The sequence below is a fragment of the Brassicibacter mesophilus genome (assembly GCF_050433385.1).
Lineage (GTDB): Bacteria > Bacillota > Clostridia > Tissierellales > Proteiniboraceae > Brassicibacter > Brassicibacter mesophilus.
In genome coordinates, this window is record NZ_JBNPXI010000004.1 from 144,283 (window position 1) to 201,953 (window position 57,671).

55 protein-coding genes, 1 tRNA gene and 1 riboswitch are annotated in these 57,671 nt (G+C 33.2%); of the genes, 46 read left to right on the forward strand and 10 right to left on the reverse strand.

Translation table 11 applies throughout. From position 1 onward, the window contains the following. The 15 genes from HNR33_RS07320 to htpG all read left to right on the forward strand — a co-directional run. On the forward strand, positions 1-352 hold a 352-nt coding region (locus HNR33_RS07320; RefSeq protein WP_429081774.1), incomplete at its 5' end, for a hypothetical protein. Between the two features lie 202 nt (positions 353-554). Continuing rightward, a complete protein-coding gene (locus tag HNR33_RS07325) occupies positions 555-1,766 on the forward strand; it encodes an ROK family transcriptional regulator (protein ID WP_429081777.1) in 1,212 nt (403 codons plus the stop codon). Positions 1,767-1,832: 66 nt separating this feature from the next. Further along, the gene (locus HNR33_RS07330; protein ID WP_429081779.1) at positions 1,833-3,095 is read left to right on the forward strand and encodes a hypothetical protein; all 1,263 of its coding nucleotides are present in this window, start codon (positions 1,833-1,835) and stop codon (positions 3,093-3,095) included. A 75-nt stretch (positions 3,096-3,170) separates the two neighbouring features. Then, positions 3,171-5,324, forward strand: a complete 2,154-nt coding sequence (locus tag HNR33_RS07335) for a hydantoinase/oxoprolinase family protein (RefSeq protein WP_429081781.1) — start codon at positions 3,171-3,173, stop codon at positions 5,322-5,324. Positions 5,325-5,341: 17 nt separating this feature from the next. Then, the gene (locus tag HNR33_RS07340) at positions 5,342-6,013 is read left to right on the forward strand and encodes a hypothetical protein (protein ID WP_429081782.1); all 672 of its coding nucleotides are present in this window, start codon (positions 5,342-5,344) and stop codon (positions 6,011-6,013) included. Positions 6,014-6,031: 18 nt separating this feature from the next. Continuing rightward, positions 6,032-6,730, forward strand: coding sequence for a beta/alpha barrel domain-containing protein (locus HNR33_RS07345; protein ID WP_429081785.1), 699 nt, complete (start codon positions 6,032-6,034; stop codon positions 6,728-6,730). A gap of 21 nt (positions 6,731-6,751) precedes the next feature. Beyond that, positions 6,752-8,110: an FAD-dependent oxidoreductase gene (locus HNR33_RS07350; protein WP_429081788.1), complete on the forward strand. Its 1,359-nt coding sequence runs from the start codon at positions 6,752-6,754 to the stop codon at positions 8,108-8,110. Beyond that, the gene (locus HNR33_RS07355; RefSeq protein WP_429081791.1) at positions 8,110-9,012 is read left to right on the forward strand and encodes an ROK family protein; all 903 of its coding nucleotides are present in this window, start codon (positions 8,110-8,112) and stop codon (positions 9,010-9,012) included. Before HNR33_RS07350 ends, HNR33_RS07355 begins: the two co-directional genes overlap by 1 nt. 225 nt (positions 9,013-9,237) lie before the next feature. After that, a complete protein-coding gene (locus HNR33_RS07360; RefSeq protein ID WP_429081793.1) occupies positions 9,238-9,768 on the forward strand; it encodes a sigma-70 family RNA polymerase sigma factor in 531 nt (176 codons plus the stop codon). Continuing rightward, the gene (locus HNR33_RS07365; protein ID WP_429081795.1) at positions 9,761-10,069 is read left to right on the forward strand and encodes a DUF5345 family protein; all 309 of its coding nucleotides are present in this window, start codon (positions 9,761-9,763) and stop codon (positions 10,067-10,069) included. The genes HNR33_RS07360 and HNR33_RS07365 overlap by 8 nt, the downstream gene beginning before the upstream one ends. Then, positions 10,066-10,314 carry a hypothetical protein gene (locus tag HNR33_RS07370; RefSeq protein ID WP_429081797.1) on the forward strand — a complete coding sequence of 83 codons (249 nt, stop codon included), beginning with the start codon at positions 10,066-10,068 and terminating at the stop codon, positions 10,312-10,314. The genes HNR33_RS07365 and HNR33_RS07370 overlap by 4 nt, the downstream gene beginning before the upstream one ends. Then, positions 10,308-11,021: an ABC transporter ATP-binding protein gene (locus HNR33_RS07375; protein WP_429081799.1), complete on the forward strand. Its 714-nt coding sequence runs from the start codon at positions 10,308-10,310 to the stop codon at positions 11,019-11,021. The genes HNR33_RS07370 and HNR33_RS07375 overlap by 7 nt, the downstream gene beginning before the upstream one ends. Continuing rightward, a complete protein-coding gene (locus HNR33_RS07380) occupies positions 11,014-12,615 on the forward strand; it encodes a putative ABC transporter permease subunit (protein ID WP_429081802.1) in 1,602 nt (533 codons plus the stop codon). Before HNR33_RS07375 ends, HNR33_RS07380 begins: the two co-directional genes overlap by 8 nt. Before the next feature lie 93 nt (positions 12,616-12,708). Continuing rightward, entirely contained in the window at positions 12,709-13,209 is a 501-nt protein-coding gene (locus HNR33_RS07385; protein WP_429081805.1) for a VanZ family protein, read from the forward strand. 144 nt (positions 13,210-13,353) lie between these two features. Further along, complete coding sequence (gene htpG, locus HNR33_RS07390; RefSeq protein WP_429081808.1) at positions 13,354-15,234, forward strand: molecular chaperone HtpG; 1,881 nt, start codon at positions 13,354-13,356, stop codon at positions 15,232-15,234. A gap of 59 nt (positions 15,235-15,293) precedes the next feature. Here the strand turns inward: htpG and HNR33_RS07395 are convergent, their stop codons facing one another. Beyond that, positions 15,294-15,953 carry a hypothetical protein gene (locus HNR33_RS07395; RefSeq protein WP_429081811.1) on the reverse strand — a complete coding sequence of 220 codons (660 nt, stop codon included), beginning with the start codon at positions 15,951-15,953 and terminating at the stop codon, positions 15,294-15,296. A 204-nt stretch (positions 15,954-16,157) separates the two neighbouring features. Between HNR33_RS07395 and HNR33_RS07400 the strand changes: the two genes are divergently transcribed. The 9 genes from HNR33_RS07400 to ade all read left to right on the forward strand — a co-directional run bounded on the left by HNR33_RS07400 (position 16,158) and on the right by ade (position 27,498). Beyond that, positions 16,158-17,084 carry a nucleoside hydrolase gene (locus HNR33_RS07400; protein WP_429081814.1) on the forward strand — a complete coding sequence of 309 codons (927 nt, stop codon included), beginning with the start codon at positions 16,158-16,160 and terminating at the stop codon, positions 17,082-17,084. Positions 17,085-17,192: 108 nt separating this feature from the next. After that, positions 17,193-18,608: a sigma-54 interaction domain-containing protein gene (locus HNR33_RS07405; protein ID WP_429081816.1), complete on the forward strand. Its 1,416-nt coding sequence runs from the start codon at positions 17,193-17,195 to the stop codon at positions 18,606-18,608. Between the two features lie 223 nt (positions 18,609-18,831). Beyond that, entirely contained in the window at positions 18,832-19,980 is a 1,149-nt protein-coding gene (locus tag HNR33_RS07410) for a BMP family ABC transporter substrate-binding protein (RefSeq protein WP_429081819.1), read from the forward strand. Positions 19,981-20,067: 87 nt separating this feature from the next. Then, positions 20,068-21,621: an ABC transporter ATP-binding protein gene (locus tag HNR33_RS07415; protein ID WP_429081821.1), complete on the forward strand. Its 1,554-nt coding sequence runs from the start codon at positions 20,068-20,070 to the stop codon at positions 21,619-21,621. Continuing rightward, positions 21,614-22,690: an ABC transporter permease gene (locus HNR33_RS07420; RefSeq protein ID WP_429081823.1), complete on the forward strand. Its 1,077-nt coding sequence runs from the start codon at positions 21,614-21,616 to the stop codon at positions 22,688-22,690. Before HNR33_RS07415 ends, HNR33_RS07420 begins: the two co-directional genes overlap by 8 nt. 1 nt (position 22,691) lies before the next feature. Continuing rightward, complete coding sequence (locus HNR33_RS07425) at positions 22,692-23,642, forward strand: ABC transporter permease (protein WP_429081826.1); 951 nt, start codon at positions 22,692-22,694, stop codon at positions 23,640-23,642. A gap of 36 nt (positions 23,643-23,678) precedes the next feature. Further along, on the forward strand, positions 23,679-24,383 hold the full coding sequence (gene deoD / locus HNR33_RS07430) for a purine-nucleoside phosphorylase (protein ID WP_429081827.1): 705 nt from the start codon (positions 23,679-23,681) through the stop codon (positions 24,381-24,383). 55 nt (positions 24,384-24,438) lie between these two features. Then, positions 24,439-25,674, forward strand: coding sequence for a M20 family metallo-hydrolase (locus tag HNR33_RS07435; RefSeq protein ID WP_429081829.1), 1,236 nt, complete (start codon positions 24,439-24,441; stop codon positions 25,672-25,674). A gap of 39 nt (positions 25,675-25,713) precedes the next feature. Further along, entirely contained in the window at positions 25,714-27,498 is a 1,785-nt protein-coding gene (gene ade, locus HNR33_RS07440; RefSeq protein WP_429081832.1) for an adenine deaminase, read from the forward strand. Between the two features lie 516 nt (positions 27,499-28,014). Here ade and HNR33_RS07445 read toward each other — a convergent pair. The 3 genes from HNR33_RS07445 to HNR33_RS07455 all read right to left on the reverse strand — a co-directional run bounded on the left by HNR33_RS07445 (position 28,015) and on the right by HNR33_RS07455 (position 30,522). Then, the gene (locus HNR33_RS07445) at positions 28,015-28,491 is read right to left on the reverse strand and encodes an SAM-dependent methyltransferase (protein ID WP_429081835.1); all 477 of its coding nucleotides are present in this window, start codon (positions 28,489-28,491) and stop codon (positions 28,015-28,017) included. 116 nt (positions 28,492-28,607) lie between these two features. After that, positions 28,608-29,423: a MerR family transcriptional regulator gene (locus tag HNR33_RS07450; RefSeq protein ID WP_429081837.1), complete on the reverse strand. Its 816-nt coding sequence runs from the start codon at positions 29,421-29,423 to the stop codon at positions 28,608-28,610. Positions 29,424-29,697: 274 nt separating this feature from the next. After that, the gene (locus HNR33_RS07455; RefSeq protein WP_429081839.1) at positions 29,698-30,522 is read right to left on the reverse strand and encodes an MBL fold metallo-hydrolase; all 825 of its coding nucleotides are present in this window, start codon (positions 30,520-30,522) and stop codon (positions 29,698-29,700) included. Between the two features lie 488 nt (positions 30,523-31,010). On the opposite strand from HNR33_RS07455, the gene HNR33_RS07460 reads away from it, so the two are divergent. The 3 genes from HNR33_RS07460 (at position 31,011) to HNR33_RS07470 (ending at position 33,986) form a co-directional block, all read left to right on the forward strand. Further along, positions 31,011-31,871: a sugar phosphate isomerase/epimerase family protein gene (locus tag HNR33_RS07460; RefSeq protein WP_429081842.1), complete on the forward strand. Its 861-nt coding sequence runs from the start codon at positions 31,011-31,013 to the stop codon at positions 31,869-31,871. A gap of 69 nt (positions 31,872-31,940) precedes the next feature. Continuing rightward, a complete protein-coding gene (locus HNR33_RS07465; RefSeq protein ID WP_429081845.1) occupies positions 31,941-33,686 on the forward strand; it encodes a phospho-sugar mutase in 1,746 nt (581 codons plus the stop codon). A 198-nt stretch (positions 33,687-33,884) separates the two neighbouring features. Then, entirely contained in the window at positions 33,885-33,986 is a 102-nt protein-coding gene (locus HNR33_RS07470) for a nucleotidyltransferase domain-containing protein (RefSeq protein WP_429081906.1), read from the forward strand. 102 nt (positions 33,987-34,088) lie between these two features. Here HNR33_RS07470 and HNR33_RS07475 read toward each other — a convergent pair whose 3' ends face one another. Beyond that, positions 34,089-34,472, reverse strand: a complete 384-nt coding sequence (locus HNR33_RS07475; protein ID WP_429081848.1) for a helix-turn-helix domain-containing protein — start codon at positions 34,470-34,472, stop codon at positions 34,089-34,091. Positions 34,473-34,563: 91 nt separating this feature from the next. On the opposite strand from HNR33_RS07475, the gene HNR33_RS07480 reads away from it, so the two are divergent. From HNR33_RS07480 to HNR33_RS07525, 10 genes are all read left to right on the forward strand, one after another. Then, on the forward strand, positions 34,564-34,815 hold the full coding sequence (locus tag HNR33_RS07480) for a hypothetical protein (RefSeq protein ID WP_429081849.1): 252 nt from the start codon (positions 34,564-34,566) through the stop codon (positions 34,813-34,815). A gap of 297 nt (positions 34,816-35,112) precedes the next feature. Then, positions 35,113-36,540 (forward strand): S-layer homology domain-containing protein, encoded by a 1,428-nt coding sequence (locus tag HNR33_RS07485; RefSeq protein ID WP_429081851.1) that lies wholly within the window; start codon positions 35,113-35,115, stop codon positions 36,538-36,540. A gap of 165 nt (positions 36,541-36,705) precedes the next feature. Further along, complete coding sequence (locus HNR33_RS07490; protein WP_429081852.1) at positions 36,706-37,725, forward strand: LacI family DNA-binding transcriptional regulator; 1,020 nt, start codon at positions 36,706-36,708, stop codon at positions 37,723-37,725. 34 nt (positions 37,726-37,759) lie between these two features. After that, the gene (gene rbsK / locus HNR33_RS07495; protein WP_429081855.1) at positions 37,760-38,692 is read left to right on the forward strand and encodes a ribokinase; all 933 of its coding nucleotides are present in this window, start codon (positions 37,760-37,762) and stop codon (positions 38,690-38,692) included. An 8-nt stretch (positions 38,693-38,700) separates the two neighbouring features. Next, positions 38,701-39,591 carry a nucleoside hydrolase gene (locus HNR33_RS07500; RefSeq protein ID WP_429081857.1) on the forward strand — a complete coding sequence of 297 codons (891 nt, stop codon included), beginning with the start codon at positions 38,701-38,703 and terminating at the stop codon, positions 39,589-39,591. Between the two features lie 32 nt (positions 39,592-39,623). After that, complete coding sequence (locus tag HNR33_RS07505) at positions 39,624-41,717, forward strand: ADP-ribosylglycohydrolase family protein (protein ID WP_429081859.1); 2,094 nt, start codon at positions 39,624-39,626, stop codon at positions 41,715-41,717. 126 nt (positions 41,718-41,843) lie between these two features. Then, a complete protein-coding gene (locus tag HNR33_RS07510; RefSeq protein ID WP_429081862.1) occupies positions 41,844-42,935 on the forward strand; it encodes a BMP family ABC transporter substrate-binding protein in 1,092 nt (363 codons plus the stop codon). Positions 42,936-43,014: 79 nt separating this feature from the next. Beyond that, positions 43,015-44,568, forward strand: coding sequence for an ABC transporter ATP-binding protein (locus HNR33_RS07515; RefSeq protein WP_429081865.1), 1,554 nt, complete (start codon positions 43,015-43,017; stop codon positions 44,566-44,568). Further along, positions 44,561-45,598, forward strand: a complete 1,038-nt coding sequence (locus tag HNR33_RS07520; RefSeq protein WP_429081867.1) for an ABC transporter permease — start codon at positions 44,561-44,563, stop codon at positions 45,596-45,598. The genes HNR33_RS07515 and HNR33_RS07520 overlap by 8 nt, the downstream gene beginning before the upstream one ends. Further along, positions 45,599-46,513: an ABC transporter permease gene (locus tag HNR33_RS07525; protein WP_429081869.1), complete on the forward strand. Its 915-nt coding sequence runs from the start codon at positions 45,599-45,601 to the stop codon at positions 46,511-46,513. 71 nt (positions 46,514-46,584) lie between these two features. Here HNR33_RS07525 and yyaC read toward each other — a convergent pair whose 3' ends face one another. Next, on the reverse strand, positions 46,585-47,118 hold the full coding sequence (gene yyaC, locus HNR33_RS07530) for a spore protease YyaC (RefSeq protein WP_429081871.1): 534 nt from the start codon (positions 47,116-47,118) through the stop codon (positions 46,585-46,587). Positions 47,119-47,260: 142 nt separating this feature from the next. Between yyaC and HNR33_RS07535 the strand changes: the two genes are divergently transcribed. Together HNR33_RS07535 and HNR33_RS07540 are read left to right on the forward strand one after the other, a co-directional pair. Next, positions 47,261-47,491, forward strand: a complete 231-nt coding sequence (locus tag HNR33_RS07535; protein WP_429081872.1) for a hypothetical protein — start codon at positions 47,261-47,263, stop codon at positions 47,489-47,491. Continuing rightward, positions 47,482-47,943, forward strand: coding sequence for a hypothetical protein (locus tag HNR33_RS07540; RefSeq protein ID WP_429081874.1), 462 nt, complete (start codon positions 47,482-47,484; stop codon positions 47,941-47,943). Before HNR33_RS07535 ends, HNR33_RS07540 begins: the two co-directional genes overlap by 10 nt. A 63-nt stretch (positions 47,944-48,006) precedes the next feature. Here the strand turns inward: HNR33_RS07540 and HNR33_RS07545 are convergent, their stop codons facing one another. Both HNR33_RS07545 and HNR33_RS07550 read right to left on the reverse strand, forming a co-directional pair. Beyond that, on the reverse strand, positions 48,007-50,829 hold the full coding sequence (locus HNR33_RS07545; protein ID WP_429081876.1) for a phosphodiester glycosidase family protein: 2,823 nt from the start codon (positions 50,827-50,829) through the stop codon (positions 48,007-48,009). A gap of 276 nt (positions 50,830-51,105) precedes the next feature. Beyond that, a tRNA-Pro gene (locus tag HNR33_RS07550) sits at positions 51,106-51,182 on the reverse strand. Between the two features lie 283 nt (positions 51,183-51,465). On the opposite strand from HNR33_RS07550, the gene HNR33_RS07555 reads away from it, so the two are divergent. The 7 genes from HNR33_RS07555 (at position 51,466) to HNR33_RS07585 (ending at position 55,645) form a co-directional block, all read left to right on the forward strand. Further along, positions 51,466-51,936 (forward strand): COG2426 family protein, encoded by a 471-nt coding sequence (locus HNR33_RS07555; RefSeq protein ID WP_429081878.1) that lies wholly within the window; start codon positions 51,466-51,468, stop codon positions 51,934-51,936. An 88-nt stretch (positions 51,937-52,024) separates the two neighbouring features. After that, positions 52,025-52,135, forward strand: a riboswitch (SAM riboswitch). Positions 52,136-52,368: 233 nt separating this feature from the next. Continuing rightward, on the forward strand, positions 52,369-53,559 hold the full coding sequence (gene metK / locus HNR33_RS07560) for a methionine adenosyltransferase (RefSeq protein WP_429081881.1): 1,191 nt from the start codon (positions 52,369-52,371) through the stop codon (positions 53,557-53,559). Between the two features lie 61 nt (positions 53,560-53,620). Further along, entirely contained in the window at positions 53,621-53,944 is a 324-nt protein-coding gene (locus tag HNR33_RS07565) for a hypothetical protein (RefSeq protein WP_429081883.1), read from the forward strand. A gap of 387 nt (positions 53,945-54,331) precedes the next feature. Next, entirely contained in the window at positions 54,332-54,907 is a 576-nt protein-coding gene (locus tag HNR33_RS07570) for a sigma-70 family RNA polymerase sigma factor (RefSeq protein ID WP_429081885.1), read from the forward strand. Positions 54,908-54,963: 56 nt separating this feature from the next. Further along, positions 54,964-55,188, forward strand: a complete 225-nt coding sequence (locus HNR33_RS07575; protein WP_429081886.1) for a DUF1659 domain-containing protein — start codon at positions 54,964-54,966, stop codon at positions 55,186-55,188. A 33-nt stretch (positions 55,189-55,221) separates the two neighbouring features. Further along, the gene (locus tag HNR33_RS07580) at positions 55,222-55,440 is read left to right on the forward strand and encodes a DUF2922 domain-containing protein (RefSeq protein WP_429081887.1); all 219 of its coding nucleotides are present in this window, start codon (positions 55,222-55,224) and stop codon (positions 55,438-55,440) included. A 61-nt stretch (positions 55,441-55,501) separates the two neighbouring features. Then, complete coding sequence (locus HNR33_RS07585) at positions 55,502-55,645, forward strand: YvrJ family protein (protein WP_429081889.1); 144 nt, start codon at positions 55,502-55,504, stop codon at positions 55,643-55,645. 255 nt (positions 55,646-55,900) lie between these two features. On the opposite strand, the gene HNR33_RS07590 is transcribed toward HNR33_RS07585, so the two are convergent. Together HNR33_RS07590 and HNR33_RS07595 are read right to left on the reverse strand one after the other, a co-directional pair. Continuing rightward, positions 55,901-56,395 (reverse strand): hypothetical protein, encoded by a 495-nt coding sequence (locus tag HNR33_RS07590; protein WP_429081892.1) that lies wholly within the window; start codon positions 56,393-56,395, stop codon positions 55,901-55,903. Positions 56,396-56,562: 167 nt separating this feature from the next. Further along, entirely contained in the window at positions 56,563-57,438 is an 876-nt protein-coding gene (locus HNR33_RS07595) for a hypothetical protein (RefSeq protein ID WP_429081895.1), read from the reverse strand. Positions 57,439-57,671 lie beyond the last annotated feature (233 nt).

A 57,671-nucleotide genomic window follows, 5' to 3' on the forward strand; every position in this document is an offset into this window, starting at 1 on the left:
GAAAACAGAGACAAAGGGCATGAGTGAAAGGCTAAATTCATTAGAAACAGAGACAAAGGGTATGAGTGAAAGGCTAAATTCATTAGAAACAGAGACAAAAGGTATGGTCAAAAGGCTTGATTCATTAAAAATAGATGTAGAGGGGATAAAAGAAGAGCATGGAGCATTGTTGAGAGGAATTGAAGAGAAGCTACAACTACAATCAAATTCAATAGAAAAGATAGAGTATATAGAAGGTGATATAAAAGCCATAAAGAAAGATATAAATAAAATCAAGAAAGATATTAATATAGTAGAACAAGTAACTGCTAAAAATTGGTCGGAAATTAGTGAACTTAAAGCAGTTAGATAGTAAAATTTCATATAATATATTCTAAAGAACTGATAGGCATATCAACAGCTTATCAGTTCTTTAGTTTTAATGGTTAAAATCTTATGAAAATGTTTTCAAAATATTATTGCAAAAGTAAAAAAACTTATATATAATAAAATCAACATACTTAATTAACTTAATTAAGTATGTATAATAATTACCTAAGTGAAAGGAAGATACTATGACAAAAATGGATAAAGGATTAAATAGTATTTCTTTAAAATACAAAAATCAAGCACTTATACTAGAAAAAATAAAACAATGTGGCTCTATATCAAGAGCAGAGCTTTCAAAGCAATTGGGGCTCAGCGCTCCTAGTATATCTAAGAACATAGAGCTTTTATTAGAAAAAGGAATAATACTAGAAACGGGAATCGGAGAGTCTAGTGGTGGAAGAAAGCCAATAGTATTAGAGTACAACTATGATTATTGCTATATTATTGCTCTGGCATTAAAAGAAGATAAGCTAACTTCTGCTATATCTAACTTAAAAGGAGATATTATTTTTGAGTATAAAATTGAGAAAGATTTTTCTGGACTAGACAAAGGAACAATTCTATCAGAAATAGATAATAGCATAAAAATTATCTTTGATAATACACAAATTTTACTATCGACAGTAAAGTGCATAGTAATATCTTTACCAGGTATTGTTGATGACAATATAGTTAAAGTTTCAAATATATTTCCTCAGTTACAGGGAGAGCTTATTAAAGACTATATGTTAACCAATTACAATATTGATATCCAAATAAAGAATGATATTAACTCAAAGGCAATAGGAGAGTATTGGAAGCTTCCAGAAGCGTCATATAACAACATAGTTTATATAAGTCCAGAAAAAACGGGTGTAGGATCAGGGATAATTATCGATGGAAAGCTATATGAAGGTAGCCGCTTTGGTGCCGGTGAAATAGGATACATGCTTCTTGATGAAAAATGTCTTCTGTCAGGAAATTGTAAAAAAAGCTATTTAGAAAATATAGTTTCTAACAGAAATATATTAAAATATGCATTTGAGTTGTCTTCAGAAAAAGGTGGATACATCAAACAAAAGACAAAAGATGATTTTTCAAATATGACCATAAGGCTTTTAAAAGAAGCTATAGAGCTAAAAGATGAAGTTGCTATAGAAGTGCTAGGGCTAGTATCTAGATACTTCACTATAAGTATACACAATACAGCAACTATACTGAACCCAGATGTAGTTTTACTAGGAGGGATGTTTATAGAGCTTGGGACAGAGCTATTTGAACAAATAAGAAGCTATCTTGAAGCTATTTCTATTATTCCAATTGATATCAGACTTTCAGAAATAGATGAGATGGCTCAGCTATACGGCTCAATTTATTTTGGAATCAAATATATAAATAAAAAAATACTTGATATTTAAAATGTTGAAAGGAGGACAGCAATAGTAATCCATTATTCATTATCAAAAAAAGGAGGAGCAAATTAAATGTTACAAGGTATATTAATTCTTTTAGTATTTGTTTTATGTGCAGTAGGCATGATGAGTAGAAAACTTCCTGCAATAATAGCACTCCCTGTAATGGCAATATTAATCGCAATAATAGCTAGAATACCTGCAAACGATATACTAACAAAGATAATAGGAGATGGCGCAGTAAGACTTTCAAGTGCAATGGCAGCAGCAATGTTTGGGGGTATGCTATCACAAGTAATCAATAGAACAGGCATAGCAAACTCAATAATAAAAAGAGCAGCAGAGCTAGCTGGTGACAGCCCAGTAATAGTAGCATTAGTAATAGCTGCAGCTGTAGCATTTGTGTTTACATCAATAGGTGGGTTAGGAGCATTTATCATGGTAGGAACAATAGTGCTTCCTATAATGATATCAGTAGGAATAGATGGAATAGCAGCAGGGTCAATAATGCTGATAGCTTTTAAAATAGGCATACTATTTAACATGTATAACTATGCATTCTATAGTGATGTACTAGGAATACCTGTTCAAGAGCTTAAGGTATTTGCATTAGTATATGGAGCAATAACAGCAGTAGCAACAACAGTATTTATCTTAGTAAATGTAAGAAAAGGTAGAACTAGAACAGCTTGGGCAATGCCAAATTCAAATATGGTAGATTCGGATAAGAAGAATGTTCCAGTTTACGCACTTATCACACCTCTTATACCAATATTATTAGTATTTGTATGGAAGGTTCATGTAATACCAGCAATATTGTCAGGTGCATTATATGGAATAATTACGACAAAACCAAAAGATATAGTTAATATATTATCGAGCAGCTTAATAGAGGGAATAAAGGATGTAGCTCCAGCAATTGCATTGATGATAGGAATCGGAATGGTTTTACTCGCAGTAATGAACGAAACAACTGCAGCTATTATGCAGCCAATAATAACAGCTGTGGTACCATCATCAAAAATAACATACATATTATTCTTTGCAATACTATCACCACTTGCACTATATCGTGGACCACTCAACCTATGGGGGTTAGGAAGCGGTATAGCAGGATTAATGCTTGCAGCAGGAACATTAAGTCCAATGACAATAACAGCAGCACTATTGGCGTTAAGTGCAGTACAAGACGTTGCAGATCCAACAAATACACACAATGTATGGGCAGCAAACTTTTTAGAAATAGACACATCAGCATTGTTAAAGAAAACATTCCCATATGTATTTGGTGTAGCTGTAGTATGTCTAATATATACAACCCTATTTATATGGTAAAAATGTAATCTACGTAAAAGCAGGCTAATCCCTGCTTTTATGTATAATACATAAACTGATAAAGGAGGAAAATAAATGGGCAGTAGAAAATATCGAATAGGTATAGATGTAGGAGGAACGTTTACAGATGCTGCAGTAGTTGATAATAGCACATACGAAGTCATAGCCACAAAGAAAATTCCTACGACTCATGATACAGAGGAAGGAGTAGCAAAAGGAATAGTTGACATAATACAAAAAATCATTCAAGAGTACAACATAGATCCAGAAGATGTCACTTTCATTGCCCATGGTACTACTCAAGCGACCAATGCTCTGTTAGAAGGAGACGTTTCAAAGATAGGAATAGTAGCAATGGGAACGGGACTAGATGCTATGAAGAGTAAAACAGAAACACAAGTAGGAAATATAGAACTAGCACAAGGTAAATTTCTAGAAACTGAACACTTTTTTATAGATTCAAAAGAGTTAGATGGTAATACATCTGAGATAGAAAAGAACATAGAAGAATTCAAGAATAAGAATATTCCTGCAATAGTAGCAGCAGAATCATATAGTGTAGATAATCCAGAAAATGAAGAAAAAGTTTTAGAAATTGTAAGAAACAAAGGATTGTATGGGACAGCAACACATGAAATATCAAAGCTATACGGATTAAAGACTAGAACAAGAACAGCAGTAATAAATGCCAGTATAATACCTAAAATGATGGAAACAGCAAACATGACAGAGGATAGTGTTAAGAGATCGGGAATTAAAACTCCACTAATGATAATGAGGTGTGATGGTGGAGTTATGACAATAGATGAAGTTAGGAAAAGACCTATACTCACTATGCTTTCAGGCCCAGCAGCAGGAGTAGCAGGAGCTCTTATGTACGAGAAAATATCAGATGGTATTTTCTTCGAAGTAGGAGGAACGAGTACGGATATTTCAGTTATTAAAAACGGTAGAGTAATGGTAAAGTATGCTGAGATTGGAGGTCACAAAACCTACTTAAATTCCTTAGATGTAAGAACAATAGGAATAGCCGGGGGAAGCATGATTAAGGTGGATAATGGCAAGATTGTTGACGTAGGTCCTAGAAGTGCTCACATAGCAGGACTCGGATACGAGGTATTTTCAAAAGACGGAGAGATAAAAAATCCAAAACTAAAATATATAAGTCCTAAAGCTGGAGATGAAAAAAAATATGCAATTATAGAAACAGAACAAGGAAATAGTTATTCTCTAACTCTAGCAGGAGCAGCAAATATTGCGGGTATGATACCGGAGGGTGACTATGCTAGAGGAAATATAGCAGAAGCAAAAAAAGCGTTTGAAGCATTAGCAAAGGAATTGAATATTACATTAGAAGAAACAGTACATCAAGTAATGGAGATAGCTATAAAAAAAGTTAAAAAAGTAGTAGATGAAATGGTAAAAGACTATGAACTAACAGAATCAATCATAAGCTTAGTAGGTGGTGGAGGAAGTGGTGCAGTAGTAGTTCCTTACCTAGCAAAGATGACAGGCTATAGGCATAAGATAGCTAAGAATGCACCGTATATCTCAACCATAGGAGTAGCTCTTGCCATGATAAGAGATGTAGTAGAGAGAACTATAGCTAACCCTACAAACGAAGATATAAAAGCTATAAGAAAAGAAGTATTTAACCAAGCAGTAAGCTCAGGAGCTCAGCCTGAAACTGTAGAGATAACTATAGAAATAGATAAAAAGAAAAATATTGTTAGAGCAATAGCAACTGGAGCCACAGAGCTTAGAACAAAAGATTTACTAAATAAAGAGCTATCAGCCAAAGCGCTTATAGAGACAGCAGCTAAGTCTATGAACTGTACTAATGATGATACAGACCTTTTATGTAAAACAGGAAATTTCAATGTTTTTAGAGGGTTAGTTTATAAAAAGAAGCTATTTGGTCTTATGAAGAAAAAAGAAACACCAATAAGACTATTAGATAATGAAGGAGTTATAAGACTTCAGAAAAACTGGGGAACAGTTAAAATTACAAATGGGTCTAGGATAATGTCAGATTTAGATAACTTTATAGAAGAGAATACAATATATGGAGATGCAGGTGCTGAGCTTCCTCAAGCATATGTCGTTTATGGTCATAGAATAATTGATTTATCAGGACTAGGTCAAAAAGATCAGATACTTTCAATAGCAGAAATGGAGTTTAGTGAGCTTTCAAAGGATGATGAGCTAGTAATACTTATAGTTCGTTAGATAAGAGGTGAGAAGAGTTGGATATAAAAGCATTAAATAGCTTGGCTACTGATCAGATAATGTCATACGCTGAGCTAAAAGAGGATAATGTGTTTTCAAAAATACCTAAAAAGGATATGAAGAAATACATTATAGATCCTATGAATGTAGGGAAAATTGCTGCAAAGGAAATTAAAAGTAAATATCCAGATAACAGCTTGATAGACATATGCAAAGAAAAAGATATCACAGTAAATATAGTCGATAAAGCTCCTAAGGTAAAGCTAGTTAAAATAAGAGCAGAATATATTCATCATGAAAAAACACTAAACATTTACAGAAACTCAATAGACGAGATGTGTGAGCAGTTTGAAGGTGTCAAAATGGGGCTTTCCATTACCCAAGATAAGATAATTGACATACATATTGCACATGAATTATTTCATTTTTTAGAAAATGAAGAGTTAGGTCTAACAAATCTTAAGATGAAGAAGGTAAAATTATTCAGACTATTTGGGAAAAAAAGAGAATCAACTATTTTAAAAACAAGGGAAATAGCTGCACATATGTTTTGTAAAGAGATTGTTGGACTACAGGTGCATCCTAAATGGCTAGATTATATATATCTATTAGCATCATCGCAGATAACTTATGAAAGGCTTGATGGGTTTTTAAAGGAGCTTCACAAAGAAATATCTGACTATTTATAACAAAAAGGAGAATTTAATATGAGGGATTATTTGAAAATGTTAAATAATGAGAAAATTACACTTATTGTTAGTTTGCCTAAAAACAATGTAGAGCTAGCTAAAGCAGCAATTAATGGTGGTGCAGATGCATTAAAAGTTCATATAAACGTAGCACATAGAGCTAGTGGCAATAGCTTTGGTTCATTAGACGAAGAAATGAAGACATTAGCAGAAATAATTTCACTATGCAATGAAAACAAACTTCCCATAGGTATAGTTGCAGGTGGAAGTGATGATATACCTATGACTGAGATTGAAAAGGCAATAGAAGCTGGATTTAGCTTTGTATCACTTTATGATAAACATATGAACCCATTAGTTCTGCATACAGATAATATATACAAAATGGTAGCCATTACAAATGAATATGATATAGATTGGGTGAAGGCATACGACTCACTGCCAATAGATGTACTAGAATGTTCTATCATGGACCCTGAGACATATGGAGACCCACTTACAGTGAGAGAAATATTGAAGTATCAATCAATTAGAAACGCTACGAAGAAACCTATAGTGATACCTACACAAAGAAAGATAACACCAGAGCAGGTTTCTGTATTAACAAAAATGGGATTAAATGCTATAATGATAGGTGCAGTGGTTACAGGAAAAGAAGCAGATATATTATATGAAAAAACCAAAGAGTTTAGAAATGCAATAGACAGTTTGAAATAGAGTAAATATATGGAGGTAGCTATGAAGGTACAACAGCTTTTAACTACAGAAATAGCAGTAATAGGCGGAGGTCCTTCAGGTCTAATAGCTGCGAAGGCGGCGAGTAGAGAAGGAAAAAAAGTAATGTTAATAGAAAGAAACGGATACTTGGGCGGATGTGCAACTATGAGTTTGGTAGTCCCACTGATGAGTTTTCATGCAGGAGACAAACAGATAATAAATGGGTATGCACAGCAGCTTATAGATAAAATATCAGAACTAGGTGGTACCATTGGACACACAATCGATCCCCTAGGAGTAGGAGCAAGCATAACACCAGTTGATACAGAAATATATAAATATGCTGCACAGGAGTTTCTACTAGAGGAAGATGTTCAGATTTTGTACCATACAGAGCTTATAGGTGCAGAAATAGAAAAAGACAATATATTGTCAATAGTGGTAAAGACACGGTCAGGATTGTATAAGATAAAAGCAAATAGATATATAGATGCTACTGGAGATGGGGATTTAGCATATCTCTCTGGAGTTCCAATGACAGTAGGAAGAGATAAGGATGGGAAATGTCAGCCCATGTCTATGATGTTTAAGGTAGGAAATGTAGATATAAATAAAGTAGTAAAATATGCAGATGCAAATCCTGAAGAATTTGTAGTTCATTCTAAGCTTGGCTCACTAGGAGAAGCAAAGAGAATAGCTGTATCAGGATTTTTTAAGCAAGTATCAGAAGCACAGAAAGAGAGAGTTCTGACATTAAATAGAGATAGAGTATTATTTTTTGAGCTTAACAGAAGAGGAGAAATAGCAGTAAATATGTCTAGGATTATAGATAAGATATCTGTTAGAGATTTTGATTTAAGTGATGCTACTATCGAGGGCAGAAGGCAAGTGTTTGAAATAATGAGTTTCTTCAAAAAGTTTATACCTGGATTTGAGGATGCTATACTTATGGAGTCAGGAAATCAGATAGGAGTTAGAGAGTCTAGAAGGATAGTAGGAGATCATACAATAAATGAATTTGATGTTGTAGAAGGAAAGTTATTTGATGATACTATAGCACTAGGCTCATGGCCGATAGATATACATGACCCAGAAGGAAAAAGTCTCGAGATAAAAGAGATGAAATGGGGAACATACTATGGAATACCTTATAGATGTCTTGTTCCTAAAAAGATAAACAACCTAATAGTCACTGGAAGAACTATTTCGGCTACACATGAAGCATTTGCATCTACAAGAGTTTCTCCTATTTGTATGGCACTAGGTCAAGCAGCAGGTATAGCCGCTGTGCTGTCGTTAGAGAAAAACACAGTATTCAGAGAGCTTCCTTATGACGAATTAAAGGATATATTGATAAAAACTGGGCAGGTGCTAAATTAATGAAAAAAGCTATTGGAATAGATATCGGAGGAACAAAGATAAATATTGGAGTAATAGATGAAGAAGGTATCATTATTGATAGGATAAGGTTAGATACTGAAAGAAACAAAGGAAGAGACCATATATTAAATAAATTGAAAAAGGCTATAGGAGAATTAACAGCAAAGTTTCACATAGATGCTGTAGGCATAGGAACCCCAGGGTTTATTAACGTAGATACTGGAACTGTAACATTTTCAGGTGAAACTATAGCTAATTGGGGTGGAACTAATATTAAAGAAGAAATTGAGAATGTGTTTTCTATTCCAGTTATAGTAGATAACGATGCAAACGTAGCAGCTATAGGAGAAGGATGGCTTGGTTCTGCAAAGGACTTTAACAGCTTTATAATGATTACTCTTGGGACAGGAGTAGGAGGAGCATTTTACACAGAAAAGTCAGGGATAATAAGAGGTCAAAACTGGCAGGCTGGAGAGCTTGGGCATATGATACTATATCCTAATGGTATAAAATGCAACTGCGGACAAAATGGATGTGCAGAACAATATTTATCAGGAACTGCTATAGAAAGACTATATAAAGAAAAATATAAAGAAAGCTTAATTGGTAAAGAAATATTTGAGAAAGCTCATAATGGTGATGAAAAATGCAAATCTATTGTAAATGATTTTATTAATAACTTTGCCATTTATCTAGTAAGCCTTAAAAACCTGTTTGATCCTGAAGTAGTAGTGATAGGAGGGGGCGTAATAGGGTCTAAAGAGTATTGGTTAGATAGTGTAGAAGAACAGTTTAGGAAAAGACTAAACAGCAAAACCTACTTTTCCATTATTCCAGCAAATCTGTCAAATGATGCAGGTATGTATGGCGCAGCAAAGCTCGCACTTCAATTGAATGAGTAAATTTATTGATTACATGGATCACAGTAAAGTTTATAATACAAAATATGAATTCAGAAAAAACCTTTTGGCAAAATAAAGTCAGGAGGTTTTTTTGTATATAAACTAGGGATTAAATTATAAAAGGAAGAAAGTAAAAAGTAAACAAGGTTTTTGTATAAATGAATTGAACAAAACAATATAGTAAAACGTATAACAGATGTAAACTCTTTTTAAGAGGTGATGCAGTTGAACGAAAAGACAATTGAAATAATAAAAGATGCTCAAAGTGGGAATAGATATGCCTTGGCACAGTTGCTTCATGAAAATTATTCAACTGTATACAAATATCTACTTAAAATAACGCTGAATGATTTTGAAGCCCAAGACATTACTCAGGACACCATGGTAAAAGCAATCGAAAAAATAAACACATACAACATCGAGAAATCTTCATTTGCTACGTGGTTGATTGCAATAGCTAAAAATATACTAATAGATCGTATAAGGAAACAAAAGCGTTTTGAAAAGTATAAGCTTGAAAACTCGCGTATTGAAATATTATCTACTTCTTTAGATGACTTCCTGCAGAAAAATGAAGTTGTTTTCTCAATTAACAAGCTTTCACCTAAGCTTAAGGCACCTATAATTCTAAAATATGGATTTGACTTATCTTATGAGGAAATTGCAAATTACTTAAAAATTCCTATAGGAACTGTCAAGTCAAGGATTTCAAATGGAATAAAAGCGATGAGAAAGGAGCTGCATTCTTATGAATGATAACAATATAGAAAAACAAATATCGGAAGCAATAAAAGTAATTGATAATACAGATATAAAAGGTCCAGATTTAATGTGGTTTGTTGACTTTGTATCAGATGAACAGCTTAAAATAGCAAAAAAGCAAAGCAAGCAAATATCAATATTTTGTGCCATAGCAGCAGCCGTTATCGCTATTTTATTTTCAGTGTATAAATTGTTCTATTCAGCCTTTATTATTATACAGATTTTATCTTTTGTAATACCTGTTGGAGGACTTATTATAATGAGAATGATATCAAAGGAGGCAAAGCTTCAATGACAAATATGCATTCGTTAAATAACTACCCTTCATGGTTTTGGACGATTACTTTGCCTTTATTAGCTTTAATATTGTTTGGTCAAGCTTTATGGATTTTTAGAGATGCACAAAAACGTGGAATTTTTCCATGGTTTTGGGGCTTTTGGGGGTTACTTCAATTTCCGACTCCACTAATATTTTATTACTTTTTTGTTGTAAGAAAGAATAAACAAAAAGGGAAAGAAAGGGGTAACAAAGAATGTTAAAAATAAAGAACTTTTCAAAAACCTATAAGGAAGGCAAAAAAGCAGTAGATAACCTTAGTTTGAGTATTGACAAAGGGGATATATATGGATTTATAGGTCATAATGGTGCTGGAAAGACAACAACAATTAAATGTATTACAGGGATACTGGACTTTAATTATGGCGATATATTTATTGACGGAATGTCTATAAAGGACAATCCTATTGAGTGCAAAAGGAAAATGGCGTATATTCCAGATAATCCAGATTTATATGAGAATATGACTGGTATACAATATTTAAACTTTATAGCAGATATATATGGTGTTTCCAAAACAATTCGAGAAAGAGAGATAGAAAGGTATTCGAATTCATTTGAGCTTACCAAACATCTTGGAGACTTGATATCGTCATACTCTCATGGTATGAAGCAAAAGCTTGTGATTATTTCTGCTTTAATACATGAGCCAAAGCTTCTGATTCTGGATGAACCATTTGTAGGATTAGATCCTAAAGCAGCACATATTTTAAAAGAATATATGAAAGATATGTGTCAAAATGGTAGTGCAATATTTTTTTCAACTCATGTTTTAGAGGTTGCAGAAAAACTATGCAATAAAATAGCTATAATTAAAGCTGGAAAGCTAATTGCTAGTGGAGAAACTCAAGCAGTTAAGGGTGATAGCTCACTAGAAGAACTATTTTTGGAGGTAACTGATAATGAATAGTGCTAAGTTGCTCATTAAGGCTAGTGTTCTAAATTCATTTAGCTTAAATAGACTTTTTAAAGAGCCTTCAAAAACTGAAAAAACAAAGATGATATTTATTGGAATAATAATTTTATTGGCATTTTCAACAGTATTTTCAGGAATGCTTGCTTATTTCTTTATGATATCAGATTATCTGTTAAAGCTTAATGCTTTAAATATCATACTTTCCATCACTCTAATTAACATAAGCGCAGTATCATTACTCATGAGTGTTTACAAAGCTTCAGGATATTTATATTCCTTTAAAGATTATGATTTGCTTATGTCGCTGCCGGTTAAAACATCTGAGGTACTAGTAAGTAAACTGTCATTATTGTATGGAACCAATTTAATTATATGTGTTATAATTGGAGTACCCTCATTGTTAGCTTATGGAATAAAGTCATCAAGCGGGATTGTATACTATGCATTTGCTTTCATAGCCATGGTTTTTGTAAGTCTTATTCCAATGTCTGTTGGAGCTTTATTGTCTCTTGCTTTGGGAAAGATATCTACAAAGTTCAGATCAACAAATATTGTTATGATAATTGGTTCTTTTCTTTTAATTCTAGCTTTAATGGTAGGTTCTTATTTTATGAACAACGTATCTGCTGAACGTGTACAAAATTCTGCCATATTAATTGGTGATATGGCACAGTTGTATTTTCCTACAAGATTTTTTGTTCATGCTCTGGAGAATCTCAATACAGTATCTTTGCTAATATTTATTTTAATATCTGTACTACCATTTATACTGCTTGTTTTATTATTTTCTAGGAGTTTTAAAACTATTAATTCCAAAATGAATGAAAGATATAAGGCAGCCAGTTATAAGATGACATCACTTAAGGTATCATCTGTATTACAAGCACTTTATAAAAAGGAAATAAATTTCTATTTTTCATCCTATATATATGTTCTAAATACTTCTATGGGTTCTGTAATGATGACTATTGTTACTATAGGAATAGCTATATTTGGAGGAGAAAATATGGCTCAAATGCTGGAGTTTCCGATGGTAAATGAGTTTATAGTGCCTGTAGCTACTGCAGTTATATCATTATGTGTATGTTTAACTTGTACAACTGCGCCATCGATATCACTAGAAGGGAAGAATCTTTGGATAGTAAAATCACTACCGATAAACCCCATAGATATAATAAAAAGTAAAATATTCGTAAATTTAACAATTATATTACCAATTCTCTTTATAAATACTGTGATTTTGGCAGTATCACTTAAAATGACATTAATATCTTATATAGCATTTTTATTTACAACTACTCTATATGCATTTTATATCTCACTAGCAGGAATAATAATAAATCTATATCTTCCAAAGCTTGAATGGAAATCTCATATGGTAGTTGTAAAACAAAGTGCAAGTGTCATTGTTGCAATGCTAGCAGGAGCTGTGATGGTGCTTATTCCTATTTTGATATATATTTTAATAAAGCCTGTAAGTTTTAATTTGTTTCAGATTTTATTAATAATATGTTTAACTATAATTAATTTATTATTATGGCTTACAATCAAGATGGTGGGAATAAAATCATGGAGACAAATACATTAATTTTTCAGTTAATTAAGCAGTAAAGAAACCTCATGTTAGTAATTCCTAAATAAAACTGCTTAAATAGAAAAAATGATAGAAGGAAGAATACTAATGCACATATTAAAAAGACAAAAGACAATAATAGTTTTATCATGGATAGCTGTTCTGCTTTGGCTAATTCTTATTTTTAGCCTATCAGCTCAACCAGCAACGCAGTCTAATGGGATGAGCAAAAAAGTAACAGAAATCGTAATCAAAAAAGTAGGTAAGCTAGTTCCCATTGATGCTGAGAGTGATACTACAGCAGACTTAGTTTCAAAGTTTAATCATTTTGTAAGAAAATTTGCTCACTTCTTTGCTTATCTAATACTTGGCTTATTGGTAACTAATGCACTAAGGAGAAGTGGAATGAAAAGTTCTAAGTCTTTTGTGCTTTCACTTTTATTCTGCATCGTATATGCGTCAAGTGATGAATTGCACCAGCTTTTTGTACCTGGTCGTGGTGGACAGATTAAGGATGTATTCATTGACAGTGCTGGAGCTTTTGTTGGGATTGCCGTATATGGTGCAGCAAGTAGGCTAAAAAGAGCTCTTAATGAAAAAGTCCTTTAAAATAATTAATCTTTAGAGAACTTTCGCATGTAAAATATTACAAAAATATTGACAAATGAAATGAATTTGATAAATTATAATTAGCACTCTATTAAGCAGAGTGCTAACAATTTGGAATAAACTTCCTGAAAGGAGAAGATGAAAATGGTGAAAAAGGAATTTAAGGCAGAATCAAAACGACTGCTAGACTTAATGATTAACTCTATTTATACTCATAAAGAAATATTTTTAAGAGAGCTTATTTCTAATTCAAGTGACGCTATTGATAAAATGTATTATAAAGCATTAACAGATGAAAGCATGACATTTAACAAAGATGATTACTACATAAAGATCACAGTTGATAAAGATAACAAGACATTGACGATATCTGACACAGGAACTGGAATGACAAAGGAGGAGCTAGAAGAAAATCTTGGGGTAATAGCAAAGAGTGGCTCATTTGCATTTAAAAAAGAAAATGAGCTGAAGGATGGTTTTGACATCATAGGTCAGTTTGGAGTAGGATTCTACTCTGCATTTATGGTTGCTGAATCAGTAACAGTTATAAGTAGAGCCCTAGGAAGTGATCAGGGATATAAATGGGAGTCAATAGGTGCAGATGGATATACAATTGAACCTTTTGAAAAAGAAAATGTAGGTACAGAAATTACTCTAAAAATAAAACCAGATACAGAAGATGAAAAATATGATGAATACTTAGAAAAGTACAGATTAAAATCAATTATCAAGAAATACTCAGACTTTATAAGATATCCTATTAAGATGGATATTAGTACAAGAAAGCTTAAAGAAGGTTCAGAGGATGAGTATGAAGAAGTAGTAGAAGAAAAAGTTGTTAACAGTATGGTACCAATGTGGCGTAAAAATAAAAGTGAGCTTACAAAAGAAGATTATGAAAAGTTTTATTCTGAGAAGCACTATGGATTTGATAAGCCACTTAAATATATTCACATCAGTGCTGACGGAGCAGTAAGATATAACTCTATATTATTTATACCAGAAAAAATGCCTTATGATTTCTACACTACAGAGTACGAAAAAGGTCTAGAGCTATATTCAAGTGGTGTACTAATAATGAATAAGTGTCCAGACTTGGTGCCAGACTACTTTAGCTTCGTAAAAGGTATGGTAGACTCTGAAGATTTGTCGCTGAATATTTCAAGAGAAATCCTTCAGCATGATAGACAGTTAAAAGTGATTGCTAAAAGAATAAAAGAGAAAATCAAGAGCGAATTACAACTAATGCTTAAAAATGATAGAGAGAAATATGAAGCATTTTACGAAAATTTTGGTAGACAGCTAAAATATGGAGTTTACAGTGATTTTGGACAAAACAAAGAGACACTTCAAGACTTACTGATGTTCTATTCGTCAAAGGAAAAGAAAATGGTAACTCTTGAAGAGTATGTAGATAGAATGAAAGAGGATCAAAAATATATATACTATGCTTCTGGAGATTCTATTGAAAAAATAGATAAAATGCCTCAAACTGAGCTCTTATCAGAGCAAGGATATGAGATATTATATTTTACTGATGATGTGGACGAATTTGCTATACGTATGCTCATGAACTATAAGGAAAAAGAGTTTAAATCTGTATCTAGTGGAGATTTGGGTATAGAGGAAAAGGATGAAAAAGAGAATAATGAAACTGAGGGTCAAGATAATAAAGAGGTATTTGAATTTATGAAAGAAGCTTTATCTGATAAAATAAAAGATGTGAGACCATCAAAGAGGCTAAAAAATCATCCTGTATGTCTTGCAACTGATGGCGAATTGACAATAGAAATGGAAAAAATATTAAATACAATGCCAAACAATCAAGAAATAAAGGCAGAAAAAATCCTAGAAATTAATACTGACCACGAAGTATTTAAAGCTCTAAAAGCTGCTTTTGAAAATGATAAAGAAAAGCTGAAAGTGTATACTAATGTACTGTATAACCAAGCATTGCTTATTGAAGGATTAGCAGTAGATGATCCTGTTGAATTTACTAATAATATATGTAAGCTGATGTCATAATATCAAATAAAGCCATTCGAAGAAATTCTTTGAATGGCTTTTCGATTTGGTTATTTAAATCATGCCTTTTCGTTCATTAGAGCCCCACTTACATTTTTATCAAGCACATCTTTGTAGCCTTCCTTAAAACCATTCTGAGGATTATATTTTATTCCTCTGAATGCATTGTAAAGTTTTATAATTAATCCTTTTACCGGTTCAAATAAAAATCTTAATGGATCATGAGAATTCTTTATATTATCTAAAAACTTATTTTCATCTATACACATATGATAGTCCTCATCAACTAATATTGCAATATTTGTAAGGGGATTTTTGAAATAATCTAGAACATCCGTTACTTTCTTTGAGTTATTCATTCCCATCGATTCATCTAAAGATTTTAGTGATTCAAAAGCCATATTATATTTTTCTATAAGATTCTTAATATGTTCTAATAAATGCTCATCGTCTTCTACGATGTCTTTAATTGCTTCTTCAAGCTTTCTATGGTCATGGTAAAACCTTTTATATTCTCTTTTTAATTCATTTAGATTACTATAGAATAAATCAGATGCTAGAGTATAATTAGAAGAAAAATAGCTAACTTGATTAGATACTCTTTCGACTGGCTCGACTGACTCAACTGGGTTATTTTTATTAACGGACGTAATTCTATTTACATAACTATTCTGTACTCTTTTACTTGCAACAGAAGGAACCTTAGAAATTTTAGACATATGTTCACCCCTTTTTAGAAAAAATATTTCCAGAATAATGAATTATTAAAATACATTTTATCATATAATATGATTTCAGTCACTTAACTTATTGATGGCTATGATATATTTTTTGTGGAGAAAATACTATACGATATTATGAATAAGTTATATTATTAAAGATAATTATAAAATTTTAAATTATTAGTAAAGGAGAAATAAACAATGAAGATACCGGTTGTCATTGATACAGATCCAGGAATGGATGATGCTATTGCATTGTTTTTAGCTTTTTCATCAGATAAGCTAGATGTTAGGGCATTGACTACAGTAGCAGGAAACATACCCTTAGATAAAACTAGCAGAAATACACTAGATTTAGTAGAGTATGCAGGTAAAAAAATTAAAGTATCAAAAGGAGCTTCTAAGCCACTATTAAAATCTTTAGAGACTGCAGAATGGGTTCATGGAGAGACAGGATTAGGTGACTTAGTACTGCCTAAAAGTAGTGCAGAATTATATGAAAAAAAAGCATGGGACACTATATATGAGGAAGCACAAGCATGTAATGGCAAGCTACAGCTAATTACTCTAGGACCACTAACTAACATAGCTATTACTTTAATTAACTATCCTGAAATAAAAGATAAGATAGAACGTATTACATTAATGGGCGGCTCCTGCTGTCTTGGCAATACTACTCCATCAGCAGAGTTCAATATTTATGTAGATGCTGAAGCTGCAGATATAGTTTTTAAGTCAGGGATACCTTTAACGATGGTAGGACTGGATGCCACTCACAAAGCAGTAGTCCATGAAAATGAGATTGAAGAAATAACATCAATAGATAGTAGAATATCAGGAGCAGTAAAAGAGCTGTTAGTTTCTAATTTAGAATTTCGAAGAAAGTCAGCAGGTTTAAATGAGGCTATAATTCACGATGCTTTAGCTGTAGGTGCAGTCATTGACCCAACTATAATAGAAAAAAAAGACTACTACGTTGCTATTGAAACTGAGGGTAAACTTACTTATGGAAAGACAGTAGTAGACTTGAACAGAGTGACGAAAAATAAGCCTAATGCTGAAGTAGCTCTAGGTGTAGATAGAGAAAGATTTGTTAAAATGCTCAAAAATATGATTTTTATCAGATAATACCAAATTTTTGATGCAGGAAATCATCAAATAAAGTAGAATATATAATATAATTAATTATCGAAATTAATCGAAATTTGTCTTTATATTATATAGGAGAGTTTGATTATGAAAGACATTACAGGCGAAGAGTTTAATACTATAAATCAAGCAGAGCATTATAAGCAAATATACAAGGAGCTTAAGCTTATATTAGATAGTGCATATGATGAAATAGTAATTGCTGATGGAGATGGGGTAATACTTCGGGTTAGCAAATCATGTGAAAAACTATTTGGAATACCTGAGAAAGATATGATAGGTAAAAATGCTAGAGAGCTGGAACAAAAAGGAGTATTGTCTAAATCAACAGCTGTATATGTTGTAAAGCATAAGAAAAAAGTAACTCTTGTTCAAACTACAAGAGCAGGAAGAAGACTGATGGTGACCGGAATACCCATGTTTGATGATAGTGGTAAGCTGATAAGAATTATTAGTATTTCTAAGGATATTACTGAAATAGAAAACTTGAAGAAACAATTGGCTGAGACCGAAGAAATGCTAGAGTGGTATAGGAAGGAAATATTTACAGAGCATACAAAAGATAATGATATTGTCATAGGAAATAGTAGTTCTATAAAGCAAATAATGAAGCTAATTCATCAGATTGCAAGTGTTGATGTCATAGTCCTAATAACGGGAGATACAGGAGTAGGTAAGGGAGTAATAGCAAGGACAATTCATAGTATAAGCAATAGACGAGATAAGCCATTTATACAAGTTAATTGCGGTGCTATACCAGAAAGCCTATTAGAATCTGAACTATTTGGATATGTAGAGGGTGCATTCACAGGAGCTAATAGAGGTGGAAAAGAAGGTCTATTTGAAGCTGCAGAAGACGGAACTCTTTTTTTAGACGAAATAGGAGAGATGCCCCTACACTTGCAGGTAAAGCTATTACATGCAATAGAGGAAAAAGCTTTTTATAAATTAGGGAGCTCAAAGCCAATTAAATTCAACGCAAGAATTATATCTGCAACTAACAGGGATTTAGAGGTACTTGTTAGTAAAGGCAAGTTTAGAGAGGATTTGTTTTATCGGCTAAATGTAGTTCCAGTTCATATACCATCATTAAGAGAGCGAAAAGAGGATATTCCAATACTATCACATTATTTTTTAGAAAAATTTAATGCTAAGTATGGTGTTTCGAAAAAAATATCTACTGAGGCCTATAATATATTTATAACGAATACATGGTCTGGTAATATAAGAGAATTGGAAAACACTATAGAAAGACTTGTATTAACAACAACTGAGGATATAATAAGAAGAGAAGATGTTGAAAGCTTAATTAAGAGAAGTGATGTAATCGATATAGCAGATGATAACATCATGCCATTAAAGCAGGCAAAAGAAATTGTAGAAAAAAAGATTCTTACTAATGCTTTAAAAAAGTACAAGACTACAAGAAAAATAGCCGAAGTGTTAAAGGTAGATCAGTCAACAGTAGTTAAAAAGCTTAATAAGTATGATATACAAGCTTAAAGGATAAACGATGAAATATATCATCGGAATTGATGAAAAAAATCATCGAAAAATAAACAATTGCTTTTAAGATTTCTAAAATTAATTATCAATACAGTCTATTAACTCATTCTAAATATACTTTTAAACTATGCTATTTATGGCATAGTTTTTGCTTTGTATAAAGTTAATAAAAAATAGCTGAAATGCTATGAAATAAAAAACATAAAGGGGAGAATTTTAGATGAAAAAATCTATAAGTATTATTCTAGCTTTACTTCTTGTCCTGTCATTAGCTTTAGTAGGTTGTGGGAGTAAAACTGAGCCAGTAGCTGAAAACAATGAACAAGCTGGCGAAAGTACAGAACAGCAAGAAGATATTCTAAAGGTAGCGTTGCTGATCAATGGAAGTTTAGGAGATAAGTCGTTTTTTGATTCTGCAGATAATGGTATGAAAATGCTGAAAGAAAAATATGGAGATAAGGTAGAAACTAAGACTATAGAAATGGGTAAAGACCTTACAAAGTGGGAGCCAACTTTACAAGATGTATCTGAGCAAGACTGGGATATTATTATAGTAGGTACATGGCAGATGTCTGAACCATTAAGTAATGTTGCACCACAATATCCAGATAAGAAATATATAATCTTCGATACAAATGTTGATTATAGCAGTGGAGATTTCCCAAATGTGTACTCAGTACTTTATAAACAAAATGAAGTTGCTTTTTTAGCAGGATCACTAGCAGCTAGTGTGACAACATCAGATATGCCTTTAGCTAATGAACAAAAACTTATTGGATTCTTAGGTGGAGTAGATGTACCTGTTGTTAATGATTTCCTTGTAGGATATGTTGAAGGAGCTCAATATATAGATAAGGATGTGAAAGTTGCAATTTCTTATGTAGGTGCATTCTCAGACTCTGCAAAGGCTAAAGAAATGTCACTTGCACAGTATAACCAAGGAGCAGATATTGCATTTAATGTTGCTGGTCAGGGTGGACTAGGTCAGATTGATGCTGCTAAAGAAACAAATAATTATGTTATTGGCGTAGATTCTGATCAAGCACATCTATTCAAAGATAGTGATATGGATAAAGCAAAGCTTATAACTACATCTGCTCTAAAAAGAGTAGACAATTCTATTGTAAGAGCTATAGAAATGTATAAGGAAGGAACACTAAAATTTGGTGAAGCTGAGATTACAGGTTTCAAGGAAGATTGTGTTGGATTAGCTGAAAATGAAATATACACTGAAGTAGTACCAGAAGAAATCAGAAAAGAATTATCAGAAATAAAAGAAAAACTTATAAACGGCGACATTAAAGTTAAGACAGCTATGGGAATGAGTACTGATGAACTTAATCAAATAAGAGATTCTGTAAGACCATAGTTTAAGTAGTAGTACTTAAGGTACACTTGCTGAATAAAACCACGAGTGTACCTTTTTACTACTGATAGCACGAAAGGAGGGAGCATTATGCATGAAGATATATTAAGAGCAGAAAATGTTACGAAAATATACCCAAATGGTATTGTAGCAAATCAAAGTGTAAACTTTTCAATCAAGCGAGGAGAGATACATGCTTTAGTAGGAGAAAATGGTGCTGGCAAATCTACATTGATGAAGATGCTGTTTGGTCTTGAGAGACCTCAAGAAGGAAGTATATTTCTAAAAGGTAAAAAGATAGAGCTTACTTCACCTAAAATTGCTATAGAACATGGAATCGGAATGGTTCATCAGCATTTTATGTTAGTGCCGTCTCTTACGGTGGCAGAAAATATTGTACTAGGAATACAGCCTACAAAGGGAGTATTAGTTGACAAGGAAAAATCAATCAAGATGACAGAAGAGCTTTCTAAAAAATATAACTTGAAAGTAGATCCCAATGCATTAGTAGCTGACATACCAGTAGGTATAAAACAGAAGGTTGAGATATTAAAGGCACTTATAAGAGGTGCAGAAATACTCATTCTAGATGAGCCTACTGCAGTACTTACACCTCAGGAAACAGAAGAGTTGTTTCAGGAATTGGTACTTTTAAAAGAAAGCGGCCATACTATTGTATTTATATCTCATAAATTAAATGAAATAAAAAGACTTTGCGATAGGCTTACTGTAATGCGAAATGGTAAAAGTGTAGGGGTGTTTGAAGTAAAAGATGTAACTGAAGAAGATATTTCAAAGCTAATGGTAGGTAGAGATGTTATTTTAACAGTTAATAAAGAAAAATGTAGTCCTAAAGAAGCTGTATTAGATGTCAGAAATCTAAGATATATAAATGACTTAGGAAAAACTGCAGTAAAAGACATATCTTTTAACCTAAGAAGCGGAGAGATATTGGGAATAGCAGGAGTAGAAGGTAATGGTCAAAGAGAACTTGTAGAGATTATAACTGGAATGAGAAAATCTATAAAAGGTAATGTAAGTATACTTGGACAGGATATATCTAATATGAGTATTAAAAATATAAGAGAGCTTGGGACTTCACATGTACCAGAGGATAGGATGACATATGGGGTTGCTGGAGATGTGAGTATTGAGCAGAATCTGATATCAGATAAATACGATTCTCCAGAGCTAACTGGGAAGATGCTTCTTAAGATGAATAAGATCAAGGATTTATCAAACAAGTTAGTAAAAGAATATAAAGTTAAATGTAATTCTTCGAATCAAATTGTGAAAATGCTTTCAGGCGGAAACATTCAGAAAGTAGTTGTAGCAAGAGAGTTTTCTAAGGACCCTAAATTACTTATTGCAGACCAACCTACTAGAGGTATAGATGTTGGTGCTACAGAATTTATAAGAAATAAAATCGTAGAGCTTAGAGATAAAGGAAGTTCAATATTGCTTGTATCTGCTGACTTAAATGAGGTATTAGAGCTTAGTGACAGCCTTATAGTTATGTACGGAGGAGAAATAGTGGCGTACTTTGATGATGCTTCAAAAGTTACTGAAGAAGAATTAGGATTATATATGCTCGGTATTAAGAGACAATCGTTGGAAGAAGTAAGGAGGGGAGTTCATGAATAAAAACACATATTTTGAGTTGATACGAACTATCCTCGGAGTACTTATTTCACTAGCCATAGCAATTTTAATAATTTTTTTAGTGAGTAATGAACCGATGATAGCATTAAAATCATTCTTAATAGGACCATTAAAATCAATAAGACACTTTGGTAATGTGCTTGAAGCTGCTATACCTCTAATATTTACAGGGCTAGCTATAAGCATTATGTTTCAAGCAAAACAATTCAACTTAGGTGCAGAGGGTTCTTTCTTTATAGGTTCAATTGTGGCGACAGTTATTGCTATTAAAGTTACACTTCCATTTGGAATTCATCCAGCAGTTGCTGTAATAATTGGCGGGATAGTAGGAAGTATTGTTTGCTTGTTACCCGCAGTACTTAAAACTAAATGGAATGCTCATGAGCTTGTATCATCCCTTATGCTAAACTATATAGTGTTTTATTTAGGTATGTTTATTATAAATTATTACCTTAGAGATGTTAATGCAGGCGCTATGGTGTCGCAGAGGTTTCAAGAAACTGCTGTGCTTGGAATCATAGTTCCAAAAACTAGGATACATTGGGGAATGATTATAGCTATAGGAATGATAGTATTTTGCTACTATTTCTTATATAGAACGAGATGGGGCTATGAAATAAGAATGGTAGGACAAAACAAAGAATTTGCGGAGTATTCAGGAATTAACACTGTGAAAGTAATTTTATATTCACAGGCTATAGGGGGTATTATAGCTGGGATGGGTGGAGCTATAGAAGTATTAGGAATGTATAAAAGGTTTTCTTGGTCAGCTTCTCCAGGGTATGGATGGGATGGAGTTATAGTTGCTATTTTAGCCAGAAGAAATCCAGCATTAATACCTATTTCAGCTTTTTTTCTAGCTTATCTTAGGATTGGTGCTGACATCATGTCTAGAATGTCAGATGTGCAAAGTGAAGTTGTAGCTATTATTCAAGGCATAATGATATTACTTATTGCTGCAGAGAGATTTTTAGCACATTGGAAGAATAAGAGAATATATAGTGAAGCGAAAAATAGTATAAGCAGTGTAGCGGCAAAGGGGGAAATGTAATATGAATACATTACTTGAAACAATCTTTACAGCTAGTTTTGGATATGCTGTATTAAGGGTAACGACCCCTATACTTTTTGCTGCTCTTGCAGCTCAGGTGTCTAAAAAAGCAGGAGTAAACAATATTGCTCTTGAAGGGACTATGTTAACATCAGCTCTTACTGGAGTAATAGTTAGTGCATATACTAATAGTGCATGGATTGGGCTTTTAGGAGCTATAATAGCCGGAATAGCAATGGCAATGATTCTTGCTTATTCTTCATTAAAGCTTAAAGCCAACATTATACTATCTGGTATAGCATTAAACTTAATGGCAAGTGGTGGGACAGTATTTGTTCTTTATCTTGTTGCGCATGATAAAGGGATATCATCGTCTTTAAAGAGCCATGTACTTCCAAAGATAACACTGCCTATTATAGACAGAATACCAGTAATAGGGACTATTCTTTCTGGTCACAATATTTTGACTTACTTTTCATTGATAGCAGTTGTACTTATCTATTTTCTTATCTATAGAATGCCTATAGGGTACAAGATAAGGGCAGTGGGAGAGAACAAAGATGCAGCTGATTCTGTAGGTATAAGTGTTATAAAGATTCAATATATTGCTTTATTAATGAGTGGTGCATTAGCAGGATTAGGTGGAGCATACATGTCTATGGGATATGTCTCATGGTTCTCTACAAACATGACATCAGGCAGAGGATTTATAGCATTAGCAGCAGAAGCAATGGGTGGAGGTACACCTTTTGGAATACTTCTGTCATCTTTATTCTTTGGACTTGCAGATGCATTATCAAATTCTCTCCAATCAATAAGAATACCATCAGAGTTTATACAAGCTATACCTTATGTAGCAACAATCATTGGATTAATAGTATATTCTTCAAACCAAACTTCAAAAGTAAATAAGCTAAAAAGTAAACACATGGAAAAAGAGACAGTGAACTAGAAACCTAGAATATAAATATTAAAAGGAGGAACTAGCATGAGTATTCATATAGGAGCAAAACAAGGAGACATAGCTGAGACAATTTTACTACCAGGAGACCCCTTAAGGGCTAAATATATTGCAGAGAATTTTTTAGAAGATGCAAAGTGTTATAACGAAGTAAGAGGAATGTACGGATATACTGGAACTTATAAAGGAAAAAGAGTATCTGTTCAAGGAACTGGTATGGGAATACCTTCAATATCAATATATGTTAATGAACTAATACTGAATTATGATGTGAAAAATTTGATTAGAATTGGGACCTGTGGGTCAATGCAAGAAGATATCAAGCTTAGAGATGTTGTGTTGGCAATGAGTGCTTCAACAAACTCTGGTGCGAATAAAGTTAGGTTTAGTGGACTTGATTATGCACCAACAGCTAACTTTGAGCTTCTTAATAAAGCATACAGTACTTCAAAAGAACTAGGCATGAATGTAAAAGTAGGGAATGTACTTACTAGTGATTTGTTCTATGGAGACAATCCAGAAGCATGGAAAATGTGGGCTAAGTACGGAACATTAGTTGTTGAAATGGAAACAGCCGAATTATATACAGTTGCAGCTAAGTATAATGCAAAGGCATTGTCAATTCTAACAGTAAGTGACAGTATTATAACAAAAGAACTTACAACAGCTCAAGAAAGACAAGAAACCTTTAACAATATGGTTGAGATAGCTTTAAAAACAGCATTAGAATAGAAGTTCGATGGATATCGGCAAAATTGATGCTGTTGCATATTGGGAGGTTGAGAATGTGGAAACAAATCTCGAAAGGATAATACATGATATTGAAAAAATAAATGAATATAATAGTGATTTAAACAATGGATACACAAGATTTTCTTATACAAAAGAAGATAAGTTAGCTAAAGAATACATCATATCTGAAATGAAAAAAGTAGGGTTGGATGTGATAATAGATGCTATAGGCAATATAAGGGGCAGATACAGAGGCAGTGATAAAAATGCTCCTGCAATTATGACTGGTTCTCACATTGATACTGTAGAGCATGGTGGTAGATTTGATGGAATAGTTGGAGTAGTAGCTGGACTGGAAGTGGTGAGAGTTCTTAGTGAAAATAACATAAATCTGACTAATCCTGTTGAAGTGGTTGTTTTTGTTGAAGAAGAAGGCTGTAACTTTGGAAGTCCTATGGCTGGAAGCAAGGGAATGACTGGAAAATTCAATGTTGAAGATTATAAAAGAATGCATAATGATAAGGGACTTTCCATGTATGAGGCAGCAAAAAACTTCGGTTTAAACCCAGATAGCATAGAAAAGTATGTTCTAAAAGCTAAGGATGTAAAAGCTATGATAGAAATGCATGTAGAACAAAGCTCTGTATTAGACTCAGAAGGTATTCCTATAGGAATAGTTAAAGCAATAGCAGGAGTAAAAAGATATGGAGTAGAGTTTACTGGAGTAGCAAATCATGCTGGAGCAACTCCTATGAATCTTAGAAGAGACCCTATGGCAGCAGCCTCTAAAGTTATTTCATCCATAGATAATATCATAAAAGAAAAAGCATATTGTAGTACTGTTGGTACGGTAGGTAAGATAGTTTGTTACCCTAATGTACTCAATGTAATTCCTGAAAAAGTATACTTTACTATTGATATTAGAGATGTAACTAAAGACGGTGTAGATATTACTGCACAAGAGATTGAGAGAAAAGTTAATGAAGTATCAAAGCTATACAACGTAACTGCTAAGATGGAACTTACAGGTGAAGGTGAGGGGATTACTTTATCAAATAAAGTAATTAAAGTAATAGAAAGTTCAGCTAAAAGAAGAAATATAAGATACAAAATGATGAACAGTGGAGCAGGACATGATGCTTGTATGTTAGGCGATATAACAGATGTAGGTATGATATTTGTACCGAGCATAAACGGAAGAAGTCATGTGCCAGAAGAAATGACTGACTATAAAGACATCAAATTAGGCTGTGATATACTACTTGATACTATAATAGATTTGGCTAAGTAATATATTTATTATCTCAAAATTACTAGGAAGGAGGATTATATGAAAATACAGATAAGAAATAGAGTAGAACTTGTTGAGGCGGCTGTGGGGAAAAGGCCAATGGACTTAGTTATAAAAAATGTTCAGTTAGTAAATGTATTTACTGGAGAAATATATGCTGCTGACATAGGTATACATGATGGATTTATTGCTCATATTGAAGCTGACCCTGATTGTATTGAAAAAAATAAGTATGAAATGGAAGGAAAAGAATATCTAGATGCCAAAGGAATGTTTGCTGTTCCAGGATTTATTGATACTCATCTTCATATAGAAAGCAGTATGCTTACTCCAGCTAACTATGCCAAGGTTGTTATACCCCATGGAACAACGACTATAATAACTGATCCTCATGAAATTGGGAACGTTTTAGGAATAGATGCTGTGGAATATATGCATGAGGCAAGTGAGAATCTTCCCCTAAGAAACTACATTCTAGCTCCATCTTGTATTCCGGCTGTACCTGGATTAGAAAATGCAGGAGCTACTTTTCAAGCTGATGACATTGAGAGACTGCTAAAGCTTGAGAGAGTAGTTGGTCTTGGAGAGGTTATGGATTTTAGTGGAGTTATAAATAACAGTGAAAGAATGGTTGAAATTCTTGAGCTTGCAGAGAAAAAAGGTGTCTTTATACAAGGACATTCACCTATGCTTAGTGGAAGAAATCTGTCTGCATATATATGTGCAGGTCCTAATAACGATCACGAATCCAGATTTGGTCAAGAGGCTAGAAATAAGCTGAGAATGGGTATGACAGTTGATGCTAGAGAAAGCTCTATGTCTCAGAATGTAGCTGAGATAGTATCGGCGACGAAAAACTTTTTTTACCCACCAAATATGACATTGTGTACCGATGACAGGGAGCCAGGGGATATTTTAAGAGATGGACATATGAACTTTGCAGTAAAAAAAGCTATTGAAGCCGGATTAGATACAATATATGCCATCAGATGCGCTACTATCCAAGCTGCGAGTTCTATTGGAATAGAGAATCTAGGCGCGATAGCACCTGGATATGCCGCAGATATTCTACTTATGCCAGATTTGAAAGATATGAAGTCTGAGTATGTACTTTGCAGGGGAAAGCTTGTTGCAAAAGGTGGAAAGCTGTTAGAAACAATACAACAGATAGAGCATGAAGTAGAAAAAATAGATACAGTTAATTTAAAGCAACCCTTAGAAGAAGACTTTAGGATAAAGTGTGAAGGTACAGACACGCATGCATCAGTAAATGTTATAAACTATTTATCAATAAACTCATCTATAACTGAATATAAAACTGAGAATGTGCCTATAAAAAATGGATATATTGATATAAGCAATGATGATGACTTAAATATTGTAGTTGTATTTAATAGATATGGAAAAGAAAATAAAAGCATAGGATTAGTACGAAACTTTGGACTAAAGAGAGGAGCAGTAGCAGCAACGGTGTCACATGATAGCCATAATCTAACAGTTGTAGCTTCCAATGAAAAAGATGCGCTAGCTGCAGTTAATGCAGTTATTCAAAGCAAAGGAGGAATATCATGTGCTTTGGACGGAAAGGCACTTGATATACTGCCTTTACCCATAGCAGGTCTTATGTCACCACAGTCAGCTGAAGAAATTGATAAAACTATTTCTAGGATGAAGGAAAAAATAAGAGGCTTAGGAATAGACAACAAAAATCCTCTTCTCAGGATAGCAACTATTGCTTTACCGGTTATACCAAATGCAAAAATAACTGATGTAGGATTAGTGTCAGTAAGTGAGCAAAAAATCATCCCCCTTTTTGCTCAATAAAAAGGCCATTATTTGTGCGTCCTTCGTAAAACAGTATTGAATTAGATCTGAAAGAATGGTGTAGCGTAAAAACTACACCTTTTTTTCGTCTACTGGTGCATTCAGTTCCGGCAGGATACCCAACAGATCATAACTGAACTTATGTGGGTTTGCGAACTGTAAAAAAGCGGTAGTTGATAGCTTTTACGGGGCCAGCCCTGCACCCCGGTCTCCTCCAAAGAGCAGAAGAGGCAAAAGGTGTTGCCCGCACACTTTGCCGCAAGGTTTCTATCGTTATGGCGTTCTCGAGTGGATATGATTTTCTTCTGGTAGGCTTCGTTGTGGACAACGTAACGGTCTGTCTTTTGCATGGCACGGGCTACTACAATTCTTGCTGTAAATTTCTCCAAGCATGAAAAGCCCACCAATCGCAATACTGCCATTGGAAGGCTCTTAAAAGCGCGCTATTATTGACCTACCACTTCCTCATTGGATAGCAGGCAGTTGGAATTTTATATTATTGGCCTATATTGAATACTAAAAATTAAATTCGTTTTCCCAATCAAAATCTTCCGATCTGTCTAAACTTTTAGGCCAATGACTGCACCATTCCGGTACGCCGGGACATTCAACTCTGTCAAGGTTTGGCGTATACGGCTTTATGTCAAGCACGGGCGTTCCATCATTAGCGTCAATATAGGCAATTTGAATGATGCCTTTTGAGTAGTCAGCATAAATAATCTGTGCCGTAGTTAATGCGATAGGGTTTGGACGAATAGGCGACCTTGTGGCAAATATACCCATTACGGGTGGAGCTTTTTTATATGGCTGGGGTGCTTCAAGTATATTTCTCATTTCTTCATTATCGAAGTCACTGAACCACCAGATAACATTGATATGGCTAAATCCGTCCAAAGCTTGCAAAGCAGGAATATATTTTGGCTCAAGTTCAATAAACATTCCGTCATCATTTACGTTGATTTTGCCGATAGGGTTTACTTGAAAATTCTGCATAGTGCATACCTCCATAATAAAATTAATTTATCTGTAAATTCAGTGTAGACCCTCACATCATGTGAGAGTCAATAACAAAAAAGCGTCTTACAAAAGAATCTGCAAAACGCTTTTTATTATATTTTTTCCAATGGTATTTGGATTTCGGTTAAGTACTTATCCGGATTTTCCTCATTCCATGGACCGCAGTGGACAATTTGCCTGCTCTGCCCGGTCATTTTATATTGACTATGCGCTTGTAACCAGTTTGCAAAAGAAAGGTATGCACTCGCAATGTTTTCAAAAGGCCCATATACCATAGTACATGCCATAATTGGCACAGGTTCCGTATTTCGATAGTTAAAACCACATATATTCTTTCCTATTCGGGATACAGTCGCACATATTTCAATATCAACGTCTGTTTCTCTATAATCTGTGTCGTGATAGATGGTAAATGTATTGTTTGAAATGGGGATATTATTTTCGTCTGCAAAAGCCAACATTTCTTTCCATAATTGCCCCTCGGCATAATAATCACGGACAATTCGTCTTAAAGAAAACACCTGATAACTAGGAATAGATTTGATGGAAACATTGTAGTGTATTGTTATCTTTTCCTGTCGGATATCCCTTTTGGCCAGTTCAATTTTAGATAGCTTATCTTGTTCGGCCTTAATTGTACTCTCAATTTCCAGACGTTTATTGTCAAGTTGATTGGTTATAAATTCATCGTCCCAATGATTAAGGGTAATCGTAATTTCAGAAACATTAAAACCTAAATCCCGCAAGAATATTATTTTATTCAAAACAGGAATTTGCTCTATGGAATATAGTCTGTAATTTGTAAACTTGTCTATTTCAGCAGGTTTTAGTAATCCTGTTTCATCGTAATATCTTAACATTCGGATTGATACTTGCGTTAATTTGGAAAACTCACCTATTTTGAACATGCACACCACCTCTATATTAAGTTATTATATCGCGAGCAGAATCAAACTGCAAATAAAATACATTCCTTGTCTGTTGGCTGTATATCTCGTTATGCATCATGCTCAGCATCCAAGTGTATAGGAGAGATCATTCAGCTTCTCAACAAAGTAAAACAAAGTATGGTTCGGCTTGAACGATACCTTGTTTAGACATCTTGCTTGGCAGTGCCCATAAGCACTTTGTGTATTCTGTTTTATGGAGGACTGCTCTTATGATGGCTTTTTCCATATATCATTAAATATATTCTAGCTTTAAACCTACTCCAACCTCTTTTAATGGAGCAGATGATGATAATTTTATCTTGGAAGATAAATCAGTACAATGGCAAGCGTGCAAAGCTTTTGGGTGCATACTCGCAATATACTCTACAGTTTTACTTATCTGTTCTTCACTAGGATTTAGTAGATGAAAGCCTCCAATTATATCTAATATTCTATTATCACCACATACCTCTATGGCTTGATCAATTATATTACATATGCCTGAATGAGAGCACCCTGTTATTATAACTAAACCTTTGTTTGATTTATAGACTAAAGCAGAGTCATCATATAGAAAGTCATCGCTTTCACCTTTATCTATTATTTTCTTACCTATAGGATGATTATTTTCAAAAGGATGTCTTCGTCTTATCTCACCTAAATATACGATATTTTTATTTAGCCAAATGGGTGTGCTGCTTAAATTAATGCTGAGGTTCTGCTCTAGTAAACTCTTTTCTACTACATAGTTTATGTTTTTCGAGTCAAGAACTCTTGGAGTAAATACTAATGGATGAGAGATATAAGTAGGCTTTTTATTCACTTTTGTTTTCTGAAAATACTCAATAAGATACTTAAGCCCTCTATTGTGATCGTCATGTCCATGAGATATAACTAAATAATCTAATTCATTTAGGCTAATATTCATTTTTAATGAATTATGTAGAAAAATATCAGAATATCCTGTGTCAAATAGTATTTTAGTATCATTATCTTCGATATAATACGATAAGCCAGGTTCTCCATAATATTGACTGCCTGTAAGCGTGCTATTATCTACTAACACTGTAAGCTTCATGACATTGCCCCCTCTTAATATTCTTATATACATTCTAGCATAAAAAAACAAAGAAAACGTTTTGTTTGTCATTTTTGTTAATCCAGAAAATTTGCATATATATTTTCTGGATTTTTTTATAATTCATAGAAAAGGTTTAAATTACCTTAAAGAAAACTTTCCGTTAAGTGGGTTTCAAGAAAGGCTTCCTTAATATATTAGTATTTAAATAAAAGCCTTTTTTATATTTAAATGAATTATGTCAGATTTTCCTCTCTTATTGTGATAAAATATATTTGCTAAAATGTTAAAAAATCTAGTTATATATGTTAAAAAAAGCTAGAATGTGTTGCGAACTGACAAAATTTTGTGACATGTTAATAGAGGAAAAGACAAAAATATATAGAAATTAGTATTGTAATACTGTATACAAGCTAGTCGCATTTTTTATATAATCATAATATAATGTAATAAACAAAATGTAACAATGTTTAGTTAGGAGGATAGAGATGAATCCGCAGCTCTGTATTTCTATTCACAACGTTGGAATTGATTATATTACTAAATACAATTTTAAAAGAGTACAGCTATGCCACAAATTCTCAGGTGCTAATGAGATTACTTCGCTTCTAAAGCTTTCTAGGAGGTTTCCAATAAAGATAAGTTATCATGCACCAGTGTTTCATCAGGTTGATCCTACTATAACATATTATTTAAATAGTAATAGTAGACTGAGAAAAGCAACTTTTGAAATACTCGAGGTCAACCTAAAGATGGCAAAGAGTCTGCCAACAGAACACGTTGTGATTCATTTTACTTGTAAAGATATAGATGGAAAGGCAGATCAAAACTTAATAAATGAACTTGCTAAGGATAGCATAGAAAAAATAAATGATTTAAGTATAAAATACAATGTCCCAATATATTTAGAGTATTCAGGATATAATGATAAGTTTTATGAACCAGGTGACTGGATAGAGCTTATTAAGGATTATTCAAATCTAGGCATATGTTTAGATATTGGCCATTTTTATATTGCATGTCAAATGTACGGTTTTGATTATTTTGAAAAGCTTAATGATATGCTTCCATATATAAAAGTGATGCATCTTTGGAATACCAGGGGGATAGAAGATTTGGAAAAATACGGTCATATTCCAGTTCATCCTGATCAAAGGGTTCAAAATGGATGGATTGATGTTGAAAGAACTTTGAGAGAGGTGCTTTTATATAATAGCAATATATGTATAGGTCTTGAGCCTGATTTTAACTACAAAGGTAAAGAGTATGTACAGCAAGGAATAGAATGGGTGAATAGAATAGTGAATAGTATGACTGTAACCAAAAAGAGTCAGAGAACGATCCTGTGATGCATAATCACAGAATCTTTCTCTGACTTGCTTTACGATTCATAAACTAAGAAACAGTGGGGTGTTGGAATGAATTTCATAGATAAATATAAATATTGGATTAAAAACGAGTATTTTGATAAAGAAACTAAAGCTGAGCTCATTAAAATTAAAGATAATGAAGCTGAGATTGAAGATAGATTTTATAAGGATCTTGAATTTGGTACAGGTGGTCTAAGGGGAAAGATAGGTGCAGGAACAAATAGGATAAATAAATATACTGTAGCTAAAGCAACACAAGGATTAGCAGACTTTATAATTGAGAATGAAGAATCAAAAGCTAAAAATGAAGAGCAGGAAAGCAGCAATAAAAAATTAAGCGTAGTTATAGCATATGATTCTAGACACAAATCTGATGAGTTTGCAAAGCAAGCAGCCTTAGTTTTAGCAGCTAATGGTATAAAAGCTTATCTATTTGAGAGTTTAAGACCTACTCCTGAGCTTTCATTTGCTGTAAGACATATAGGTGCTAATGCGGGTATCGTATTAACTGCGTCTCATAATCCGCCTGAGTACAATGGCTATAAGGCTTATTGGAGTGATGGAGGTCAGCTAGTGCCAGAAATTGCCCATAAGGTTATAGATAAGGTTAATGCTATAAATGAGTTTTCAAGTATCAAGACTATGGATGAAAATGAAGCTCTAGGAAAAGGGCTATTAAAAATAATTGGTAAAGAAATAGATGAGATATATATAGAAAAGGTGAAGAGCCTAAGTATAAGGGATGATGTAGATAAGAACATCAAAATAGTGTATACTCCTTTACACGGAACAGGGAATATTCCAGTGAGAAGAGTATTAAATGAACTAGGATACAGTAATGTTCATGTGGTAAAGGAGCAGGAATTACCTGACCCACAGTTTTCTACAGTAGGTTATCCAAACCCTGAGGATCCAAAGGCATTTGAGCTAGCTATAAAAATGGGTAATCAAATAGGAGCAGATATACTGTTAGGAACTGATCCAGATTGCGATAGAGTTGGAGTTGTTGTAAAAGATAACAATAACAAATATATAGTTCTAAATGGGAATCAAACTGGTGCATTGCTGCTAGACTATATTTTGTGTAGCAGAAAAGATAAAGGGGTACTTCCTGACAACGGAATAATAGTAAAGACAATAGTTACAAGTGAGATAGGTAGAGTTATAGCTAAGCACTATGGACTTGAAACTATTGATACATTAACAGGATTCAAATATATAGGGGAAAAAATAAAGCAATTTGAGGAAAATGGTGACTATAGCTTCCAGTTTGGATATGAGGAGAGCTTCGGATATCTTACAGGAACATTTGCAAGAGACAAAGATGCTGTGGTAGCATCGATGGTGATATGTGAAATGACTGGGTACTACAAGAAGAAGGGATTGAATCTATATCAGGCATTGATGAATTTATATGATAGATTTGGCTTCTATGTAGAAGAACTTTATTCAGTAAATCTAGAAGGTATAGAAGGTAAAAAGAAAATAGATATGATAATGGACAGCTTTAGAAGAGATTACCCTGCAGAGATAGACAATACCAGAGTATGTATGGTAAATGACTACAAAACAGGAAAGAGCTATGACTGTAAATTAGGCACAAGTACACATATATCTCTACCATCAGAAAATGTGATGAAATACATTTTAGATGATGATTCATGGTATGCATTAAGGCCTTCAGGTACAGAACCAAAGCTTAAGATATACATTTCAGCTAATGGAAATGACTGTTATGACGCAAATGCTAAACTTAAAGCAATAGAAAAAGAAGTAATGAAGAGAATACGTTAAACGAGTAAGAGAATAAAGCAGGTGAAAGTAAGTTATACTTTTGCTTGCTTTATCTATATTTAGATCATAAGTAGATATTATTAATATCATAAATTTTGAATTAACAACTTTAATGACATGATAATCTTAGTAATAAATTTAGTAGAGTAATAAATATAAGGATGTGGAGAATGTGGATATTTAATAAAATGTAAGGAGATTTTATTTAATAATCCACAAATAGTTTTTGCTTATGTTTTTGGGTCATACGCCAGAAATAAATTGACAGACAAAAGTGATATTGATTTTGCAATATTATGATGCACCACCATTGTTAAAATTTGAAATATATAATGACAATTTTATGTAGACTAGAAATAGAGTCAGGGGAAGTTCATTTTTGAGTTGAACTGCTCCCTGACTCTATTTATTTTTAAACAATCGTATAGTTGCTGTTATTTTGTTTATAACCTCAGCAGATAAGTCATCTACTTCATAAAATAGATCTTCTAGGGCTTCACTTTTAGATGTATTATAACTACAACTGGTTTCTTTTATATTAGTATTTTTACTTTCAGCTTGAGAAAATGAATAGTAGTTTCGTATATTAGTTACGCCAAGTAGATAATCAATTGACACACCAAAGAATTGAGCGATTCTGAGAATAAGCTTTTCATCATTTGGGAATCTAGCTCCATTTTCGTAGTTGCTTATAGATTGTCTACTTATATTCAGTAACTTAGCCAATTCACTTTGATTAAGGTTTATGTCTTCTCTAAGATGCCTTAACCTTTCAGCAAAACCCATTTTATCACCTCTGAATTAATCCTAACACACAAAGAACATCATATATAATTTTGATGCAAAAAGAAGAAATTTATGCTATAATGTAAACGTTATGAATACAAAACAAGGAAAATCAGGGAATATTATGTTGGAGCATTTCATGTACTCTATTCAAGAAAAGTTAAAAGAAGAAAATGAGCAAGCAATAAAAATATCATATAATGATTTGAAGGAGGCTTTAGACGAAGTTGGAAAAGACTTAATTTACAATTACTTCATATTTGAAAAGGGGGTTAGCTTTGAAACCTTTATTCACAACTTAAAGGTTTATTTAGGAATAATGGACAACATTAATAAGAAATGAATTAATCAATATTGGCATGAATAACATATTTATTGTAGATATGATCTGCTCTATTAACTATAAGGGTAGATTATCTTTTTATTCATATTTATGTAATGTCCTTTACATTTTTTGTTAAAGATTTAGCATTATAAGTTTTTTATTAACAAAAAAATATTTCGATTTGTTACATTTTACAAAATTTAATTTTTAGTATAGAATATAAATATTAGTCAAAAATATGAAAAATAATGGAAAATGTTCTATTAAATATCTATTACTTTGATATTAATATGTACATGAGCAAGGAGGATGAGTATGTTAAGAAAATATCTGACGTTTGTTGTTAGTATGACGTTAATATTTTTCCTGACGATTGATAAAGGACACTGTGACAACGAGAGAAAAAATCCATCAAGACAAGAATTAGAACAAAAGGTTGAAGAGATTGCTAGAAAAAGAGGTATACCTTCAGTTATATTAAAATCAATAGCTAGAGTTGAAAGCACGTATCAACAGTACAATAAAGATGGAACAGTTTTTATGGGAAGTAGAGGAAGTATTGGTTTGATGCAAATACATAATAATTATGGCTGGTTTGACTCAGAAAAACTAAAATATGACATAGACTATAATATTGAGGCAGGAGCAGATGTTTTACTCAGAAAATGGGATGTAGCAGTAGAAAGGCTACCACATATTGGCGATATGAATCCTAATGTATTAGAAAACTGGTATTTCGCAATATGGGCTTACAATGGTTGGAGTAAAAGTAATAATCCAAACATGAATTTAAAGAAATATACATACCCAGAACTTATATACCAGATAGCACAAAATGAATATGGTCAGAAAATCACACCTATAGATCCAAAACTATTACCTAAACAAGGACTTCCAAGTAAAGAAACTCATTATGATACACCCAATGAAATGCACTATGGAGACATCCTAACTTATCAGAAGAAAGACATAGTTAAACTTGATGGCAGAAGCTATATGCCTATTTTGAAAACTCCTAATGGGGACAAGGTATCTGATGTTGCTGCAAGCATGTCTTTAGAGATAATAGAGGGACCAGTTTTAAAAGATGGGTATTTCTGGTACAAGATTAAAGAAGTTAAAACTGGGGTAGAAGGCTGGCTAAGAGGCAATTGGATAACTAAGACTGGAGTTAAAAGTATATACCCTTTTGACGATATAGAAAATATATGGTCAAGGGATTACATATTAGACCTTCACAAAAAAGGTATAATATCTGGTGAAGGTGAAAGTTTTAATCCTGATGATTTTATTACTAGACAGGAAATGAGCGTACTTATATCTAAAGCACTAGAACTAGATGGGACAGACTATCAGCTTACATATGCTGACGCAAATGAAATAAAAAGCTGGGCTGTTGAGCATGTAAAAGCAGTATCTAAAGTCGGGTTGTTTATTGGTCATGGTGAGTTTAACCTTTTTAATCCTAATGGATATATAACTAGAGAAGATATTGCAGTAGTTATTTCCAAAATTATTTTTCCAATGCAAGCGTATTCAGAACAAGATCTTATTGAGACAGAATGCACAGATATCGATGATGTTTCAGAGTATGCATTGGATGCAGTAAAAAGTGTACAAGCAAAAGGCTTAATGAAAGGCACTGCGGGCAAATTTAGACCAAAGGATTATATAACAAGAGAAGAAGCATGTAAGCTGATATTTGATATATTGCAATATTCAAATCCAGAGAGCACAGACTAATGTGCTCTTTAAAATTGTCATTAAGTTAAAAAATTATTAAAGTTGCAAAATACATGTCATTATGATAGAATATCCTCAAATTACTAAACCGGTTTACTAATACTTTTAGTTTTAAAGATATTAGTATGGATGGATAACAATCTTATATAAAAGAAGGGAATATTCATGAAATTAACCATCAAAGATATCGCTAAAATGGCAAATGTATCGAAAGGAACTGTATCAAGAGTAATAAATAATAAGCCTGAAGGAGTATCAGATCAAACAAGGGAACGAATTTTGAGTATTATCGATGAAGTAGGATATGTTCCTAATTTAATGGCGAGAAGTATTACAGTATCAAAAACAAAAACTATTGGACTGATAATACCCGATGTACATAACCCTTTTTTTTCACAGATAGTAAGAGGTGTAGAAGATTGCTCTATAAAACATGGATATACTGTGTTTTTATGTAATTCTGACATGAGTATTGAAAAGCAAAAGACTTACTTAAATGCTTTTTTAGAAAAAAGAGTAGATGGCATTGTTTTAAATGCTAGCGGAGATTTCAAGGACTTGAAATTTAAAGAAAAATTCTACAATATTAATATTCCTGTAGTTCTTATTGACCGTAAAACAGAGGACTTAAAAAGATACAATGGAGTATTTATTGATAACTTTGATGCAGGGTATAAGGCTACTTCATATTTACTTTCTGGTAAATATGAAGATGTTGCTTATATTGGTGGGACATGTGGTATTGATACTTCTATAAAACGTTTTCAAGGTTACGAAAAAGCGATTAAAGAATTTGGTTATCAACTGAAGGATGAATACATATCATATGGGGAATACAGTATCGAATCTGGTTATGAGAGAACCTTTTCATTGATGGAAAAACATAGAGAGATTAAAGGAATTTTTGCAGGATCAGACATTATTGCTATTGGAGTACTAAAAGCATTAAGACAAATGGATATTTCAGTTCCTGACGAGGTAGAAGTGGTCGGCATTGATAATATTAATATTGGTGAGATAATTTCACCTATGTTGACAACAGTAGCTCAGCCCATTTATGAGATAGGATATCAAGCTGCTTATAAATTGATAGAGTCTATCAATGGCAAAGCGAATGATGAAGATGAGTATTTATCTACACATATGATTATTCGTGAGAGTACAAGGAAGAGAGATGTGTTTTAAGAATAATATTTGAATATGAAAGGAAATAAGCATTATGAAAAAGATATTAGTAGTAGGCAGCTTGAATATGGATATAGTTTCAAATATGAAACGAATACCAAATCTGGGCGAAACAGTGTTGGGAGAGACTCTTTGGAATAATCCTGGTGGGAAAGGTGCAAATCAATGCTATGCAGTAGGGAAGTTAGGTGGTAATGCTGCAATGCTAGGATGTGTTGGATTTGATAGCTATGGAGATAAATTGATCCAAAGTCTTATTTCTGTAGGAATAGATGCTGATCATATAAAAAAGTGTGAAAATGCACCTACGGGAACCGCATTAATCCACATAGATCAGCATGCTAATAATAGTATCGTAGTTATTAAAGGCGCAAACGAGAAATGCGATATACCTTATTTAAAAGATAATGATTACTTAATTCAAGATTGCGATATTATTTTGATTCAGATGGAAATTCCTTATGATGCTGTGTACTATGTGATTCAACGCGGATGGGAATTAGGGAAAAAAATAATATTAAATCCAGCACCTGCTCCAGAAGGTTACCCAAAGGATATTTTAAGTAAAGTTGATATTATAACTCCTAATGAGACCGAGCTTGAAATATTAACTAGTCAGAAGATTAGTTCACAAGAAGACATTATTAAAGGAGCAAAAAAGCTAATTAAACAAGGTACTAGACAAGTGATTGTAACAATAGGAAGTAAAGGTGCTATGTATGTAGATGAAGAAGGACACAAATATTATCCTACCAGAAAAGTAGTACCAGTGGATACGACTGGAGCTGGGGATTGTTTCAATGGAGCTTTAGCTGTAGGACTATCAGAAGCTTTATCCATTGATGAAGCTATCAAATTTGCTAACATAGCAGCATCGATTAGTGTAACTAAAAAAGGAGCACAATCATCTGTTCCCAGTAGGAAGGATGTAGATGAAATAAAAAATAGCTTGAATGAAAGGAGGTAAAAGAACTGATGAAAAAAAGTATATTAATTAACACAGATATAGGTGATGATGTTGATGATGCAGTAGCCTTAGCATTAGCCTTAAATTCAGATGAACTTGAAATTAAAGGAATAACAACAGTATTTAAAAATACAGAATTAAGAGCGCATATGGTTAAAGATCTGTTAGATATGTATGATAGATCTGACATACCGGTCTATATAGGATATGGAGTGCCATTAATCGAACGTGTAGACTCAAAAGAAGCTCCAATTCAGATAGAACTTCTGCATAAAAAGCATTCAATAAATCTGGAAAAGGATGCTGTAGATTTTATAATTGATACAGTAAAAGAAGAACCTAATACAATAATAGTTGAAATGGGCCCTCAAACAAATCTTGCAATGGCTTTTCTAAAGGCACCAGAGGTTATGAAGCAGGCAAATATAATTGCAATGGGAGGAGCATTTTCCTCTACTTTTCCAGAGTGGAATATTGTATGCGACCCTGAGGCAGCGCGAATAGTTACAGACTTTGCTGAAAATCTTACAATGATAGGTCTAGATGTAACGAGATATTGTAAAGTGCCCCAAAATCAACTTAATAAAATCAAGGAGAGTAGTAATCCTCAGCTGCAATATTTGCACAAGGGAATGGAAATGTTCATGGAACGTACTGGATATCCAATTACTCTTCATGATGCTTTGCTAATAGCATATCTAATTGATGAAAAATTAATAACTTTGAATCAGGGCGATTATAGTGTGGAATTAAATGGATCACTTACTAGAGGAACTATTGTTCATAAAACTAATTATTATGAAGTTGAGCAAGCTGTAGACAAAAAGTTCTTTTACGCTTCTGATATAAATCTGAATGAAATTATGAACTTAATTATGAAGCGTGCATTTTCGCTATAAACAATGTACCTGTGAAGGAGGAGGTGGTAATAATGATACAAGAGAATTACCTGGAAAAGGTTTATGCAGGTTTCTTAGGTATGAATATTGGAATCCGTCTAGGAGCACCTTTAGAACCATCTGTTTGGACGGAAGATAGTATTCTAAAAACCTATGGAACAATTAAAAATTATATAAAAGAATACAAAAATTTTGCGGCAGACGATGATGTGAATGGACCAGTTTATTTCTTGAGAGCTCTATATGACGCTAAAGAAAGACCAATAACAGCAAAAGATGTCGGAGATGCATGGCTTAATTATACTAGAGATAATTTAGGAATGTTCTGGTGGGGAGGATATGGGATTAGCACAGAGCATACTGCTTATCTTAATTTAAAGCATGGCATAAATGCGCCTGAATCAGGTTCGATAAAACAAAATGGAAAGATTATTGCGGAACAAATTGGTGGACAGATATTCATTGATACATGGGGTTTGGTAAGTCCATATGACCCTAAAAAAGCAGCTGATTATGGAGAATTGGCAGCCAGTGTATCTCATGATGGGGATGGCATTAATGGAGCAAGATTTATGTGTGCTTGCATAGCAAAAGCTTTTGAAGCAGAATCTATATTGCAAATAATCGAAGCTGGACTTGAACAGATACCAAAAGAGAGCAATTATTATAAAGTGAGTCAAAGTGTCCTACAGTTCTATTTGGAAGATCCTCATGACTTTAGAGCTTGCTTTAAAATGCTTGAGGAAAATTGGGGATATGATAAATTTGGCGGCATATGCCATATTATTCCTAATGCTGGAGTATGTGTATTAGCAATGCTCTATGGAGAGGGAGATTTTTCTAAGACGATTGAAATTGCAGTCATGTGTGGATGGGATACAGACTGTAATGCAGGAAATGTTGGGACTATACTAGGTGTGTTTGGTGGAATAGAGGCTCTGCCTGACCACTATAGAAATCCGATAAATGATGGAGTTGTGTTATCTGGCATTTCTGGATATTTAAACATACTTGATATTCCTTCGTATGCAAAGGAAATTGCAGTACTTGGTTATAAGCTTAATGGACAAGATATCCCTAATACATTAAGACAAACTTTTGGAGAAATTCATTTCGATTTTTCTCTACCAGGTTCTACTCATAATTTTAGAGTTTCAGAACCACATATCTGCGGGACAAGCTATTCTAAGGATAAGTCAATGGATGGCTTGGGATCGTTGAAAATACTTATTGATGGAATTGGTATGGAAGAACAGTGTCGAGTTTTCTATAAACCATTTTATGGTAAGGAAGATTTTTCAGACGAAAGATACTCTCCTATATTTTCACCGACAGCTTATCCAGGACAACTTGTGAGCATGAAGCTCTTAGTTGAAAGATGTTCAGGAAGTCAAGTAGGAATCATTCCTTATGTAAGAACTTTTAGTGATAAAAGGATATTACGATTAGGACATAAGCAATATGAGGAAAATTGCTGGTTCGATCTAGAAATTGCTATACCAGATACAGAAGGTGATATGATAGATGAAGTTGGCTTTATGTTAGAAGGTGTAGAATTTTCAAGAGAAAAAACTTATGGAAATATTTATTTAAATGAATTTAACATAGGTGGAAAAAGCTGCTACAGCATTGATATAAATAAGCAAAAACAAGAGTTAAATACAGTTACACCTTTTTCAGTAGATGGTGGGTATTGGGAAAAGCGAGATAAGTATTTACATGCAATAAGTTATGAATCAGCTTTTGCTTATGGAGGTAATTATTTTGAAAAGGATTATACCATTACTGCAAATATTAAGCCATTACAAGGGCATAGTCATCTCCTACTAGCAAGAGCAAAAGGAGCTATGATGGGATACGCTGCAGGATTTGCAAAGGATGGAAGAGTTTGCTTGTATAAAAATGATTTTGGATATGATATTTTAAAAGAAGCGTATTATCCATGGGTAGAGGACAAGGAATATCAGCTTTCTTTTCAAGTTTTCGAAGATAGATTATCGCTATTTATCAATGATGAGCTAATTTTAGAAACAAAAGATGATCACTATGAATATGGAATGTATGGCTGTGGGCTTATTTCAAGTGGACGTACTTATTTTTATGATTTTCTTATTAAAACTCTGTAATGTGCTATTTACATGTTTTGTGTGAATATTTAAGAGCATAAAGCTCTAAGTATAATACATTTAGCCGAATTAACTAGTATTGGTAAACCGGTTGAGTAAATTCAAAAAACAAAAGGAGGAAGAAACGTGAAAAAAAGAATAATGGTAGTTGTTTTAGCATTAGTGATGGTTTCTACATTATTGATTGGGTGTAACAGTTCAGAAGGTAACACTACAGATTCAACACAAGGCAGTGAGTACAAGGTAGCATTGTTAATACCAGGAAATTTAGGTGACAAATCTTTCTTTGATGCATCTAAAGAGGCAATCACAAAAATCGAATCAGAACTTGGTGTAGAAACAGCTATGGTTGAAATGGGAACAGACGTATCTAAGTACTATGCTACTTACCAAGATTATTGTGAAGCAGGGTATGATCTTATTCTTACAATCTCTACGACTGGAGATGATATTTTAAAGCAGGCAGCAGAAGAATATCCTGAACAAAAATTTATTAATTTAGATACTGATACAACAGGTTTTTCTGAAAATGTTTTAGGTGTAACAACTAAAAGTAATGAAATGAGCTTTTTAGCTGGTGTTGTTGCTGCAATAAAAGCAGAGGAAGCAGGTTCAGATGTAATTGGATTTATTGGCGGTATGGATATACCAGGCATCAACTACTTTTTAGTGGGATATATCGAGGGAGCACAATATATCAATCCTAATATAAAAGTAAACACTTCTTATGTTGGAAGCTTTATCGATAGTGCTACTGCAAAGGAGTTAGCATCAATCATGTATAACAATGGTGTTTCAATTATATATCAAGCAGCAGGTGCTTCAGGAATCGGTGTTATTGAAGCTACAACAGAGTTAGATAAATTAGCAATTGGTGTGGATGCTGACCAAGCGTTAGCTTTAGAAGAAAGCAACCAAAATCAAGCTGAACATATAGTTACATCAGCTGTTAAACAGATACCTACTTATGCAGTAGATTTAGTTAGACAAGACATGGAAGGAAAATTGAAATTTGGTGAGTCTATTAAGCTTGGATTAGCAGAAAATGGAGTAGGAATTGCAAAGAACTCTTATTATGAGAAGTTAATGAGTAAAGAGAATATAGCTTTAGTTGAAGAAGCAGAAAAGAAAGTAAAAGATGGAGAAGTAACCCTATCTGATGTTTACACAATGACTACAGAAGATTTTAGTAACATTCGTAGCTCCGTAGCACCTTAAATTAAAATTACTTATAACCTGTTGTCTGATACTAGGCAGCAGGTTATATTAAAATTTCTTGCAAAAAGGAAGGTTTGAAATGTCAGAATATCTTTTAAGAATGGAAGGCGTATCAAAGGTATATGGAAACGGTGTTGTTGCTAATAAAAATATTAACTTTGGATTGAAAGAAGGAGAAATCCATGCTTTAGTTGGAGAAAATGGTGCAGGTAAATCAACATTGATGAAGATACTATTTGGTATGGAGAAACCATCTTCAGGAAAAATATTTTTAAATGATGTTGAGTTAGATATGAATTCTTCTAAGGATGCAATTGCTCATGGAATTGGAATGGTACACCAACATTTCATGTTGATAGACTCATTTACAGTTGCACAAAATGTTACCCTAGGAATTGAGCCTAAAAGAGGAGTTTTTGTCAAGGATGAGGAGGCAGTTAAGTTCACTAAAGAATTGAGTGAGAAATACAAATTTTCAATCGATCCTAATGCTATAACAGGGACTTTGCCGGTTGGGTTAAAGCAAAAAATTGAAATATTAAAAGCTCTTGCAAGGGGAGCAAAAATTTTAATTTTAGATGAGCCGACAGCAGTACTAACTCCTCAAGAGACAGAACAACTATTTATTGAACTTGTTAATTTAAAAAAGCAAGGTCATACAATTATCTTTATATCTCATAAGATAAGAGAGGTTAAAGAGATTAGTGACCGTATAACAGTATTACGAGCTGGCTGTCAAGAAGGAGAATTTTTAACTAAGGACGTATCAGAACAAGAAATATCTGATAAAATTGTTGGTTGGAAAGTAAATACCGATATACAAAAGAAAGAGGCAAAAGAAGGCGAAGTAAGGATTCGTGTCAAGGATTTATCTTATTATGGAAATGAAAAAAATCCTATATTGAATAAAGTAAATTTCATTGTTAAATCAGGGACTATTTTTGGTATTGCAGGAGTTCAAGGAAATGGACAAACTGAGCTAGTAGAAATACTTACAAAAACACGGAATATCGAAGGTGGATATATAGAAATTAACGGTGAAAATATTGAAAAGCTTAATGTCAAAGCTCTTCGAAGATTAGGATATAGCTATATACCTGAGGATAGAATGCTTAAAGGCGTTGCAAGTAATGCAAGTATCAGTGAAAATATGATATCTAATGAATATGATTCTCCTGAGCTATCCAGAAAATCTTTTTTAAAGAGAAATGTTATATCTAAAATGGCACAGGAAGCTGTTAAACAGTATGCCATAAGATGTTCTGGTATTGAAGCGAAGGCAGGAAGTCTATCTGGAGGGAATATACAAAAAATAGTTGTTGCACGAGAATGCAAAAATGTTCCTAAGGTACTAATTGCAGAACAGCCTACACGTGGGGTGGATATTGGAGCAGCTAATATTATACACAAAGAAATTGTGAAGCTAAGAGATGAGGGCTGCGCAGTGTTATTGATGTCTGCTGATTTAAATGAACTCATGAAACTGTGTGATTCACTGGCAGTCATGTATGAAGGAGAAATAGTAGCTTTCTTTGAAGATGTCTCAGAAGTATCGGAAAGTGAATTAGGACTTTGTATGCTCGGCGCTAAAAAACATAGTCCAGAACAGATAGGGAGGATGCTATATGAATAAAGAGAGATCCTTTAACATAATGCGGACGATTGCATCAATGGCCATAGCAGTTATTGTAGCTATCATTTTAATTATACTAGTAAGTGATGATCCATTGAAATCTATTAGATTATTTTTCATTGGTCCATTTACTAAAAGCAGATATATTGGAAATATTATTGAAGCAGCAGTTCCACTTGTTTTTTCTGGATTAGCAATGTCTGTTGTATTTCAAGCTAACTTAATTAATATGGGAGCAGAAGGTATCTTCTTTTTTAGTGGAGCTATAATATCCATGATTGCTATATGGGCACCATTGCCTTTTGGGGTTCATCAGGGTACTATTATTATTGCAGGTGCTCTAGTTGGTGCTGTTGTTATGTTGATTATAGGTTTACTAAAAGCAAAGTTTGGAGCTAGTGAATTAGTATCTTCATTGATGATGAATAATGTTTTGCTGGGAGTAGGATCTTACATTATGTCTAAGTATATGCAGGATCCAATGGCTTCTCAAGGATCTTATCCTTATGCCAAAACTGCACTTCTTGGAAGTATAATTCCAGGAACAAGGATTCATGCGGGACTAATCATAGCTCTAATATGTGCTGCTTTGGTCTACTTATTCATATATAGAACAAAATGGGGATATGAAATAAGAATGGTTGGTCAAAATAAACGCTTTGCGGAGTACTCTGGAATTAATGTTATGAAGGTAATTATTGTTGCACATATAGTGTCTGGATTAATATCAGGTATGGGAGGAGCGATTGAAAGTATTTCAATGCATAAGAGATTTGAATGGTCTGCATTACCTGGTTATGGATTTGACGGAGCACTTATTGCGATGCTGGCAAACAATAATCCAATAGGAGTTATTTTTTCTGCCTTATTTGTTGCATATTTAAGAATTGGTGCAGATATGGTCGCACGTTTATCTGACGTTCCTACAGAACTTGTAATAATTCTGCAAAGTTTAATTATTTTACTTATTTCAGCTGAAAGATTTTTACACTCATATAAGCAACGTTGGATAGAAAGGGGGATTGAATAAATGAATAAGTTTTTAGGTATTATATTTTCAACTCAATTTTTCTATTCAATTCTTCGTGTGGCAACACCGATATTATTTGCATCTATGGGAGCAGTTGTTGCCAATACAGCAGGAATTGCTAATATTGCATTAGAAGGTATTATGTTGATATCAGCCTTTACAGGAGTATTTATCAGTGCTGCTACAGGAAGTGCCGGAATTGGTTTATTGGGTGCAGTGATAGCTGGAATTTTATTTGCTGCAGTTTTAGCATTTTTCACACTTTATTATCGTACTAATGTATTCTTAGGAGGTATTGCTATTAACAGCCTTGCTTCTGGAGGAACTATATTTTTATTATATTTATTAACTGGTGATAAAGGAAGCTCTACATCAATAGCTAGTAAGGTAATACCTGAAATTAGTATACCTATTATCAGAAATATACCAGTGATAGGAGATATTTTTTCAGGTCATAATATTTTAACGTATCTCTCTCTATTATCTATAGCCTTTGTATATATATTGATAAAGAAGACTGCTCTTGGTTATCATTTACGTGCTGTAGGAGAAAACCAAAATGCTGCAGAATCAGTTGGAATCAATGTAATAAAAACAAAAGCCATTGCCTTATTATTAAGTGGAATGCTAGCAGGTCTAGGTGGTGCTTTTATGTCAATGGGATATGTTTCTTCTTTTTCTAGAGACATGGTATCTGGAAGAGGTTGGATTGCTATTGCAGCAGAAGCTATGGGTAAAACAAATCCTATTGCTACAGCAATAACATCATTATTGTTTGGAGCAGCTGATGCTGTGTCAAATGCAGCGGCTGCAGTTGGTTGGGCATCAGATATAGTTCAGACAATTCCATATATAGCTACTATTATTGGACTATTGATTTTTTCTAGGAGAGAAATGAAGAAAATGAAGCTTTAATTTGAAAAAATGAGATGTTAGCCATATCAAGATTATGTGATATGGCTTTTTTTACGCTTAATATCTAATTATCATAGTCCTTTTATGAGACTGTCTACTATTACCTCAGCCATTTCCATTACAAATGACAAACGTATATTGTGAAGAGTTATGTTGTTGTCATTCGTTAAACTGTCTACTATACCTATTATTGAAATATTACCTACAGAGGGTAATTTTTTTCCTACCCCTTTACCAGGATATATTGCTCCACTTCTTATCTGTATGTTTCCAATTCCGTCGTCCTCACCTAAACATGCATCAACAGCTATAGTTATAGCAGAAGGATGTTTTGCTCTTATACTCCATAGTTTTTCTTTCAGATTAAGTGCGTGTATCGGGTCACTAAGTGTACCGTATACAGATAGGGGAAATTTTCTTTTTTGTAGTAATGTTCCGACCAATGGGCCCAAGCAGTCTCCTATGCACTTATCAGTCCCTATACATACAATAATAGCATTATGATATAAAGTATTTTTTCTAAAAAAGGTTTTTAGATAGTTTCCAAGTAATATTGAAGCCAGAGGTTCATCAAATGACGTTTTTATCTCTTCATTATTATTCATAGCCCAATCCCCCCTTAGACTTGCTAATAGATATAAATATATATTAAAAAACTGGAAGGATTATTCGTGATAATTGCTTTAATACTTTATTGAATAAACATCAATTAAAGGTAAATAATAACTAAAGAAGGGAGAGATATATATGAAAAATAATAGAATTTATTATTCTGGATTAGTTATTATAATTACAGCTTTAACACTTGGAATAATGCTAGACATGAGAATACAGAATATAGCGCCTGACGTTTATGACAAGCTTGATACAGAAATGAAGTATGGCCAAAATCAACAGATTGAATATGTGATAGATGATGAGGCTGAAGAGGTTTTGTTACCAGCTGAAGGTAAAAAAAAACAGGCAAAGTGGAAATAAATCAGATAACTGAAATACCTGAGAGTGTAGAGAAGCAACAAAGAAAGGCTTCTGCATATAGGATTAGTAAACAGGCTAAGCTTGCAGATGCCATGGATAGAAGATATATTGCTTATGATGAAGAGACAATAAAACATTTAATTTCTCAACTTGAACAAAGTATTAAAAACGCTAAGCTTGCTCAGTTTGAACAAAGGTTGAATCAGCAGAGAACAGTTCCAACTATAAATATAGCTGATGTAGAAGAGAAGCTTACTAGTAAGGAAAAGGCTGATCTGGCAGTACTTGTAGATAAGATAGGTTCTATAGATAGCTTAAAGTTAATGGCAATAATAAATAATGGAATAACACCAGATGAACAAAGAAAAATATACGAGCTATTTAAAGAAAAACTGACAGATGATGAGATTATCAGGCTTAACGATATTTTAGGAAGATATACAGAGAGCTAGAAAGTCCGTAGACTTGGCATAATGCCAAATCTGCGGACTTCCTTATACAACACATAGGAGGAGTTATCTTGTAACTGGTTCAAATACTGATTTGAAATCATAAGTAATGTCCCCATCATTTACGGTGAACTCAATATACTCTAGATCAAGAGAGGACTCAGTTACATTTAAATTAGGTTTCCCAACTTCAATATATCTTATACCGTCTCGTAAGTCTACTTCATTTTTATTGCCACCGTAAACTACCCAGATATTTTTACCTTTCTGCTTATATTCTGCTAAAGTATCATGTAGAAGATTTGCTTCAAGCTTATCAGTAAATCCGTTACTTCCAAATATAGGTTTTGGTAAAAAAAGTATTATATTTTCCTGAGTAGAATTTTCTAAATCATGCTTTAACCATAGCCATTGATCTGCATTTGAAGCTCTAATACCACCATTAGAATCATCAACCTTTAAGAATAATACATCTTTTTGTCTTATCGGATAATAGCCGTTTACTACTTGAATAGAATTAGTACCTGTATTTGATGTGACTTTGTCACTTGTCTTACCCATAAAGAATCCTAATGAATTCTTACTTAAATGCTCTTTAATAGTATTTGCTACACGGTGCTTGTATAGATTGTCTAGATTATCTATACCAAAGCTTACCATAAAATTATATCCATTTTGAGTTTTTTCAACAGTTTTTTGCTTTTCATCCACAACTTCTGTAGGAGTTGGTAGCATCATAGAGTCAATGCTATTAGGATAAAGTGCCTTTAACCCATCAAATAAAAGCTCTCCAGACATCTTGTTAAGTGGATTTGTTTCAGTTACATATATTCTTCCAAGATTTATAGGATAACTCACACCAGTAGGTATATTTGCAGTAATCCATTTCCAACCTTTCCAGTCTATATGGCTTGCAAAATCAAGCTTATATGTCTTACCGGCACTATCCGACATTTCACCTCTAAGCCAACTATTACTCTCATTTCCGTAAACCCACATTCCTATTTTATCTGGAGTTCCTTCTAACGGCATTCCATTTTCTCCAAATACAATGTATGCTGCTCTTGTATCATCAGATTGTGTAAAGTCATAGCTTAGTTTTGCTGAAAAATTACCTTCTTTTTCTTCTTTGTCTAATTCTAGCTTACCTGCTACAGTCTGAGGATATGAAGTGAAACGAATATTATCTAATTTTTCGAAATCATTTATCATTATTTCTTTAAAGCCTACTGATACAAGTATATTTTCTACAGCATTTCCTATTCTTGCTGTAAGTGCTCCTGCCGTTGGTTTATCACTGCTATAGAATATACCATCTTGAACTGTCCCAACGTTGCCTACTGCTTCCCATGATATATCGCTTGGTTCTATCTTAGCAACATAGCCTTCTTTATTTTTACCATATATCTTTCCAAGGTCTTTTTGACTTGAGACATCAATTCCGAATTTATCTATATCTATTTGAAGCTCCTTTATATCTCCAAATACATTTATATTAAGTTCAGCAGTATGACCTTTGTATGATGCTTTTACTACTCCGTTACCTGTGTCATAAGCGGTAAGAGTATTGTCATTAAATGTTCCTTTTACTCCGTCTATACTAAAATCTACATCATTTATATCAACATTTATAGGATTGTGATATTGGTCAAAGCCTTTAATATAAAAGCTTCTTGTTGTATTTGCAAACATCTTAGTATCATCTGTATATACTTGTATATAGCTTAAGCTTCCTTCAGGAGCATTGCTATACACTCCAAGACCATTGATTACTTTTCTTTCGCCCCCATCTGATGGTTTGTTTACTATAGCAGGCTTTTCACTTCCTGCAGGCTTGATTGCCATTGTAGTTGAACCACCACCATCAAAGTTTATGGCGTCATAAGCTCCAAGAGATGACATTATCTCTGCCATAGTTTGCTGGCTTACGCCTTTATATGAAGAATCTCGTCCATCTATTGTTACCATTATTAGTTGTTTTTTGTCTCTGGTTATTCCTAGTGCTGTTCTAGGGTGATTTCCAGTTATATTTATTTTAAAATCTGTTATAGCACCATCTTTTAGTAGTGGACTACCACCTCCTATAGCTGTTACTATGTTTTGATAATTAGGTGTGGTGTTGATCTCCATATTAACTCTGTCACCAACATGAAAATTGTTTAGCAGGCGGTCTCTTACGCGACCTCTACCTGTTAGTATGTATCCATTTTGAGGTAAATTAATTGGTTCCTGTCCCACTCTTACTTCTGTTACAATATCATCTATTACAACTATTTCTATAAGATCAGTGAATACCTTGTTCCCCATTGAAAGAGCATTCCAATTGCTGTCATACATTATTACTTCTTCATGAAGCTTACTATCTTTGTTTATAGCGGACAGGGTTACAGGCTCGCCAGTCTCAGATATTGCTCTTATTTGCCAATCCCAGAAAGCAATAAATGGATTTTTACTTTGGTCTATTGCAAAGACAGGAAGCTTATTATTAGGATCTATTGGAGATGTGACCATTCTACCATCAGATATAACAGCTCCTAGTGGAAAACTGCTGTACTGAGAAGTGAAAAAATCACCGTTTATACCTGCTATAGCATTAGAGTTTTTCATCATATCTGTAAGCTTTTCTTTTTTTGATATTCCATTTTGACTGAATAATGCCTTTACCTCAGTATATTCATCGTCCATATCTATTCTGAGAACATTTATATTCCACCATCCTTGAGCATTGAACTGGCGAATAGTTTCGTGAACTACTCCACTAGAAATGTTTTCTGATGATTTATCCTCGTATATTAAAAAAGGTTTATCAGCAAAGGCCGGAACAAAGCTTGAAAAAACAATTGCAGCAGAAGAAACCCCTACCACCATATTTCTGATAAATCTGTTCATCTTATGCACCTCACATTTGATTATATTTTTATTTTTCATATGTCTTTATGAATTTTTATATTTAGGTTTAACACGTTAGACGACAAAATGTGTTAATAAGTTCCCCTTCATCTGTAATTATATATCATTTATGGAGATTTTAGATTATATTTTGATTACAAATGGATTACATTTATGTAATGTGGAAGTAAATGCAAGTAGAGACAATTTTTAATTGATTTATGAAGAAAGGGAAAAATAGAAAAAAGCTGAGATTTTCATCTCAGCTTTTTCTGATGGTCGGGGTGGAGGGACTCGAACCCCCGGCCCCATGGTCCCAAACCACGTGCGCTACCAAACTGCGCTACACCCCGTTAATATGTTACCTATATAGTATAAAAGATTTGTATTGTATTTGCAATGCTCCATATGAGTTTGTTTTCTCAGAAATTCATTGGTTTCATTTAATAATTTATGAAATTCTCATTTTATCTTTCTAATACTTAAAATTTTACGTAAACCTATGTTATCAAATACTCTAAACTGCCCAATATATGACATAGAGGGCATAGAGTTCCAAAAATGACTTCTAAATATTGTAAAGTAAATATATAATAATATAGATGACAGAATATATCAGATATTTTGGGGGATTATATGGAGGATATTTTAGCAATCATTAGAGAGGAGCTCTTAGTAATGATGCTTGCAGCCACACCTATATCTGAGCTTAGAGGAGCCATACCTGTAGGCATTTCCTTAGGGCTTAGTCCGCTACATAGTGCTATAATAAGTGTAATAGGGAACAGCATACCAGTTCCTTTTTTGTTATTGCTTTTAAAGCCTATATTTAATAATTTGGGAAGTACAAAGGGTTTTGGAGGACTTATAAACTGGCTTAAAAGAAGAACATTGAAAAGGAGCAAAAACATAAAAAAATACAGTGTTTTTGGATTATACCTTTTAGTAGCCATACCTCTGCCAACTACGGGAGCTTGGACTGGGTGTCTAGCTGCAACACTTTTTAATATAAGATTTAGACATGCGTTTATTGCAATAATATTAGGTATTATGACATCAGGTATTATTGTACTTACTCTTAGTCATCAAGTCACGTCAATATTATAAAACGTTAATGTTAAAAAATTACTATTGACTAGTATATGTAGTTATGATAGAATACGTTCAGTGAAAAAATTAAATTAAAAATCTTGATGCCTTATCAAGAGCGGCTGAGGGAATAGGCCCTGTGAAGCCCGGCAACCGGTAACTGACTACAGTTATGAGGTGCTAAGTCCTACAGAATTATTGTTCTGGAAGATGAGGTTAAGTATGAAATCACGCCTCTTTCTTGTGGAAGAGGTTTTTTGTTTTGCCGAAAATCAAATTGAAAGCTTGGAATTGAAATATATTGCTATGCTTCTGTAAATAATATGTTATGTTATGACTAATAAATGTTGAGGTGTGTTTTTAGATTCATGCTTGGATATATAGCGCGGGTTTTCAATTTGAATTAATGGGTAAGTTTTAAGTATATTACATTGGAGGAGGATAATTAAAATGAAAAAGTGGTTATTTACTTCAGAATCGGTAACAGAAGGACATCCAGATAAAATATGTGATCAGATTTCAGATGCTATTCTTGATGCGTTTTTAGAAACTGATCCTGAGGCTAGGGTGGCTTGTGAAACATCTGTGACTACAGGATTAGTTTTAGTAGCAGGTGAGATTTCTCTAAGAGAAGGGTATGTAGACATTCCTAAGGTTGTAAGAAAGACTATAGAGGATATTGGGTATACTAGAGCGAAATACGGCTTTGATGGTGATACATGTGCGGTACTTACTGCTATTGATGAGCAGTCACCTGATATAGCTATGGGCGTAAACAGAGCATTAGAGCATAAGTCCGGAGCAGAAGATGATCTGGATTTAATCGGAGCAGGAGATCAAGGGATAATGTTTGGTTTCGCATGTAATGAAACGCCAGAGCTTATGCCACTGCCTATATCGTTATCTCATAAGCTTTCTAGAAGACTAAGTGAAGTAAGAAAAAATGGAACTCTTGATTATTTAAGACCGGATGGAAAGACACAAGTAACTGTTGAGTATCATGATAACAAACCTGTTAGAGTTAGCGCAGTCGTTATATCAACTCAACACAGTCCAGAAGTAGATTTAAAAACTATTGCTAGAGATTTAAGAGATCATGTTATTAATAAAATAGTACCTAGAGAATTACTAGATGAAGATACAAAGTACTATATCAATCCAACTGGAAGATTTGTTGTTGGTGGACCTCAAGGAGATGCTGGTCTTACAGGAAGAAAAATAATAGTAGATACTTATGGTGGCTATGCTCGTCATGGTGGTGGAGCATTCTCAGGAAAAGATCCTACAAAGGTAGACAGATCAGCAGCTTATGCGGCAAGATATGTTGCTAAGAATGTTGTAGCAGCAGGATTAGCAGATAAATGTGAAGTTCAGCTTGCTTATGCAATAGGAGTAGCACATCCTGTTTCAGTGCTAGTTGATACTTTTGGAACAAACAAAATCGAAGAAAGTAAGATTGAAGAATTAATTCAAAAATACTTTGATTTAAGGCCAGCAGCTATCATAAGAGACTTAAACCTTAGAAGACCTATATACAAGCAAGTAGCTGCATACGGACATTTTGGAAGAACAGACCTTGACCTTCCTTGGGAAAAAACTGATAAAGCTGAAATTCTTAAAAAAGAAGGACTAGGAAAGTAGGAAACATAAACTGTAACTATTCATAATATAATATATAACCTTATTAAAAAGGATGAATGCTATGATGGTATGGATTTTTACAGTTTTCGTTTATGTATTTTTTATCTATGGTGTGATCGAGTTCATAAAAAACGTGTTTATAGATATCTCAAACAGGAGAAATACAAGTATTGATCACAAGATTGAAGTAATGGTAAATAACGCAGAGGAACTGGAATATATTCTAAATTCACTTAAAAAGAACTTTAATCACATAGTATTGATTTTGGAACAACAGGATACAGACATACTGAGGATAATTAACAGTATAAGAGATAATATACAAATTGAATACAGGGTATTACAAAGTTTAGGAGAAGCTGAGAAGTCATATGAAGACTTTTAGCTTCTCTTATTTTTTACTCTTTAATCAATAAGGCTTTATGGATAATTGAGCTTGAAATAAAAATATTGCTTGAATATGAATAAATAAAGATAAGAGAATGCTTATGTAATTTTGTTAAGAAAACTAGGTGAAAGAAGAGAAAAAATCTGTTAAGAAATTTGCATGTCTGAGCGGAGTGTTTTTCGGAGCGAGTTTGCAAATTTTAAGATTTTTTCTTTTATAAGCCTATAGTTTTCTCAAAATCATCATCGCATGAACGTTCTTTATTTACTTATATTCATATTCACGTGACTTTCCCCATACTCCCCATTTAAGCATTTCACTAAAATCCGATATTATCTAACTACCGGTAAATATCAAGAGGCGCCTCTTCTATGGAGGATATATATGTATAGTAAAATAGAAGAGCTTTACGAGAAGAGCCTAACTGAAGATATGGGTGCAAAGGAAGAGCTTTTATTGAGGCTTAGACCAGCCATAATATCTTCAATCAAGTCATACTACAACAGATATAATCAATATGATGATTTGATACAAGAGGGTTATGAGGTTATTTTAAGATGTATGAAAGACTATGATCCTGGTAAAGGTGCATATCTTCTAGGATATATAAAGCTTACACTTAAATTTCATTATCTTAATAAGCATAAAGCTACTGAAAGTACCGTTTCTCTTAACCAAGAGCTTTTTACGGATGATGGAATCGAGCTAATAGATACTATAGCTGATGATAGTTTATCTCAGGAAGAAAAAACTATTAGAAAAGAGGAACTGCATGAGCTGTACACAAGTCTATTACAGCTTACAAATAGGCAGAGAGATATAGTCACTCTATATTATATTGAAGAAAAACCCCTATGCACTATTGCTAATATATACGGTATTTCTTATAGAACTGTTGTAAATACCAGAATTACAGCACTAAATAAGCTGAAAAAATTAATGACAGAAAATATTATTTAAGCATAGTAAAAACACTTCCCATTTTCTATATATGTATTAGAAGGGAGGTGAGAAGGATGGCAGTGAATACAGTAGCTCAAGATTCTAAATTCAAGATTCAGCTTGATGCAGGAGTTGATGAAAAGGGTAAGCCAATAATTAAATCAAAGACTTTTTCAAAAGTAAAATCTACAGCAATAAATGATGATGTCTATGATGTGGCAAACTCATTAGCTGAATTGCAAGAACTATCTCTCATTTCTGTTAGAAGAATAGACGAGATAGAAATCACTCAAATGTAGTTAAAGCAATGATAGTCGAAAGGAGGTGGTAATGTGGCAGATAGAAAACTTGAGATGACATTCAAGAATCAAATCGATGGTAAGGCGAGAATATCAATAGACGCTCCAAGAGCAGACTTAACTGAAGCAGAAGTAAAGACTGCAATGGACAACATAATAGCTAAAAACCTGTTTAATGCAACAGGTGGGGATCTTGTGGCTGTAGCAGGAGCACGAGTTATCACTACAGATGTACAGGAGCTTACATTATAGTATAAAGCCGGACTTGTTCCGGCTTTTGCTATATAAAGAATAGAAAGGAAGTGGTATTATAATGGAAGAGATATATACTCAGATAGCTAATTTAGGCTTTCCAATAGCTGTTTCTATATTTTTATTGGTACGAATAGAAGGAAAGCTTAATAAGCTGACAGATAGTATAAATGAGCTTTCTAAAGTAATAGCATCAGTGAAGTAGAACTGCACATCTATATTTTTATTATTTCAATAACATTAAGGAACTGTAATAAACACTGTAGTTACTGCAGAAAAAGAAAGTACATTCCTATAGAGAAGCACAAACTTCTTTTAAAATTGGATTTAGCCTTAATCTAAATGAAACGGAGCTTGCAGAACTTTTTGCTGCAGCTCTTTTTCATGACACTGGAAAAGCAAAAATTGAAAAAAGAGTTCTTGGTAAAAAGGGAAAGCTTACAATTTGTTTTTTGTAATCTTAGTTTATAATCTTATAAGATCCTGTTTTAGGGTCAAACAAGTAATCTATTTGTCTATATCCTTCTCTAAAAATTAATTGATAATGATATTTTATAAAGTACTGATTTTTTCTTTTTATTGGTGCATTCCATGTTTTTATATATTTAATATTAATATTTGATGTTTTGCTTGAATCCATTATTATTTTATTGATTGCCTTTTTGTGTGTATATGGTGGTAGCACTAATAGGAATATACATAATATTATCAATATTAATACACTGTCAAAGATAATCTTCATCCTATTCTTTTTTCTCTTATATATTAAATCTTTACCATTTGATAGCGCGCCAAGAAGACACAATATGACAAATATATAAGTGTTGATAATTCCATTATAAATCTTATTATTTATTATATTAATTATCAATAGTATAATTATGTAGCCTATAATAATAATCATGCGACTTTTGTAAATATTAGCTAGACTATGTTCATTGTTAAGTTTATTCATATTTTTATCACCTTATTCTAGAATTATGTTCTTTTGACTTATTTCATAAATATTTGGAAGCTTGTTACAGTTAAGTTAAACTATCAGCTTTTTTATCTCAAACCACAGTAAAAATTCAAACTATATTTACTGTGGTTTGAGATATACCATATAAATTATTATTTTAGTTAATAATTAGATCTTCCATGTGTTATTTCGTAATATGCGTAGTCAACGAAGTGATAGTCTTTAGTAAAATAATTTGAATGATCTGGTCCTATTATAGGTTCAAAGTCATAATTTACATTTATAACATCATCATTATCAGCTCTTACCAGCGCAAATGGCTGTCCCTTATATAAATAATAACCTTCATTTGTTTGATCTAATATTGCAAGTCTTCCTTCATATACTATTTTTGCTTCTGTATAAAGTCTACTAAAATGAAGATATCCTGAGTGTAAGTAGTATATAACAAGTGTATCAACAATTGCTTCTGCAAGCAGTGAAATACCTATTGTTTGTGCAGCTAAATATGCTTTAAATGCAGTAACCAATACTCCTAATACTATAGATACTGTTGGATTTTCTGAAAAAGTAAATGTTCTTTTTACAATTCCTTCACCTATCCACTCGCCTTCATAGTATTTTACAATGTCTCCATAAACATTAAAGTTTTTGATGTAATCCCATTCTGGACCTGGTAAAGTTCCTCTTGAAGAATACGTTTGATTACTCTCTTCTTCAATAATATAATCTGTAGCGTCATATATGGTACTTATACCATTAGAAATTATAGTAAAAGTCATGTCTTCTGTATCTTTTGGTATTATGATTTTTTCTTCTGCAATGCCAATTGTATTGGTATCATATTTGGATATTGATTGGTGTTTGTTTTTACTTAGATATATTATATAATTGTCTTTGGTTTCATATGCATTAATACTAAAGTCATCATTGGAAGAATCTCTAAGTATATTCCTATTACTTGCTGCAAGCGCTACAGGTCCAATGGAATTAAAAACTAAAACCATAATGATTATAAAGCTTATAGTTTTTTTCATAATATGTACCCCCTAAATTTGTTAAAAATATTAAGTAATCTTTGTCTTGATTTACATTTTGATTCTTAATAACATACTAAGAATATAGTCTTTTAGCATAATCATTGTGTTTTTTATGTAATATAATGAGTCTTAGGACTTTCGTTTTACTAGGAGCTCTTATTTTAATCATGTAGTCACCTCACTTTTTTAATTAAGTTTTAAGTTTGTCTATTTATTGTTACATATTAACA

Bases quoted from the DNA above. Each gene is read 5' to 3' on its own strand.
- HNR33_RS07325 (WP_429081777.1), top strand. From the start codon at position 555: ATGACAAAAATGGATAAAGGATTAAATAGTATTTCTTTAAAATACAAA.
- HNR33_RS07330 (WP_429081779.1), top strand. From the start codon at position 1,833: ATGTTACAAGGTATATTAATTCTTTTAGTATTTGTTTTATGTGCAGTA.
- HNR33_RS07335 (WP_429081781.1), top strand. From the start codon at position 3,171: ATGGGCAGTAGAAAATATCGAATAGGTATAGATGTAGGAGGAACGTTT.
- HNR33_RS07345 (WP_429081785.1), top strand. From the start codon at position 6,032: ATGAGGGATTATTTGAAAATGTTAAATAATGAGAAAATTACACTTATT.
- HNR33_RS07350 (WP_429081788.1), top strand. From the start codon at position 6,752: ATGAAGGTACAACAGCTTTTAACTACAGAAATAGCAGTAATAGGCGGA.
- HNR33_RS07355 (WP_429081791.1), top strand. From the start codon at position 8,110: ATGAAAAAAGCTATTGGAATAGATATCGGAGGAACAAAGATAAATATT.
- HNR33_RS07365 (WP_429081795.1), top strand. From the start codon at position 9,761: ATGAATGATAACAATATAGAAAAACAAATATCGGAAGCAATAAAAGTA.
- HNR33_RS07370 (WP_429081797.1), top strand. From the start codon at position 10,066: ATGACAAATATGCATTCGTTAAATAACTACCCTTCATGGTTTTGGACG.
- HNR33_RS07375 (WP_429081799.1), top strand. From the start codon at position 10,308: ATGTTAAAAATAAAGAACTTTTCAAAAACCTATAAGGAAGGCAAAAAA.
- HNR33_RS07380 (WP_429081802.1), top strand. From the start codon at position 11,014: ATGAATAGTGCTAAGTTGCTCATTAAGGCTAGTGTTCTAAATTCATTT.
- HNR33_RS07385 (WP_429081805.1), top strand. From the start codon at position 12,709: ATGCACATATTAAAAAGACAAAAGACAATAATAGTTTTATCATGGATA.
- htpG (WP_429081808.1), top strand. From the start codon at position 13,354: ATGGTGAAAAAGGAATTTAAGGCAGAATCAAAACGACTGCTAGACTTA.
- HNR33_RS07395 (WP_429081811.1), bottom strand. From the start codon at position 15,953: ATGTCTAAAATTTCTAAGGTTCCTTCTGTTGCAAGTAAAAGAGTACAG.
- HNR33_RS07400 (WP_429081814.1), top strand. From the start codon at position 16,158: ATGAAGATACCGGTTGTCATTGATACAGATCCAGGAATGGATGATGCT.
- HNR33_RS07405 (WP_429081816.1), top strand. From the start codon at position 17,193: ATGAAAGACATTACAGGCGAAGAGTTTAATACTATAAATCAAGCAGAG.
- HNR33_RS07410 (WP_429081819.1), top strand. From the start codon at position 18,832: ATGAAAAAATCTATAAGTATTATTCTAGCTTTACTTCTTGTCCTGTCA.
- HNR33_RS07415 (WP_429081821.1), top strand. From the start codon at position 20,068: ATGCATGAAGATATATTAAGAGCAGAAAATGTTACGAAAATATACCCA.
- HNR33_RS07420 (WP_429081823.1), top strand. From the start codon at position 21,614: ATGAATAAAAACACATATTTTGAGTTGATACGAACTATCCTCGGAGTA.
- HNR33_RS07425 (WP_429081826.1), top strand. From the start codon at position 22,692: ATGAATACATTACTTGAAACAATCTTTACAGCTAGTTTTGGATATGCT.
- deoD (WP_429081827.1), top strand. From the start codon at position 23,679: ATGAGTATTCATATAGGAGCAAAACAAGGAGACATAGCTGAGACAATT.
- ade (WP_429081832.1), top strand. From the start codon at position 25,714: ATGAAAATACAGATAAGAAATAGAGTAGAACTTGTTGAGGCGGCTGTG.
- HNR33_RS07445 (WP_429081835.1), bottom strand. From the start codon at position 28,491: ATGCAGAATTTTCAAGTAAACCCTATCGGCAAAATCAACGTAAATGAT.
- HNR33_RS07450 (WP_429081837.1), bottom strand. From the start codon at position 29,423: ATGTTCAAAATAGGTGAGTTTTCCAAATTAACGCAAGTATCAATCCGA.
- HNR33_RS07455 (WP_429081839.1), bottom strand. From the start codon at position 30,522: ATGAAGCTTACAGTGTTAGTAGATAATAGCACGCTTACAGGCAGTCAA.
- HNR33_RS07460 (WP_429081842.1), top strand. From the start codon at position 31,011: ATGAATCCGCAGCTCTGTATTTCTATTCACAACGTTGGAATTGATTAT.
- HNR33_RS07465 (WP_429081845.1), top strand. From the start codon at position 31,941: ATGAATTTCATAGATAAATATAAATATTGGATTAAAAACGAGTATTTT.
- HNR33_RS07475 (WP_429081848.1), bottom strand. From the start codon at position 34,472: ATGGGTTTTGCTGAAAGGTTAAGGCATCTTAGAGAAGACATAAACCTT.
- HNR33_RS07480 (WP_429081849.1), top strand. From the start codon at position 34,564: ATGAATACAAAACAAGGAAAATCAGGGAATATTATGTTGGAGCATTTC.
- HNR33_RS07485 (WP_429081851.1), top strand. From the start codon at position 35,113: ATGTTAAGAAAATATCTGACGTTTGTTGTTAGTATGACGTTAATATTT.
- HNR33_RS07490 (WP_429081852.1), top strand. From the start codon at position 36,706: ATGAAATTAACCATCAAAGATATCGCTAAAATGGCAAATGTATCGAAA.
- rbsK (WP_429081855.1), top strand. From the start codon at position 37,760: ATGAAAAAGATATTAGTAGTAGGCAGCTTGAATATGGATATAGTTTCA.
- HNR33_RS07500 (WP_429081857.1), top strand. From the start codon at position 38,701: ATGAAAAAAAGTATATTAATTAACACAGATATAGGTGATGATGTTGAT.
- HNR33_RS07505 (WP_429081859.1), top strand. From the start codon at position 39,624: ATGATACAAGAGAATTACCTGGAAAAGGTTTATGCAGGTTTCTTAGGT.
- HNR33_RS07515 (WP_429081865.1), top strand. From the start codon at position 43,015: ATGTCAGAATATCTTTTAAGAATGGAAGGCGTATCAAAGGTATATGGA.
- HNR33_RS07520 (WP_429081867.1), top strand. From the start codon at position 44,561: ATGAATAAAGAGAGATCCTTTAACATAATGCGGACGATTGCATCAATG.
- HNR33_RS07525 (WP_429081869.1), top strand. From the start codon at position 45,599: ATGAATAAGTTTTTAGGTATTATATTTTCAACTCAATTTTTCTATTCA.
- yyaC (WP_429081871.1), bottom strand. From the start codon at position 47,118: ATGAATAATAATGAAGAGATAAAAACGTCATTTGATGAACCTCTGGCT.
- HNR33_RS07535 (WP_429081872.1), top strand. From the start codon at position 47,261: ATGAAAAATAATAGAATTTATTATTCTGGATTAGTTATTATAATTACA.
- HNR33_RS07545 (WP_429081876.1), bottom strand. From the start codon at position 50,829: ATGAACAGATTTATCAGAAATATGGTGGTAGGGGTTTCTTCTGCTGCA.
- HNR33_RS07555 (WP_429081878.1), top strand. From the start codon at position 51,466: ATGGAGGATATTTTAGCAATCATTAGAGAGGAGCTCTTAGTAATGATG.
- metK (WP_429081881.1), top strand. From the start codon at position 52,369: ATGAAAAAGTGGTTATTTACTTCAGAATCGGTAACAGAAGGACATCCA.
- HNR33_RS07565 (WP_429081883.1), top strand. From the start codon at position 53,621: ATGATGGTATGGATTTTTACAGTTTTCGTTTATGTATTTTTTATCTAT.
- HNR33_RS07570 (WP_429081885.1), top strand. From the start codon at position 54,332: ATGTATAGTAAAATAGAAGAGCTTTACGAGAAGAGCCTAACTGAAGAT.
- HNR33_RS07575 (WP_429081886.1), top strand. From the start codon at position 54,964: ATGGCAGTGAATACAGTAGCTCAAGATTCTAAATTCAAGATTCAGCTT.
- HNR33_RS07585 (WP_429081889.1), top strand. From the start codon at position 55,502: ATGGAAGAGATATATACTCAGATAGCTAATTTAGGCTTTCCAATAGCT.
- HNR33_RS07590 (WP_429081892.1), bottom strand. From the start codon at position 56,395: ATGAATAAACTTAACAATGAACATAGTCTAGCTAATATTTACAAAAGT.
- HNR33_RS07595 (WP_429081895.1), bottom strand. From the start codon at position 57,438: ATGAAAAAAACTATAAGCTTTATAATCATTATGGTTTTAGTTTTTAAT.